The sequence below is a fragment of the Microbacterium sp. CFBP 13617 genome, assembly GCF_014839445.1.
In the GTDB taxonomy this organism is placed as follows: Bacteria; Actinomycetota; Actinomycetes; order Actinomycetales; family Microbacteriaceae; genus Microbacterium.
The window spans coordinates 283,015-340,685 of record NZ_JACYNW010000004.1; the positions used below are offsets into that span (position 1 = coordinate 283,015).

The window sequence follows — 57,671 nt, forward strand, 5'->3', positions numbered from 1 at the left end:
GCTCATCGCCGACAAGCGCGCCAAGGGTCCCGCGCCCAAGAAGGCGCCGGCGCGCAAGACGACGGCGACGAAGACGACCGCCGCCAAGACGACCGCCGCCAAGACGACCGCTGCCAAGACGACGGCGGCCAAGACGACGGCGGCCAAGACCACGGCAGCCAAGACCGCGGCGGCCAAGACGACCGCGGCCAAGACGGCGGCCAGCAAGACGACCGCCGCCAGATCGACCGCCAGCAAGACGACCGCCGCCAGGTCGACCGCCAGCAAGACGGCCGCGCCGAAGGCCACGACCACGCGCAAGGCGCCGGCGACGCAGTCGTGACCGTCGAGGACACCCGGCCGCTGCACGCCCCGCGCGCGGCGGCGGCCGGGGGCCCCGGCCTCTTCGTCACCTTCGAGGGCGGCGACGGGGCGGGCAAGACCACCCAGGCGTCGCTGCTCGAGCAGTGGGTGCGCTCCGACGGTCGCGACGTGGTGCGCACGCGCGAACCGGGCGGCACCGAGGTGGGCGTGAGGATCCGCGACATCGTGTTGCACCACCGGGGGCACATCAACGCCCGCGCAGAGGCTCTGCTGTACGCCGCCGACCGCGCGCACCACGTCGAGACGGTCGTGCAGCCCGCCATCGCGCGCGGCGACGTCGTCATCCAGGATCGGTACCTCGACTCTTCCGTCGCGTATCAGGGGGCGGGCCGCGTCCTCGACGCCGACGACGTGCGGGCGCTGTCCCTCTGGGCGACCGACGGGCTGCTGCCCGACCTCACGGTGCTGCTCGACCTCGACCCGACCGCCGCGCGAGCGCGCCTCGATGCCGACGACAAGCCCTTCGACCGCCTCGAAGCCGAGAAGAACGAGTTCCATGCCCGCGTGCGCGACGGCTTCCTGGCGCTCGCACGACGTGAGCCGGAGCGTTTCCTCGTGCTCGATGCGACCGAGGCGCCCGACGTTCTGGCCGCGCGCGTGCGCGACGCCGTGACGACGCGGCTGCGCTGACGCGTCCTCGACCGCGGTACCCCGGCGGTATCGACGTCCGGCGCCCTTGGGCGAGTGCGCCCTCTACCGCGCGGTGACGAGCCAGGGAAAGCTGTCGGAGCCCACGGTTAGGCTGGAGCCCATGTCCGTCGCCCTCGACCCGCCGTCCACGCCCGCCGCGGCGGCGCCGTTCCCGTGGGACGCCGTGTGGGGGCAAGACGACGCGGTCGACACCTTGCGCGCCGCGGCATCCGACCCCGCCGCCCTCGCCCACGCCTGGCTGATCACGGGTCCTCCCGGGTCGGGGCGCTCGACCCTCGCGTACGCGTTCGCGGCGGCGCTCATCGCCGAGCCGGGCGACGAGCGGGCGCAGCAGCAGGTGCTGGCCCGCACCCATCCCGACCTCACCGCGCTGCGCACCGAGCAGGTCGTCATCCGCATCGACGAGGCCCGACGTCTGGTGGAGCGGTCGTCGTTCGCGCCGTCGCTCGGGCGGCACCGGGTGATCGTCGTCGAAGACGCCGATCGCATGGCCGAACGCACGTCCAACGTGCTGCTGAAAGCCCTCGAGGAGCCCCCCGAGAAGACCGTGTGGGTGCTGTGCGCCCCGAGCGATGCCGACCTTCTGCCGACCATCCGCTCCCGCGTCCGACTCCTGCGCCTGCGAGAGCCCTCGGTCACCGACGTCGCCGCCCTCATCGTCGAACGCACGGGTGTCGCCCCAGACATCGCCGAGGAGTCCGCGCGCCACGCGCAGCGCCACATCGGCATGGCCCAGCGCCTCGCCACCGACGACGACGCCCGCGCCCGTCGTGCCGAGACCCTGGCTGCGGTCCTCGCGGTGCGCGGCATCGGCGACGCCGTCGAGGTGGCGGGACGCATCGTGCGCCTGGCCACCGACGACGCGAAGGCCCTCACCGCCACCCGCGACGAAGAAGAACGGCGTGCGCTGCTGCGCACCTTCGGTGTCGCCGAGGGGGCCGCGGTGCCGCCGTCGGTCCGCGGCCAGGTCAACGCCCTCGAAGACGACCAGAAGCGGCGCGCCACCCGCAGCCTGCGCGATGGCATCGACCGCGTGCTCACCGACCTGCAGTCCCTGTTCCGCGACGTCGTGATGATCCAGTACGGCCGCGAGGGCGACCTGGTCAACAGCGAGCGCCTCGACGACCTGCGTTCCCTCGCGGCCGAGTGGACGCCGACCCGTACCCTCGGCGTGCTCGACCGCATTTCCGACACCCGCTCGCACCTCGAGCAGAACGCGGCGCCCCTCTTGGCATTGGAGAGTCTCATGATCACCGTCGCGAATGGTTCCGCCCCGTGAGCGCGCGCCGTCGTCTGGCCGCCGTGATCGCCGGCGTGGCCGGGGTCGCCCTGGCCCTGTCCGGGTGCCTCTACGCCCAGATCCCGCCGATGGCGCCCGACGGGGGGCGCTCGCTCGCTCCGCAGACCGAGGGCGTCGACGCGGCACTCCTGCCGTACTACGGCCAGACGCTCGCGTGGGAAGCCTGCGGAAGCGCCGGGTTCGACTGCACGACCGTCACCGCCCCCCGCGACTACGCCGACCCCTCGGCCGGTGACCTGCAGCTGGCCGTCATCCGCCACCGGGCGACGTCGGGCGAGCCCCTCGGCTCCCTGTTGACCAACCCCGGTGGGCCGGGGGTCAGCGGCGTCGACACGGTGCGCGACTCGCTCTCGCTCGTCGCCGACGAGACGCTCACGAGCGCGTACGACGTCATCGGGTTCGACCCGCGCGGAGTGGGTCAGTCGTCGCCGGTGACGTGCTACGACGCCGCGGGCATGGACGCCTACCTGTACGACATCCCGCCCGGAGCGCGCGGCAGCGACGAGCGCAACGCCGCTCTCGAGCAGCGGCAGGTCGACTTCGCCCAGGCGTGCGAGACCAACAGTGCCGGCATCCTGCCCTACGTCTCGACCGAGAACGCCGCGCGCGACATGGATCTCCTGCGCAGCGTGCTCGGCGACGCGAAGCTGAACTACCTGGGATTCTCGTACGGCTCGCTGCTGGGCACGACGTACGCCGGCCTGTTCCCTGAACGCGTCGGCCGCATGGTGCTCGACGGGGGCATCGACCCGAGCCTCCCGGCCAGCGCGAGCGGGATCGCTCAGGCGGTGGGTTTCGAGAACGCGCTGCGGGCGTTCATGGCCGACTGCGTGACGAAGTCGGACTGCCCGTTCACGGGCTCGGTCGACGACGCGATGGCCGATCTGTCGTCGCTGCTCGAGCGGGTGGACGCGCGCCCGATCACGGCGGGTGACGGTCGTCAGCTCGGAGCGGATTCGCTCATGACCGCGATCATCGCCGCGCTCTACAGCGACCAGAACTGGTCCTATCTGCGTGCCGCTCTGAGCGGCGCGCAGAACGGCGACGCGTCGGTGGCGTTCCAGCTCGCCGACTTCTACAACGGTCGCACCGACGGCGGCTACACCGACAACACGATGCAGGCGCTGCGGGCGTACAACTGCGTCGACTACCCCGCCGAGAGCGAGGCCGACAGCGACGCGCTGCTGGCGGAGCTCGAGCAGAAGGCCCCGGTCGTGGCGCCGTACTGGGTGGGACCCGATCCCTGCGACGCGTGGACCGCCCCGCCGACAGGAACGCGTGCGGCCATCACCGCGCCCGGCTCACCGCCCATCGTGGTGCTCGGAACGACCGGTGATCCCGCGACCCCGTACGCCGAGGCGCAGAGCCTGGCCGACCAGCTCTCGCAGGGCGTGTTGGTGACCTACGTCGGCGAGGGACACCTCGCCTACAACAAGGGCAACGATTGCGTGAACGGCGCCGTCGACGACTACCTGGTCGACGGCACGGTGCCGGCCGAGGGCCTGCGCTGCGAATGACCCCCGAACCCACCGCCGGCGCCCGCGCCTAGGCTGGATCCGTCACACCCCGAGGAGACCCCCATGACCGCGCCCACCGCCGACCTGGCGTCGTACATCGACCACACCCTGCTCAAGCCCGAGGCCACGCGCGCCGACGTCGAGCGCATCATCGCCGAGGCCGCCGAGCTCGGCACCTACAGCGTCTGCCTGTCGCCGTCGTTCCTGCCCGTCGAGGTGCCCGCGGGACTCAAGGTCGCCGTCGTCTGCGGCTTCCCCAGCGGCAAGCACCACGCCGAGGTCAAGGCCGCCGAGGCCGCCCTGTCGGTGGCGCAGGGCGCCGACGAGATCGACATGGTCATCGACGTCGGTGCAGCGATCGAGGGGCGCTACGACGTCGTCGAGGCCGAGATCCGTGCGGTGCGACTGGCCGCTCCGGCCCCGACCGTGCTGAAGGTCATCATCGAGTCGGCCGCGCTGTCCGACGAGGCCATCGTCGCGGTGTGCGAGGTCGCCGTGGCCGCCGACGCCGACTTCGTGAAGACCTCCACCGGTTTCCACCCCGCCGGCGGGGCCAGCGTGCACGCCGTCGAGTTGATGAAACGCACCGTCGGCGATCGCGCCGAGGTCAAGGCATCCGGAGGCGTCCGCACCCGTGCGGCGGCCGAAGAGATGATCGCCGCGGGCGCGACCCGCCTGGGCCTGTCGTCGAGCCGCGACATCCTCGCCGACCGTTCGGCGACCGGAGACTACTGATCCCACCCCGGCGCGCGTACCTCAGACCCCGCCGGAGCATGTAGAATCGATGATCGTGCACGCGACAGCGCGCACATGCCGCCTTAGCTCAGACGGCAGAGCGATTCACTCGTAATGAATAGGTCAAGGGTTCGATTCCCTTAGGCGGCTCCACCAGACCCTCACCCGCATACCGGGTGGGGGTCTTTTGGTTCGTCGGCGAGACGAACCTCGGAGCGACCCGCGGTATACCCGTGCCCCTCGGGCTGACGCAAGTGTGGACGCGGCGCCTCGAGCGCGGAGCTGCGGGGGCGGGGGAGCCCGCCCGATAGGCTGGGATCCGTTTCGTCCCGTGCCGTGCGGCGGCGATCATCCGCCCGCTGACCGCAGGAGCCCCCGTGTCGAACGCGCTCGACGCCCTCATCGAGATCTTCACGTGGGTGGGGCTCGGTGGGGGCATTCTGCTCGCGTTCGTCGCGGTCGTCCTGGTACTCGCCGACGGCACCTGGGTGCCCACACGTGCCGTCGTCGAGCACACCGAGGGCGGACGAGTGGTGCGGTGGTTCGACGAGGGCGGCGGTGTCAACGAAGCCCCTCTGGCGCCGCACGACGACGCTCGCCTCGGCGACGCGGACATGGCCGACATCTTCTACCGGCGGGGCTCGGCGCACCGCATGCGGTTGACGCGGTCGTCGCCGTCGGTGCGATTCGTCTCGTTGCTCGCGGCCGGAGTGCTGGGGCTCGGAGCGGTGTCGTTCGTCGCCTCGATCGTGCTGCTCTTCGTGCAGGGATAGAACTTGACGCGAGGGACATATTGCTAGATAAGCTAGCGACATGTCCGGTTCTCCTGCGCCCACCCCGTCTCGACGCCGCGCCTCCGGCGACCCCGCCTCGTCGCGAGGCGACCGCCGACGCCGCTCCGCGCCCACGGTGTCGCCGTGGCTGCGCATCGGCATCCCGAGTCTGCTCGTGCTGCTCTGGGTGGTGGGCGGCTCGATCGGCGGACCCTTCTTCGGCAAGGTCGACCAGGTGGCCACGAACGACCAGTCGTCGTTCCTGCCGCAGTCGGCGGACGCGACCGAGGTCAGCGAGCGACTCACCGATTTCACCGGGGGCGACACGATCCCGGCGCTCGTGGTCGCGGCCACCGACGACGCCAGCGCGCTCACCGACGCGCAGCTGAGTGCACTGCAGACCCTCGCGACCGAGGTGGCCTCGATCGACGGTGTCACGGGCGAGGCGTCGGCGCCGCTCGTGTCCGACGACGCCACGGCCGCGCAGATCTTCGTGCCGATCGACAGCTCCGGTGAGGTGCGCGAGGTCGTCGAGCAGGTGCGGGAGCGCGTCTCGGCCGACGTCCCCGCCGGGGTCGAGGCGTGGGTGACGGGACCCGCGGGGTTCACCGCCGACCTGGTGAAGGGTTTCCTCGGCATCGACGGGCTGCTGCTGATCGTCGCGCTCGGCGCGGTGTTCGTCATCCTCGTGGTGGTCTACCGCTCGCCGCTGCTGCCGCTGCTCGTGCTGCTGACGTCGGTGTTCGCGCTGTGCGTGGCGCTGCTGACCGTGTGGTGGCTGGCGTTCGCGGGGATCGTGGTGCTGAACGGGCAGGTGCAGGGGATCCTCTTCATCCTCGTCATCGGCGCGGCCACCGACTACGCCCTGTTGTACGTCGCCCGATTCCGTGAGGCGATCGGTGAGGGCGAGAAGAGGTGGGATGCCACGATCCGGGCCTGGAAGGGAGCGGTCGAGCCGATCCTGGCCTCGGGCGGAACGGTCATCGCGGGCCTTCTGTGCCTGCTGCTCTCCGACCTCGCCACCAACCGAGCGCTCGGGCCCATCGCCTCGATCGGCATCGCGTTCGCCGTGCTGTCGGCTTTGACCTTCTTGCCGGCGCTGCTCGCCCTCTGCGGCCGCGCCGCCTTCTGGCCGTTCCTGCCGAAGCCGGGAGCTGCGGCCCTGCCCGCCGACCTCACCGCGCCCGCGAAGGGCGTGTGGCCGCGACAGGCGCGGTTCGTCGCGCGGCGCGCACGCCCCGTATGGATCGTGTGCACCCTGGTGCTCCTCGCCGCCTGCGTGGGGGTGACCCAGCTGCGCGCCGACGGCGTTCCCGCCAGCGACCTCGTGCTCGGAGCCTCCGAGGCGCGCGACGGACAGGCGGCCCTGGCCGAGCACTTCCCGGGCGGATCGGGTAGTCCCGCCTACGTGCTGGTGCCCGAGGACCGGGCGGCCGACGCCGTCACGGTGCTCGAACGCACCGCCGGCATCGACAGCGTGGGCGTCCTCGCCGCCGACGCCCCCGGCGGACAGGCACCCGTGTCGGTGAGCGACGGTGCCCTGCAGACCACCGCTTTCGGTGCACCGGGAACGCCCGCGCCCGCGCCGACCGTCTCGGACGGTGACGTGCTGCTGGCCGCGACGCTGTCCGATACCGCCGACTCCCCGGCCGCCGACGACACGGTGAGGTCATTGCGCGCCGACCTGACCACCGAGCTCGGCGAGGGGACGGCGCTGGTGGGCGGCGTGACGGCGACCGACATCGACTCGGTCGACACCTCGATCCGCGACCGCACCCTGATCATCCCCATCGTGCTCGTCGTCATCCTGCTCATCCTCATGGCGCTGCTGCGCTCGATCGTCGCGCCGCTCATCCTGATCGGGACCGTCATCGTGTCGTTCGGCGCGGCGCTGGGCGTGAGCGCCCTCGTCTTCGACGGCGTGTTCGGGTTCCCCGGTGCCGACCCGTCGGTTCCGCTGTACGGATTCGTGTTCCTTGTCGCCCTCGGCGTCGACTACAACATCTTCTTGATGTCGCGGGTGCGCGAGGAGTCCCTCGTGCACGGCACCCGACCCGGCATCCTGCGGGGGCTGGTCGCGACGGGCGGAGTGATCACCTCGGCCGGCCTGGTGCTGGCGGCGACCTTCGCCGCCCTGGGTGTCATCCCGATCCTGTTCCTCGCGCAGATCGCGTTCATCGTCGCGTTCGGTGTGCTGCTCGACACCTTCGTCGTGCGTTCCCTGCTCGTTCCCGCGCTGGCCTACGACCTGGGACGCCGCATCTGGTGGCCGTCGAAACTCGGCCGGGCCGATGTCGACGCGCGTAGGCTCGACGCATGACCCGGGCGCTGTTCATCGTCGATGTCCAGAACGACTTCACCGAGCGCGGAGCGCTGGGCGTCGAGGGCGGTGATGCGGTCGCGGAACGCATCTCGCGCCACCTCGAGGCCCACGCCGACGACTACGCGGTCGTCGTCGCCTCGCGCGACTGGCACCACGGCGACGACGACAACGGGGGCCACTTCTCGGCCACCCCCGATTTCGTCGACACCTGGCCGGTGCACTGCGTCGGCGGCACGTACGGGGCGGACTACGACGAGGTGTTCGACACCGCGCGGGTGACCCACCACCTCAAGAAGGGGCAGGGCAAGCCCGCCTACTCGCTCTTCGAGGGCGTGTCCGACGACGGTGAGACGGCCGCGGGCATCCTCGACGAGCATGGCATCCGCCACATCGATCTCGTCGGCATCGCGACGGACTACTGCGTGCGGGCGTCGGCTCTCGACGCGATCGCCGCGGGGCGTTCGGTGCGCGTGCTGACCGACTTGATCGCCGGCGTGCACCCGACCTCGAGCGCCGCGGCGCTGGCCGAGATCGAGGCGGCCGGCGCAGAGCTCACGCGCTCTCGGCGATGACGTCGTCGGCGCGGGGGATCGTGATGGTCACGCTCGTCCCCTCGCCCGGGTCGCTCGCGATGCGCAGCGTCCCACCGTGCGCCGACACGATCTGGCGGACGCTCGCGAGGCCGATGCCGCTTCCTCCGTCGCTCGCGTCGGCGTAGCGGCCGCGCTGGCCCTCGGTCGTGATCGTCGCCAGGTCGTCGGGGTGGATGCCCCGGCCGTGATCGCGCACGCGCACGGCGGCGCCCTCGTCGGTCTCGAACAGGTCGATCTCGATGACGTCGTCGGAGTACTTGGCGGCGTTCTCGAGCACGTTGGCGACGGCGCGACGGAGCCCCAGGACGTCTCCCAGCACCGGAACGGCGTCGACATGCCCGAACTGCACCCGGGTGGGCGCGTGTCCGGGAAGAACGAGAGCGACCGCACCGCGGGTGATGAGGTCGAGCGTCGCGCGGCGGCGACCGCGATCCGCCGTCGTGGTCGAGTCGACGAGCAGCGCCTGGGCCATGGCGATGAGGTGGTCGCTCGCCTCGCCGGCGAGACGCAGCAGTCGATGATCCGGCTCGAGCTCCTCGCCGATGAGATCGAGATAGCCGCGCAGAGCGGTCACGGGCGAGAGCAGGTCGTGCGCGAAAGTGCGCTGCAGGGCGTCGCGATGGTCGACCTCCTGCTTCTCGGTGGTGAGGTCGCGCACGATCTTCACGAAACCGAGCACCTGGCCCTGATCGTTGCGGATCGCCGAGATCGTCACGCGGGCCCAGAACTCACTGCCGTCCTGCCGCACGCGCCAGCCGGTGTCCTCGACGTGCCCGTCGCGCTGGGCGGCGGCGAGCAACTGGTCGGGGACGCCACGACGCCGGTCTTCTTCCCGGTAGAAGGTCGAGAAGTGCGACCCGACGATCTCGGCTTCGCTGTACCCCTTGATCAGTTCGGCGCCGAGGTTCCACCCCCGCACGAATCCGCCGCTGTCGAGCTTGACGATGGCGAAGAGGTCGACCTGACCGTCCCAGTCCGCCGGCATGGAGCGTCGGATGGGCAGAGGAGTCGGCTGCGCAGAAGAAGGAAGGTGGGCGTCTGTCATCGGAGGCTCGCTCTCTGCGGTGCTCATCGGCGCACGCAGAAGCGGCTCGGGATGCTTGCTGAAGGCATTCTCTGATCATCCCCGACGCGGCGACCCCGCGACAGAGATTGACAAGATCATTACGCCTCCGAAACCGTCACGACACGGTGACGAGGGTGCGCTGCCATCCGCTGGAGCCGTTCGGCGCGATGGGGGCCGCGTCCTCGATCTGCACGTTGCCCTGTTTGTCGGTCGCCCGCACGGCGATGTAGTGCGTGCCCTTCTCGGCGGTCCAGTCGTACTTCCACTGCACCCACGACTGGTCGTTGATGGGCGTCGACAGGGTGGTCGGCTGCCACTCGCCGTTGTCGATGCTCACCTCGACCGTGGCCACGCCGATCGGCTGCGCCCACGCCATGCCCGCCACGGTGATCGCACCGGCGGTGACGGGCGTACCGATCTTCGGGGTGTCCACGCGCGACGACATCTTGATGGGGGCTTCGGCCGAGTAACCGCGGGGGGTCCAGTAGGCCTCGACCTCGTCGAAACGGGTGACGGTGAGCTTGGTGACCCACTTCGTCGCCGACACGTAGCCGTAGAGACCCGGGACGACCATGCGCACGGGGAAGCCGTGTTCGAACGGCAGGGGTTCTCCGTTCATGGCGACGGCGAAGATGGCATCCAGGTTGTCGTCGGTCAGCGAGCCCAGGGGAGTGGATGCCGTGTACCCGTCGACGCTCTCGGAGAGCACCATGTCGGCCCCGGACTGCACCCCCGCCATCCGCAGGATGTCGCGGATCGGCACGCCGGTCCAGATGGCGTTGCCGACCAGACCTCCGCCGACCTCGTTCGACACGCAGGTCAGGGTCACGCCGTACTCGTCGAGACCCATGTTGACCAGGTCGTCGAAGCTGAGCTCGATCGGTGTGTCCACCATCCCCTCGATCGAGAGGCGCCAGGTGGTCGGATCGACGTTCGGAACGGTCAGGGCGGTGTCGACGCGGTAGAAGTCGGCGTTGGGCGTGATGATCGGGGTGAGGCCCGGGACCTCCCAGTTCGCGCCCTCGGGGACGGTGACGGTGGTGCGGGCCGTGGGCAGGCGCAGGGCGTCGCGCGCGGCGGCCACCGACGAGCTGGTCGCGTTGAGCACGCGGGCACCCACGCCGACGACGACCGCGCCCACGGCGGTGAGGCCGGTGAACAGCAGGAAGCCGCGTCGATCGGTGCCGCGCGTGTCGGCGTCGGCCGCGGCCGAGGTCATCCAGCGGCGCAGCTTGGTGGTCGAGAACATCAGCACGAAAACGCCGGCGGCGGTGCCGATCACGGGGGGCAGCCAGGCGAGGGCGCCGGCTCCCGTGCGGGTGAGGATGGCGACGGTGGCGAGGACGCCGCCGATGGCGAGCACCACCGCGCCGGCGGGGCGCAGGCGGTACTGCAGGATGCCGGCGATGGCCGCGGCGACGGCGGCACCGAGTCCGACGCCGGCGAGGAGCGCGATCTTGTCGGTCTCGCCGAACAGCGTGATCGCGAGCTCCTTCAGCGGCCGGGGCACGATGTCGACGATGACGGAACCGACCGCGAGGATCGGGCTCGCCGACCGCGCGAAGAGGGCGGCGAGCAGCTCGGCGACGGCCAGCAGGACCGCCGCCGACACGATGCCGGCGAAGGCGGCCCACGGCCACGCGTGCCGCTTCCGGGCTTTCGTCGGGGTGGAGTTCTTCACCGCGGTGTCGGTCGACATGGCATCCCTCGTTCCTGCTCCCCACGCACGCGCGGTTACGCCTCACCCTCTGTTCGGAGCGGCGGGCGAAACGGATGCCGCGTCGAGCGGCCGAGCGGCGCGTCGGGGCGCCAGGGTGAAGACGATGACTCCCGTGACGATCAGCGCGAGCGCCACGGCGAGGCCCGCCGTCAGCGGCTCGTGCAGCAGCGGGACCGCGACGAGGGCGGTGAGGACCGGGCTCAGGGCTCCGGCTGTCGCAGTGATGCTGCTGCCGAGGTTCTTCACCGCGACGACGTAGCATGCGGTCGAGAGCAGCCCGGTGCCGATGCCCTGCACGAGGGCGTAGGTGCCCAGGCTCGCGAGGTCGGCGGTGCCGGCCAGCAGGTGCGAGGGCATCACCCCCGTCACGATGAGCGCGACGGCGGCGAGCGTGGAGCTGAGCGAGACGATCACGATCACACCGAGCGGATCGAGCCGCGTCCGGGCGAGACCCAGCGTGTAGACGGCCCAGACGAAGCCCGCGCTCACGAGCACGGCGACGCCGCCGACGCTCGCGCTGTCGCCGGTGAGGGCTGCGGCGGCGGCGATGCCCGCGACGATCGCCCCGAGCGCGAGCAGGCGCCGGCGCGAGACGGCGGCGCGATGGCGGAGGAAGAGCAGGACGGCGACGAACAGGGGCACGGTACCGGGCACGAGCAGCCCGGTGAGCGCCGCCGAGGTGAGGTGCGCGCCCCACGCGAAGATCAGGAAGTGCGGAAGGCCGGCCAGCAGCACGAGCGCCACGACGGCGGGGCGTTCGGTGCGCAGGATGCGGAGGGTCCGCGGGATCCACGGGACGAGCAGCAGGCCGGGTACGGCGAAACGCACGACCGCGGCGTCGGCCACCGTCAGCCCCGCGCCGTCGAGGGCGCGCGTCGACAGGGCGAACGCCGACCACAGCGCCACGACGGCCGCGAGGGCGGCAGTGCCGACGGCGACGCGGGGCGACAGCAGAGAAGGGCGGGGGAGGGCGAACGTCGTCACCCCTCGACGGTAGGGAGCGCCGCGCCGCAGCCGATTGCGAATATTGCCGAACAGTGACGTGGATTGGCAGAATCTGCTGCATGCACTCGCTCGACCGCATCGATCGCCTCATTCTGCGCGAGCTCCAGCAGGACGCCCGTCTGACGAACCAGGAGCTCGCCGACCGTGTCGGGCTGTCGCCCTCGCCCTGCCTGCGGCGTGTGCGCCAGCTGGAGCAGGCGGGCATCATCGAGGGCTATCGCGCCGTCGTCTCGCCCCGCGCCGTCGACCTCCCCATCACCGCGTTCGTGCGCCTGCGACTCGCCTCGCACGAGGGAGCCACGGTCGACGCCGTCGAGGAGCGCCTGCGGGCCATTCCGCACATCGTCGAGGCGCACCTGCTCGCCGGCGACTGGGACTACCTCGTGCGCATCGTCACGTCGAGCTTCGATGCGTACGAGCGACTGCTGCGCGAACACCTCCGCGCGATCCCCTCGCTGGCCTCGATCGACACGACGTTCGCGTTCGGGGTCACCAAGCCCGTGTCGGCGTTGCCGCTCGACGCCCGGTGAGCGGAGCCCGTTCCGCCGGGCGCGGGGACCACGGCGTCTCGCCGCGCCCCATCGGCCGGCGGGCAGGGCGGTGCCGACGGATCGCGCGTCGATACGATGTGACGACCCGTGGTCACGGCATCCGGGATCTGTTCGTGCGAAAGGAACCCGCGACGTGGACGACCTCGCCCGCTGGGCCGCGGCTCTGACGACGATGGTCGGTCTGGGACTCACCCTCGGGCTCAACCCCGCTCTGTACGGGGCGACCGCCGACATGCTCGCCCAGAACACCCGCGTCCCGGTGCGGATGGGGTGGATGGTCGGGGGCCTGGCGACCGGGGCGACGATCCTGTACCTGCTGCTGCAGAGTTTCGACCCCACCGAGTTCGTCGCGGCGGCCGAGCGCAGCACGACCGAGGCGGTGCTCGACCGGCGGGTCGACCTGATCGCCGGCACGCTGTTCCTGCTCGGTGCGGTCGCGGTGGCGTGGTGGAAGCTCCGCGTTCCGGTGCGTTCCCCCGCGCGCAGACAGGTCCAGGCCCGCGCGCACTCGTGGAGCTACTACGTGCTCGGCGTCAGCTGCTCGGTCATCGGATTCACCACGCTGCCGATCATGTACATGACCGGGCGGATCGCCGACGGCGTCAGCGACCACCCTCTGCTGCGGTGGCTGGCCTACGCGGTGTTCCTCGTGGCGCTCGCCGCGCCGTTCGTGCTACTGGCCACGGCGTGGATCCACTTCCCCACCACCGCGGCACGGGTGAACCGCGTCTACTCGCACCTGATCGATATGGATCACCGGTGGGTTTACGCGACCGTGCTCGCGGTGGCGGGCGTGGCCTGCCTCGTGCTCGGAGTCCTTCCGGGGCGCTGAGCCCTCAGCGCGCGTTGCGCTGCTTGAGTAGCTTCGCCTGCACCTTGCGGCGGATCTTCTGCACCTTCGGGTCCTTCCAGACCCGGTAGGCGACGGTCCCCGCCGCAGCGGCACGACCGATCGCCGTCCGCGCGAGCACAGCGCCCGCGAGTCCCACCGCTCCGGTTCCGATCCAACGTCCGACACCCATGGTCACTCCTCGTTCTGCGTCGTGGGAGTCCCACTCAACGCGAACGGATGCCGGATACCGCGGCGGTTGCGCAACGCCCGCCGATGTGGGTGAGGGTCAGCGCAGCGATCCGCCCACCGCCGCGGCGAACGGCTCGAGGGCGGCGATGACGTCGTCGGTCAGCGTGACCTTGCTCGCGGCGACCGCGTCGTCGATCTGGCTCGTGCGCGAGGCGCCGATGATCGCCGTCGTGACCACCGGGTCGCGCAGCACCCACGCCACGGCGAGCTGGGGGATCGACAGGCCGGCCTCGCGCGCGACGCCGTCGATCCCGCGGATGCGGCCGAGGTAGTCGTCGGTCAGGGCGGACTCGTCGAGGAAGCGGCTGTCGGCGGCGCGCGAGTCGGCGGGCACCGTGCCGTCGAGGTACTTGGCCGTCAGCAGTCCCTGGGCGAGGGGCGAGAAGACGGCGCTGCCGACCGAGAGGTCGCGCAGGACCGGGAACAGCTCCGCCTCGGGCGTACGGTCGAACAACGAGTACCGCGGCTGGTGGATGAACAGGCGCACGCCCTCGGCGGCGAGCAGCTCGTGCGCGCGCCGCGTGAGGTCGGCGGGGTAGTTCGAGATGCCCGCGTACAGCGCCTTGCCGCTGCGGACGATGTCGGCGAGCGCTCCGACCGTCTCTTCGATCGGGGTCTCGGGGTCGACGCGGTGCGAGTAGAAGACGTCGACGTAGTCGGTACGCATGCGCGTGAGGCTCTGCTCGAGCGAGCGGATCAGGTACTTGCGCGAGCCGCCGTCGCCGTACGGGCCAGGCCACATGTCGTAGCCCGCCTTCGTCGAGACGAACAGCTCGTCGCGGTACCGGCGCAGGTCAGTGTCGAGCACCGTGCCGAAGGTTGTCTCGGCGGCGCCGTAGGGCGGGCCGTAGTTGTTGGCGAGGTCGATGTGCACGACGCCGCGGTCGACCGCGTGGCGCAGGATCTCGCGCTGCGTGTCGAGCGTGCGCCCGCTGCCGAAGTTCTGCCACAGACCGAGCGAGATGCGAGGAAGGGGGATGCCGCTGGCCCCGGCGCGGGCGAAGGGCACGTCGTCGTAGCGGGTGGGTGCCGCCTCGAACGGGGAGGACAGGCGGGAGTCATCGGCGGCGATGGGCATGGTTCTCCTCGGAACGAAAAGCGGTGTGATCCGACTCTGCCACGCCCACGCCGCCCGCGTGGCATCCGCCGTCCGGGACTCAGGCGGCGGTGCCGGACAGCTCGTCGCGCAGCAGTGCCGCTCCGGCCGACAGCGCGCTGAGCTTGTCGAAGGCGACACCGCGCGGTAGAGGCGCCATGCCGCAGTTGGAGCTCGGGATGAGCTTGTCGGCGTCGACGAACTCCAGCGCGCGCCGCAGGGTGTCGGCGACCTCTTCGGGGGTCTCGATCCGCTCGCTGGCGACATCGAGCGCTCCGAGCATGATCTTCTTGCCGCGGATCAACTCGATGAGATCGATCGGCACGTTCGAGCGGTGGCTCTCCAGCGACACGATGTCGATCGACGACTGCTGCAACAGGGGGAACGACTCCTCGTACTGCCGCCACTCCGATCCGAGGGTGGCCTTCCAGTCGGTGTTGGCTTTGATGCCGTAGCCGTAGCAGATGTGCACGGCCGTCTCGGCGCGCAGGCCTTCGGCTGCGCGTTCGAGCGCGGCGACGCCCCAGTCCTTCATCTCGTCGAAGAAGACGTTGAAGGCGGGCTCGTCGAACTGGATGATGTCGACCCCCGCCGCTTCGAGCTCGCGCGCCTCTTGGTTGAGGATGGTCGCGAACTCCCAGGCCAGCTTCTCGCGGCTGCCGTAGTAGCGGTCGGAGAGCGTGTCGATCATCGTCATGGGTCCCGGCAGTGCCCACTTGATCGGCTGATCGGTCTGCGTGCGCAGGAAAGCGGCGTCGTCGACGAACACGGGGCCCCGGCGGCTCACGGCGCCGACCACGGTCGGAACGCTCGCGTCGTACCGGTTGCGGATGCGGACCGTCTCGCGGTTCTCGAAGTCGACGCCGTTGAGGTTCTCGATGAACGTCGTGACGAAGTGCTGACGCGTCTGCTCACCGTCGCTGATGATGTCGATGCCGCGTCGCTCCTGCTCCTGCACCGCGGAGCGCAGGGCGTCGTGCTTGCCCTCGACGAGGATCTCGCCCTCGAGCTCCCACGGTGACCACAGCACCTCGGGCTTCGCGAGCCACGCGGGCTTGGGAAGGCTGCCGACGGTGGAGGTGGGAAGAAGGGTGGGCACGGGGGTGGATCCTTCGCGGGTCATCGGACGGGGGCGGCGTAGGCGGCGGCCCACTGGTCGAGAACGAGGCGGTGGGGCTTCACGAAGTGCTCCTCGGCGTAGCGCCCCTGCGTGACGGCCAGCTGGCTGCGCTCTTCGCGGTCGTAGTCGATGCCGGTGCGCACGAAGTCGGGCTGGTCGAGCGTCGGGCGGTAGACCGCGCCGGCGGGGGTGACGGCGTTGTAGACCTCGGGGCGGTAGATCTTCTGGAAGGTCTCCATCGTGCTGATGGTGCCGATCAGCTGCAGGTCGGTGTAGTCACCCAGCAGGTCGCCGCGGAAGTAGAACGCGAACGGCGCCACGCTGCCCCGCGGCATGAAGTAGCGCGCCTGCAGGCCCATCTTGGCGAAGTACTCGTCGGTCATCGAGAACGAGTCCTGCTCGTACTCGATGCCCAGCACGGGGTGCACCGTGCCCGTACGGCGGTAGGTGCGGCTCGTCGACACGCTGATGCAGATCACGGGCGACTGGGGGAAGCGCTCGCGGTAGGCGTCGGAGTCGAGGAAGTGCTGGAAGAGCTTTCCGTGCAGGATGCCGAAATCGTCGGGCACCGTGAACCCGGAGCCGCTCGCGTTGGCCGCGGGCAGGACGACGCTGAAGTCGTAGTCGCGCAGGTACGACGAGAAGTTGTTGCCGACGATCCCTCGATGGCGCTCGCCGGTGGCGGTGTCGACGACGTGCACGTCGAGCACCTCGATCACGGGGATGTGCTCGTCGTCGGCGCCGTCGGTGAACTGCAGCTGCACCGAGACGATGTCGAGCTCGACGCGGTACCGGTCGCCGGTGGGGTTGTCGTCGCTCGCGAGGTCGTTGAAGCGGCGGTCGATCATCGAGAGGGCGTTGCGCAGGTTCTGCTGCCGGTGCTCTCCCCGCGCGAGGTTGGCGAAGTTCGTCGTGACGCGCGAGGTGTCGGCCGGGGCGTAGTCCTCGTCGAAACGGGTGGTGCTGATGCTGAACGTGATGTCGTTCGCCATGAGAAGCCAATCGGGGCCGAGAGGCGCGGGCCTCGGGGAAGTCGGTGACTCCATCGTGCTCGGATGCCGCGGTCATCGGGTAATTCCGCTCAGCTATGCACGCCTATAGCCTGGGGCTATGGCCAAGCGCACGAGCGGCATCACCCTGCAACAGCTCCAGTACTTCATCGAGGTCGCCGCCGAGGGATCGATCACCGCCGCGGCCGACATCCTCTTCGTCGCTCAACCGACCATGTCGGCCGCGATGAAAGACCTCGAGCACCGGGTGGGACGCGATCTGCTCACGCGTTCCGCGCGCGGGGTCACCCTCACCGTCGACGGCGTGGAGTTCCTCGGCTACGCGCGTCAGGTCGTCGAACAGGCCGAGCTGCTCGAGCAGCGCTACCTCGGCCGGCCGCCCTCGCGGCGCCTGCTCGGGGTCTCGACCCAGCACTACTCGTTCGCCGTCGACGCGTTCGTGCGCATGGTGAAGGGCACGAACGCGGCGGAGTACGAGTTCTCGCTGCGCGAGACCCGCACCTTCGACATCATCGAAGACGTCCGCACGCTCCGCAGCGAGCTCGGCATCCTGTTCCGCAACGACTTCAACCGCAACGTCCTCGACAAGCTGCTGCGCGACTCGGGGCTGGCGTTTCATCCGCTGTTCGTCGCCGAGCCGCACATCTTCGTCTCGCGGCGCAACCCGCTCGCCCAGCGCACGCGCGCCACCCTCGACGACCTCGTCGCCCTGCCGCGCCTGACCTTCGACCAGGGGGCGAACAACTCCTTCTACTTCGCCGAAGAGATCCTCTCGACGCTGTCGAGCGCGCAAGAGATCCGCGTCTCGGACCGCGCGACGATCTTCAACCTCATGATCGGTCTCGACGGCTACACGATCTCGACCGGCATCATCAGCGACGACCTCGACCCCGAGATCGTCGCCGTGCCCCTCGACGTCGACGAGCACATCGAGATCGGCTGGATCGGCCGCACCGCGATCCCCCTCACCGAGCAGGCGCAGCGGTACCTCGCCGAGGTGCGCGACGTGGTGGCGGGGTTCGGCGTGGAGGTGCTCGGGTAGGGGGAGCGGATGCCATGTCTCCCGCCCGCTGTCGGGTGCGGCGCTGACCGTCAGAGTCCGAGGCGACCCAGTCGCTCCTCGACGCGAATCTGCACGTCTTCCGGCTCGTCGTCCGTGGACTCGGTCCACATCGCGGCGAGCTCTTTCTGGACGGACTCGGGGAGTGCGGCGAACTTCTCGTCCCACGCGGCGACCGGCGTCCAGTATCCGACGACCTTGAACCTGGTCGCGGGCAGGCCGAGCTCCTTGCGCAGGTATTTGCGGACGTCTCGCAGCGCGACGGTCTCGCCGGCGACCCAGACGTAGCCCTCGTCGAGTGGGAGACGCGCGTCTACGACGCCGCGCACCAGGTGACCCAGAGCGCTCGGGCTGTGGCCGTTGCCGCCGATCACCCAGGTGACCTCGACATCGGGGCCCGCGTCGAAGGGCAGCCGGTCGTCTTCGTGGGGGACCTCGAGCACGACGCGGGTGCGCACGCCCTCCGGCGCGTTCGCGGCGATGCGTGCCGCAGCGGGCAGGCCGGTGAGATCGGCCACCAGAACCTGCCAGGTGATGCCGGCCGGGGGAGCGTACAGACCGGTCGGCGCGTTCAGGCCGAGCACGTGGCCGGGCTCTGCGCGGAGCGCCCACGGCCCCGCGACACCGGATTCGTGGGTCACGAAGTCGATGTCGAGTTCGCCGGCATCCTGGCGCACGGCACTGATCGTGTACGTGCGCATCGGAGCCTCCGGCGCCCCCGCCGGGGTCTCCCACCAGTCCCCGGCGGGAATGGGCAGTGAGACGTCGGTGGGGTCCTCGCCGTGCGGGAAGAACACGCGCACGTATTCGTCGCCGATCCCCGTGCTCACGAAGTCAGCGACGCCGTCGCCGCCGAGGGTGATGCGGACCAGGTTCGGGGTGAGGGTGGTGGTGCTGCTGACGATGCCGCGGTGGATGATCACGGAGTCTCCGTCTCTGGGCTCGGGGAGGGCTGGCGGGGGTAACGGGTGGTCGTGTTCTGCGCCGAGGGGGTCTGGGCGGTCCAGGCGTCGCGGTAGAGCCCGTCGACGGCGAGGAGCGTCTCGTGCGTGCCGCGCTGCGTCGGACGCCCGTCGGCGAAGACGACGATCTGCTCGGCCGTGGCGGCCTGCTGCAGCCGGTGCGCGATGAGCAACGCCGTGCGGCCGTGGCGCAGGGCGGTGATCGCCTTCTCCACCGCGTCGCGGTGGTGCAGCCCGACGTCGGCGGTCGCCTCGTCGAGGATCACGACCGCGGGATCGGCCAGGAACGCCCGCGCGATGGCGAGCTGCTGAATGCGGCCCTCGTCCAGGGGCACGGCGGGCTCCTGCGACGAGTCGGAGCCGCCGGATTGCGCGGTGAGCGCGTCGACCGCCCAGTCCGCCCCGACCGCCCTCACCGCGGCGACCATCTGGTCGAGGCTGGCGTCGGGTTCCACCAGGCGCAGGTTGTCGGCGATCGTGCCCCGGAAGTGGTGCAGCTCCTGCGAGAGGTAGTAGGGCGCATTCGCGGTGGAGGCCAGGTGCACGCTGCCCGACGTCGGCGGGTGGTGTCCGGCGATCACCCGGGCGAGGGTGCTCTTGCCCGACCCCGAGGCGCCGACCAGCGCGGCGGTCGTGCCCGCAGGCACGTGCAGGTTCACGTCGCTGATACCGCGGCCGGTGGTCGGGTAGTGGAACGTCACCTGCCGCACCTCGAGCCCTCCGGATGCCGTCGAAGCGGCATCCGATTCCCCCTCCCGTGCGCTCGAGGGCGCCGGAGCGAGGTCGATGACGCCCACGAGGCGCGCGAGTCCGATCGCCGCGCGCTGGATGTCGTTGAGTCCGAAGATCAACTGACCGACCGGCCCGAACAGCCGATGGAAGAGCAGTGCCGCCGTCGTCACCATGCCCACCGTGATCGCCCCGGCGGACTGCAGCAGAAAACCCGTACCGAGGATCGCGGCCAGGCCGACCAGCTCTCCGGCGTTGATCCACCGGAACAGCCGGTTCGTCACCCGGACGCCCTCGATCTGCATCCGGATCGAGGCTTCGGCGCGCTCGGACACGCGAGCGAGCGCGTGATCCTGCTCGTTGAACGCGGTGAGCGTGTCGATGCCCTCGACCGCCTCGAGCACGGCCTGACTGCGCGCGGCCTCACGTATGCGCACCTCGCGGAAAACGACGCGCGACCGACGCAGGAACGCCCGGGTGCCGAGCACGTAGAACGGCGCCGAGGCGATACCGGCGAGCGCGAGCCAGGGGTCGAGCGCGGTCAGTGCGACCACCGAGACGGCGATGGCGAAGGCGGCGGACAACAGGGTGGGCGCGACGTTGCCCCCGGCTTCCGCGACGGCGTCGACGTCACCGGTGAGGCGGGAGAGCAGGTCGGCGCTCTCGCCGTCGTCGACGGTGCTCACCGGCAGGCGCATGGCCGAGGTGAACACGTCTTCGCGCAGGCGGGCGAGCATGTCCTGCACCAGTGCGGTGAGCACACGCACCGCCCAGAGCATCACGACCGCAGATCCGATCGCCCCGGCACCGGCGCCGATGACCCAGCCCGCGATCGTGAGGGATCCCGCGTCGGACGAGACGGCGTCGACGATGCGCCCCAGACACGCGGGCATCACGATGCCCAGAGCGGATGCCGCGAGGAACAGCACGGCGACGCCGGCCACTCTGCCCGGATGCTGTCGCAGCAATGCCCCGATCGCCGTGCGCACGCGCGCGCTCGAGGCGATCGGCAAGAGGGGCGGGGTGGTGTCGAGGGCGTCGCTCATGCCGACTCCGATCCGTGGGAGGAGAGGTCGATGACCCGGTCGCAGGCTCCCAGCAGCACGGGAGAGGTGGTGATCACGATGACGGTGTCGCCGTGCCGGGCGAGCGAGCGGGCGATGTGCGCCTCGGTGACGGCATCGACGGCTGAGGTCGGCTCGTCGAGCACGAGCACGTCGGCCTCCGCGTGCAGGGCGCGGGCGATCCCGATGCGCTGCCGTTGCCCTCCGGAGAGTCGTCGGCCGGCCTCGCCGACCTGCGAGTCCCAGCCCCCGACCTGCACGACGGTGTCCTGCAGCGCCGCCATGTCGACGAGCGAGGGATGCGGGGATCCGTCGGTGCCGTGTCCGCGCACGGCCTCCCGCAGGGTGCCGTTCACGATCGTCTGGCCGTGCGGCGGGGCGACGACGCGGCGGCGGTATTCGACCGGATCCCACTCGGACAGGTCCCGCCGTTCACCGTCGACGGCGAGTTGCACGTGACCCGGCACGGGCGGCGTGCGCAGGCCGAGGCGTCGAGAGAGCGCTCGGGCCGTGTCGCTGTCGGGAGGAAGGATGCCGAGCAGCTCGCCCTTCCTCACCTCGACGAGCGACTCGGGCGCGGCGCCGGCCCGGAAGGCCAGCACGACGTCGTCCGCCGGATCCCCACGGCGCTCGTGCGTCACGGGTGGGGCGAGCAGGTCTTCGGCGTCGATGACCTCGGCGAGCCGCTTGGCCGAGGCGAGCTTGTGGATCCAGTTCGAGGGGAACGAGCCCGCGTAGGCGAGGTAGCCGCTGATGAACTGGGCGAGGCCGAGCACGGCGACCAGCTCGCCGATGCTGATGCGACCCTCGGATGCGAACCACGCCGACATCCCCGCCAGCGCGGTCGTCGCGACCGCGGCCAGCGTGCCGCTGATCGCCTCGTACGACGCGAGGGATCGACCGGCGGCCGTCGCGGCTCGCCGGGCGGTGTCGCTCGCGGTGACGTAGCGTCGCACGGCCTCTTCGCGGGCGCCGATGCCCACCAGCACACGGAATCCGCTCATGAAGTCGGCGGCGACGGCCCCCGCCTCGGTGGCGGCGTGTTGTTCGACGAACCCTCGGCGCTCGAGCGGACGCGAGACGACCTGCATCACGAACATCATCGCGATCGTCGAACCGAACACGACGAGAGTCGCGACCGGCGAGATCACCAGGATCGCCAGCCCGGCGCCGATGATCGCGGCGATCGTGGAGCACTGCTGCGCCACCGACCAGGCGACACCGGCCACGCGATAGGTGTCGGAGGTCACGAAGGTCAGCGCTTCACCCGGCGTCACCGTGCGGCGGGACAGTCGGGGGCGCAGCATTCGTGACAGGGCGAGGTGGCGCAGCGCCTGCTCGCCGTAGCCGTAGATCGAGACCATCAGACGGGATGCCGACTGGTAGCTCACGGTGAGCACCAGAAACGTCGCGACCAGCACACTGATCCAGACGGCGAGCGCGACCGGGGCGGCGGGGAGCACGGCACGGTCGATCGTCGCGCCGATGAGAACGGGGATCGTGGCCTCGGCCAGCGCGTGCACGATGAGCAATGCGGTTGCCGCGGCGAGGGCCGCACCGCGTCCCTCGGCCTTCAGCGCGATCCCGAAGAGCCGCCGCGGAGTCTTCGTCACTGTTGTCGTCACTGCATCCGCCGACCGAGCGGCAGCACCAGCGGTGTGCCCGAGACGGGGTCGGTGATCACCGTGCAGGGCAGGTCGTACACGGCCTCCACGAGATCGGCGGTGATGATCTCGCGGGGGTCGCCCTGCGCCACGATGGCCCCGTCGCGCATCGCCACGAGGTGGGTCGCGTAGCGCGCGGCGTGATTGAGGTCGTGCAGCACGGCCACGAGGGTGGTGCCGCTGCGGTGCAGATCGGCGAACAGTTCCATCAGGTCGATCTGGTGCGCGATGTCGAGGAAGGTCGTCGGCTCGTCGAGCAGCAGGTGCGGCGTCTGCTGGGCGAGGGCCATCGCCACCCATACGCGCTGCCGCTGGCCGCCCGAGAGTTCGTCGACCGGGCGGCGGGACAGATCGGTGACCCCGGTCGCCGCCATCGCCTCGGACACCGCGCGCTCATCGGCGGTGCTCCAGGTGCGCATCGCACTCTGGTGGGGGAATCGGCCCCGTCCGACCAGGTCGGCGACGGTGATCCCGTCGGGGGCGAGGGACGACTGGGGGAGGAGCCCCAGTTTGCGAGCGGCATCCTTCGGCTTGAGGGAGCGCAGCTCGGCGCCATCGAGCAGCACGGCACCGGTTCGGGGACGGAGCAGTCGGGCGAACCCGCGCAGCAGGGTCGACTTGCCGCACGCGTTCGGCCCGATGATGATCGTGAACGAGTTGTCCGGTACCTCTAGCGACAGCTCGGAGATGACGGGGGTCTCCCCGTAGCCCAGCGTGATGTCGCGGGCTCGCAGCGAAGCGATCATGCGTGTTCCTTTCAGGTGCGGCGCGCGTACTGCGCGGCCAGCAGCCAAGCGAGATAGATGCCGCCGATCGAGACCGTCACGACCCCGACGGGGACCGCGACGAGCTGGGCGACCGCGTCGGAGACCACGACGAGGGCGGCGCCGGTCAGCATCACCGGGACGGGGTCCATCGGGGTGTTCGAGCGTGTGAGGCGCTGCGAGATCTGCGGAGCCGCCAACGCGATGAAAGAGAGCGGACCGGCGGCCGCGGTGACCAGCGCCACCAAGGCGACGCCGAACACCATCGCGGCGAGCCGTGTGCGGCCGGGAGCGATGCCCAGCGCGGTCGCCGCGTCGTCTCCCATCTCGAGAACCGGCAGTGTGCGGTTCAGCGGAAGCGACAGCACGGTGACGATGGCGAACACGATCGCGGCGGGGATCAACTGATCGAAGCCGAGCGAGGCGAGCGAACCCGCCCCCCAGGTCGCGGCCATCATGGCCTTCTCGACGCTGACCGAGATCAGGATCCAGGAGGTGAGCGACCCGAGCCCGGCCGAGACGCCGATACCGACGATGATCAGGCGAAACGACGACAGGGTCTTCTTGTTCGCCAGCACGTACACGAGCAGTGCGGTGAGCAGACCGCCGACGAGTGCCCCGGCGGCCTTGAGCATGTAGGTGTTCAGCTCCAGCACCACCATCGTGAGGGTCACGCCGAACTGGGCGCCGATGCCGAAGCCGATGATGTCGGGCGAGCCGAGCGGATTGCGGGTGAGTGACTGGAAGATGCCGCCGGCGAGGGCGAGAGCGGCGCCGCAGAGCACCGCGAACAGGACGCGCGGCAGTCGCCACTCGAGGACTACCTGGCGGACGTCGGAGTCGGAGGACGGGTCGACGACGGCGCGGATGACCGCCGCGAGGTCCACCTCGTAGGCGCCGATCGTCATCGATCCGAGACCCGCGGCGACGATCACGACGGCGAGCAGCACGCAGACCACGATCGAGCGGACCGGGATGAGTGTCGCGATGCGCGCGGTGTCGATCCGGATGTGCCGACGTCCGTGGTCGACGGGCGCGAAGGCTGCGTCGTCGTGTGCGGTGGGGGCGGGGCGCCGATCGATGCTCACAGTCCGCTCACCCGCTCGCGGCGCACGAGCGCGATCAGGAGTGGGGAGCCCAGCAGAGCGGTGACGATCCCGACGCGCAGCTCGCCGCTGGGCAGCACGATGCGGCCCACGACGTCGGCGAACAGCAGGAAGGTCGGGCCGATGATCATCGAGTACGTCAGCACCCAGCGCTGATCGGGGCCCGTGAACCACCGCACGATGTGGGGGATCATCAGACCCACGAAGGCGATGGGACCGGCGGCGGCGACGCTCGTGCCCGCCAGCAGGGTGACCGCGACGATCACGAGCACGCGGGTGACACGCACCCGGGCGCCGAGCGCCTGGGCCAGGTCGTCGCCGAGGGCCAGCGCATTCAGGGAACGAGCGCAGAACAGCCCGATCAGCAGACCGCCGACGATCAGCGGGGTGGCCCAGGCGAGCTGGTCGAGGGTGCGTCCGCCGATCGAGCCGACGCCCCAGAAGCGCATGACCTGGAGTGTGCCCAGATCGCGCAGCACGATCGCGGTCGTGAGGCCGGTGAGCGCCGCGCCGAGGGCGACCCCGGCGAGCGTCAGCTTCATGGGCGTCGCCCCGGAGGCCCCGAACGAGCCGAGCGCGTACACGAGGATGGTCAGCACGAAGGCACCGGCCAGCGCGAAGGGCACGTACGCGCCGGGGGTGGTCAGCCCCAGCACCCCGACCGCGAACGTGACCGCGAAGGATGCCCCCGCGTTCACACCCAGGATGCCGGGGTCGGCCAGGGGGTTGCGGGTGAAGGCCTGGATGAGTCCGCCGCACACGGCCAAGGCGGCGCCCACGACGATGCCCAGCACCGTTCGGGGCACCCGCAGCTCCACCACCATGAGGTGCAGTGGGTTGGCATCGTCGTAGGCGAACAGGGAATGCAGCACGGTGAGGGGATCGATTGCCCGGTTGCCGACGGCCAGCGAGGCGAGGGTGGCGAGCACCAGCACCACCGCCGAGACGATGAGTCCCAGCACGAGGGTCGCGTTGCAGTGCGGAGAGCCGGCTGCCCGACCCTCCGCACCCGTGTTCGAGACGTCCGTGCCGTCTGTCGTCGTCAGGGACATCTCGCGGGTCACTCTCCTGCGATGGTCGGCGTGCCCTGCAGCGCGGCCGCGAGGTCGTCGACGTACGTCGGGAGGATGTACTTCAGCGACAGCACGGTCGGAGCGCTGATCGCGGAGGCCTTCACGGCATCCGCGTAGATCACGTAGGAACCGTTCGCGATCGGGTTCCAGCGCGAGACGACCTTGTTCTCGACCGTGTACGTGCCCTCCGCAGCGCTCCCGCCCCAGGCGGCGAACAGGTCGGCCTGCACGTCGTAGAGCTTCTCCAGGCTGACGCCCGTGTACCAGTTGTCGCCCTCGGCGCTCGCGAGGAAGCTGTCCATGGCCGAGGTGGAGGTGAATCCGAGCGCCTCCGTGATGCGCACGCGGGGGTCGTAGTTCAGGTAGACGCCCAGGTCGGTGCCGCCCTCGTTCAGGGTCAGACCCCAGACGAAGGTCTTGTCCTCGAACTCGGGGTGCTCTCCGGCGAGGGTCGTGATCTGCTCCTCGGTCTCGGCGATCAGCTCCTCGGCCTTGGCATCCTCCGACAGCGCCTTGCCGACGGTGCGTGTCATGCCCTCCCAGGTGCCCGGATTCCACGGTCCGTCGATGTACGGCACGGTCGGCGCGATCTCACTGAGGCGCTCGTATTCGATGTCGCTCACGCCCGAGTACAGGCTGAGGATCAGGTCGGGCTTGAGGGCCTTGATCGCCTCGTAGTTGGGTCCGTCTTCGGTGAACGGGATGATCTCGGGGGTCTCGCCGTACTTCTCGGTCACGAACTCCTCGAACCACGGCTGGTAGCCGCTCTCGCCGGCGCCCCAGACCTCTTCGATGCCGACCGGGTTCGTGCCGAGGGCGGCGACGACGTCGGGCGTCATCCAGCCGAGGGCGACGACGCGCTGAGGCTTCTCGGGAATGACGGTCTCGCCGTGGCCGTGCTCGATGACCACGCCACCGGCGGAGGTCGAAGGAGTGGTGGATCCGGCGGTCTCACCGGCGGTCGAGCACCCGGTCAGGATGAGGGCAGCGGTGATGGCTGCGGCGACGAGCGCGGAGGCGCGCCGGATTTTCGGGCGCGCGAAAGCGTGCGACATGGTTCTCCTTGAGAGATGGGAGGGGAGTGCCGCGGCAACGCGGCGAGAAGTTAGGTAAGCATGGCCTAACAAACCGATGCTAGATCGCGGATGCGGCGGCGAGTGTCGATCGACGGACGACTTGTGTCGTCAAACAGACGCGGCGGGTCAAGTGGGCGCGAGAGTCAGCGCCAGTAGAGGTGGTGTGCGGAGTCCGCCTGCACGCGTGCGACATGCTGACGAGGGGTGAGTCCGAACCGCTCCTTGAAGCTCGCGGAAAAGGCGCTGGTCGTCGCGTAGCCGCATCGGTGAGCCGCCGCACCGATGGGGGTGCCATCGATGATCAGGCGGGCGCCGAGGGTCAGTCGAACGCCGGTGCGCCACCGCCCGAACGTCATGCCGACGTCGTTCTGAAAGATGCGCAGCACGGTGCGTTCATGCAGGCCGTGGGCGAGGAACAGCTCGCCGGCGCTGCGCGGATCGCCCGGGTCGTCCAGCACCGCCTGCGCCAGCGCGCGCACGCGCTCGTCTGTGGGGAGCGGGACCTCGCCCCAGCCATTGAGCGCATCGGGGGTCGGCTGCTGCAGCATCTCGATCAGGGTGGACTGGATGCGCACGCGCAGGTCGGTGGGCATGTCGTTGATGCCGAGGTGCAGCAGCATCTCCTGCACGGCGCGCGGCACGAGGACCCGGGTGATGTCGTCGATCGGTGTGATGGCGGACGTTGCCGGCAGATAGGTGTAGCAACCGACGGAGTCCCGCTCGTGGTGCGCCGTGTGCGGCGTACGCGCGGGGATCCAGACCCCCTGGCCCGGCGCGAGCCGCCACATCGCGTCCTGCAGGTGGATCCACACGGTGCCGCGGTAGCACCACGCGAGCATCGCGTCGGCGTGCGAGTGCGGAGGCGAGAGTGGGCGGGTACCGGTGTCTTCCCCGGTCACCACCCCTGTCCCCATCAGGTACGGCTTCACCACGGTCGATGGATGCTCGGGGCTCGCGTCCCAGTCGGCCTGCCGGTATGAGTTCATCCTGTGCTCCGGTGGGGTGGTCGCCTACTCCGCGGTCGATCGACATGCAGCACCTCGATCTTCGTGACACCTTCTCCGCCGCGGCGCGCAGAGTCGGCTCTCTGGGGACGCTGCGGGTATGAGGGCGTACCCGACGGTTACTGCTGCGCCCTGGGTCGGAGAGACCCGCGCATGTCGATTCTCACCGGTCGATCGGCGCTGGTGTGGTCAGCATAGAACGTCGGCTCGAACTGCGGGGGCTTACGCCTTGGCCCGCCCTCGGGGGCCGCCAGTCAAGAACGGTCAAGCGCCAGCGCGTCGCGTGATCCCCGGTGCCTTCAGCTCGAGAACGCGTCCCAAGCGACGCATATCGGCGATGGTGAATCCGAAGGCGCCGCGAAAGCCGGCGAATGTGAGGGCAGAGACGAACTCACGACCACCCGAGAGCGTCATCCGCATTTGAGGCGACCAGATCCAGGCGCTCCACACGCGAACGTCCTGAACTGCGACGATCTCATCGAAGGAGAAAGCGGCCTTCGGAGCGTCGCCGTCCGTCCAAACCTCAACCCCGTCGTCGGTGATGAGGATGAACCCTTTACCGATGAGGTTCGAATGACGCCGATTCCGCCAGTCTTCGACCCGTGGACCGATCGCGGAGTCGGAACAGAGATAGAACCGCGTCTCAGGGCGCTCCGCGCTCACTCGCTCGGCATGGTCCCCGAGCGCACGATTCCCGCGCCGCAGGATCACCCACGCTCCGATCAGCACGACGAGGCCAAGGGCTGTCCAGAAGAAAACCTCACCCCAGCCGCGCTCCAGAAACAGGGCCAAGAAGACGCCTCCGGCGCAGATGATCTCGAGTATCACCACGGGGAGAACCGAGAGGATGCCTACCCAAGGGCTGAGGGGGCTCACCGGCGTTCCCCACTCGCGGACGACTTCCATTTCGACGACTCCCTAGGTCGGTCAATATCAGGTCCACGAACAGTGCACGCGAGTAAAAAAGGACTGCCCATCCGCGTGCCGAGCGAGGGGCGAGGAAATCATAGGCCGCCCGCTCCGCCGTCACGGGTGACGGCTCGCACGCACGGCTGTGGCGGGGTTCGGCTGGACGCACGGCGCCGCCGAGGCCGCTGGAGCACTCCGCTCACGCCGATGTCGAGCGCCGCCATTCTTCGGCGGCCGAAGTAATCCGCGCGGCACGGTGTCCCTGGACCCCTCCCCGGCTCGCGAGAGAGATCAGGGCGGCGCGCAGGTCCTGGTTCCAGATCGCGCCGCCGAGGGCTCCGATGTCCCGCCAGCCTCGGGATTGGCGCTGCACGGTCTCCGCAAGAACGACCGATGTCAGCCGAGAGCGTTGGTCATCGGTGAGGGCTTGTCGAGAGAGCCGCCGCATGATTCGCTCGGCGACATAGCCCGAGCGGAAGCATCGAGGTGCGGTTTCGAGATAGGTGATGGCAGCCTCGACCCCACCGGCATTCCTCTCCCGGACGAGGTCCGGCAGTTCCCAGACGGCCTCGAGGAATCCGCCGCTCGCCGTCAGGTACCACTCGCGGGTGATGTCGTGTTCGTGTGTCCGAAGAGAGTGATCCGCCCAGCCCTGTTGCGACAAGCAGCGCACCCGCTCTCTGGACGCGGCGACCGCGTCCGCCCGAGCGCGTAATTCTGGATCTATCCCCACCCGTCCAAGGTACCGATCCTGAGTTCACGCGCCGGCGACGATATCTGGTCTCAAGTGGGGGAGTGGGACCCTTCGATGCGTACGGTCGATCGAAGAAGAATCTTGTCGTCAGCGATCCACACAGAACCGTCGTGCCACGCGCTCGACGTAGCGCATCCGGGCTCGACGACCGAATACCAAAGCGTCCAAGCCGCGTGGCTCCACCTGGCTAGCCGCGCTTGCCGAGCCTCCGCCCCACACGCCCACGAGTTCCTGCAACTCGAGGCGGGGATCAACCGTCGCCCGTCTCAATGACGCGACGAGCAGGCAGACGACGACGGCGAACCACCTATCGGCAGCAGCTCTGAAACTCTCGACCGGTCGTGCGCGGAGTAGTCCGATCAGTATCGCGCTAACGTGGCCGGGGGTCAGCTCGCCGAGGTCCGACGCACAGTGATCGCCCCAGTCTCTTGCGCGCGCTGCGAAGGCCACCAAGTCATCCCGAGCGACGAGCCCGACGGCGTAGCCAATCGCGAGCTCGTCGACCGAGGTGATTCGAGAGGTGGGCACCGAGACGCGTCTCCCCTGCAGCGAGCCGAGAGCGGAGCGTACTTCAGCACTCCACTCCCCGGCGCTCTCAGACATACACGTCCCTCACTCGACTCCACGCGTGAGATGCGAGTGTACGAGATGTCCTCGACCCGCGATCCAGGTCTAATTTCCACGTTGCCCATTCAGCGCGAGCGTCGCCCACATGACCGTTTCGGGGTGGTCGTCGCGGTCGGTCGGCTCTTCCTGCCGTCTGCGCCCGCCGCAGTCTCGGTTGCCGACTCGGTAGACGTCAGGCTCGAGCAGCGGCTGGCGAAGTTCGGTCGGCGGGTGGGTGTCCCAGCATTTCCTGCCTGTCAACCCAACGCGCGCGACGTCGCCGACTAAGGGCGTCGACGCGCCGCTCGTAAGTTGACGAGGTACACGACGTACATGATTAGTACGACGAGGGCCGTGACGAACGCGGCGATCAGGGCCCATCCACCTGAGTTGAGGTTCGTCCCGATGAAGCTGGCGAGACTCAGGATCCACGGCGTCGGGCGGCGATCCCTGTTCGTGCGGTCGCGTCTGTCACGACGCCGCTCCTTGTCGCCACTCATAGGTACTACACCCTCACGTGCCCTGCCCCGGAGCCCCAGTGCTCGTCGGTACACGACGACCCTGCTTGAGCCGGTGGCACCCGACGCGGCCGCGAATATCATCGCGCATGTGCGAGCCGTTCGAAGTGATGATGGCGGCGGGGAAGTTGTACGAGAACCCAACAAAAACCGCCCCTGGGGACAGGGGCGGGGATACAACAGCGGCCGAGGCAGCGAGTTTCGTAAACATCGCTGTGGGCGATTTTCGAGTAACAACGACGTGGTGGGGCTTGTCGAGGCGTACTCGAATAAATCAGCAGGGGCCGCCCACCTCCGTAAATTGGCCGCTATGAGCCCAGGTCGCGTTGCTCGAACGGGGCCTTCTGTCATTCCGAAGAAGGCTCGGCAGCTGACAGCTTTGGAACAGGCGGCGTTCACCGAGGAGTATCGTCAGGGTGCCAACGCCAGGGCGCTGGCTCGGGACCTTGGCGTCCATCGTTCAACACTGCACGAACTCGTGCGTCGGCAAGGACTTGAGCGGTTGCCTGTCCGGGTCACGTCCGAGCAGCGTGTGCTTGTGGCTGCTTACGAATCAGGCGCGACGTTAGCTGAGCTGGCCACAGTGCACGATATGGGTCCGAACCGTGTTGCGCGAATGCTCCGTGCGGCGGGTGTTCAGCTCCGGTCTCGTGGGCGTAGGCGGGCCTAGATCGAGCCGGTCCAACTCATGTGCTCTTGTCGGGCCCACTCGCATCTGAGGCAGCACTCTCATGCCCGCAGTCGGGCCAATCACCAGCGGGGCAGAAGGGTGAGATGCTCGGTGTGTCCTCGCACATCCTCGCACAGGCGTAGGAGATCGAGCCATAAGGTGTGAGCAAGGGGGACCAACGGGACGACTGGGGGACGGTTGTGGAGGAAGTTGACGCAAAGGCGCTCTTGGCGAAGCACGCCGATCCGAGTTGGCGTCGTCGGTTTTGCGACGTCGTGGACCTGACCGACTTGCTCAGCGACTGCATCATCCCAGATTCATACTCCGCCCCTGAGAGCTTCGTGTCCGCTATCGTGCTCTCCGACGCGGGTCGCGAGCTGAAGAGCAAGCTCATCCGTCAAGAGGAAGTGCCCGCGAGAGAGGCGCACTTGATGTGTGCGCTCACGCTGGGGCATGACCGTTTATTCGTCGATATCGGCAAGACCGATCCCGAGGAGGTCGCCGCTGCGATATCCGATCAGATCACCGACGGCAAGATCCGGTTTCCGTTTCTGTTCGCCAATCATCTCTACGATTTCTTCGCAGACCGATACGAGGATGAAAAGGATCGGCTCACCAACGAGGAGACCATCGAACTCCTTGACGCAATCCCTCGTGGTGTCTTCCAGTACGGGCGGTTCGTTGTTGGTCCGAGCGGGGTGAGGGTGGGTAACCATCGCCGCACCCTCCGTTCTATGAGCCGTGTTCCGGCCTTTCACTGCGATGATCCCGTATGCCGCGAGCTTCACTCGGTCGTCTTGAGCACGGGGCACAGCGCTTCGATCAACTCGGAGCGAGGAAAACTTGAGCGGATTCTCCGCGCAGTCAAGTCGAAGCCAGCGGACTGGTCTGGACTCGCGAGTGAGATCGATAAGACGGCGGAGAGTTACTTCGGCAACAGTTGGACCGCCCCGATGGTGACGCTCATAGGGGATTGTCTCGGCGATCAGGAACTTGCTGTTCTCCGCGACCACCTCGACAAGGAGGTTCCGCTGCCGCAGCTCACGTCGCGTGAGGCGTTCCTCGAGGACCTCCTCGTCCATTTCAACGACGTCTCACTCAGCAGAGCCATCGACTTTCTGGTGCGAAGGGAGAAGCTCACTGTTCCATCGGGCGAAGTCCGCCGCCCAGTCTCAACCGCCCACCTCCGATCCGGTGCATTCAAGCTGCAACCTCAGCTCGGGGTGAACGGCGTCCGGTTCGTATCCGGAGATCCCGGGCTTCCGATTCTGCGCGAGCGAGATCTATTCCGTCGTATCTACCTCGCGGCGGGGGAATCGGAGAGGCTGGAACTTGACTGGCAGCTAAGGGAGATTGACGGCGTCTCGTTGGAGGTGCGGCTTGACGAGTACCTTCGTACTAAACCCCCGACGGAGGCGCTGACGCGGCTTGTGCTGTCCGGACGTGCGAGTGCGATCGCCGCATCCGAACTCGTCGGCGCGGGCGAGTTCGACGATGACTCAGACCAGCAGATCATCTCGCGACTGCTCTGGAAGCTCGGGTTCGATGATCGCGACCCTGAAGACTTGCACGCAGCTTACTGGCGACAGCACGAGAGGGTTGCGGCTGCTGTCCAGAGTTGGCTTGGGACAGGAGCTGATGACGCGGCCGACTTCAAGGGCAAGGCAGCGGAGTATTTTTCCGCGCTGGAGGGCGTCCTCGAAGACTCCCTAGCCTTCGCCTCGTGGGTCTTTCTCTCAGACCACGTGACCTCGTCCCGCCCTTTCACATACACGCCCGATCTCGATCGTCCTATCGGTCTCGAGCTACTCGACCGGTACACGAGGAGCGAAGGAGCACTCGACCCCGGTGAGAGAATTCGCTTCAACGGCAAGCTGACCATGCACCCCCTTATTCGCGGATTCGCGGTGCTTGGAAAGGTCTTGGCTCTTTTGCGGGATCGGCGCGAGGATTTTGCTCGGCCTGATTCCGAGATTCCCGAGTATGCCCGTGTCACCGCTCTACAGCGCTTCCCGTTCAAATCAACGCTCCCGTATCTCGACATATCCGAGCACAGTCAACAACGGGTCATGGCGGCGCTTGAACACGTCACCGCGACCCTGCAGGACCACGAGGTGGGGCGAATCCGGAACGACCACGTACACTTCCGCCGCACTTCACCGGAGATAGCAGAGATGGCCGAGACGCTTGAAGCAGTCGCACAAGCCGTCCGGTCGATCGAAAACCTTGGCTTGGGGTTGAACGTGTTCGCGCCAGCCGAGCAGGTGACTGATCGATGGGGACGCCGGACGGTTCGTTTCATCGGGCCGCGTAGTCTTGAGCACGCCATCAATCGTCCCTCAAGCCTTCAATGGGCCGGGCTACCGAGCCTCCGTCGAAATCAGTTTCTGGTCCGCGTTGCTGCCTTTGACGACGCGAACGAAGTGCTCCGCTTTGAGCACGGCCACGTGAGCGACTTCTCCGCCATGTGGACCGATTACCCGAAACCGCGCCGATCGGTCAGTCGGCTCGCCGAGCCGTCATCGTCGAGCGCACAAGCCACATAAGCCGTCTGACGGTCTGGTCGTATACGTCCCCCAGGTTGTCCCGTCTATGCGCAGACGATAACACTTCGACTAGCCGCCACAACTGTGGGGCTCGTTCAGTGGTACTCGAATAAATCGGGAGAGGCGTCCCACCTCCGTAGATTGGCAGCAGCGCGGCCGAGCCGACGCCCGGATGGGCAACGAAGTCTGCCTCGGAAGGCTCGGCAGCTAACCGACGACGAGAAGATGGCGTTCGTTGAGGGCTACCAGCAGGGCGAGCAGATCGCTGATTTGGCAACGCGACTGGGCGTGCACCGGACAACGCTCGACAACCTGATCAAGCGTCTCGGGCTCATTCGCGAGGATCCGGACGCTGTCCCTTCGGCGGTCAGAGATGCGATCGTTGCGTCATATCGAGCAGGGGAGACGCTTGCGACCATTGCTAGCCGGCATGAATTCAGCCCGAACAAGGTGCAGCGATTGCTGGTCACGGCGGGGGAGTCGATCAGATCTCGTGGCCCGCGAGGATCACAGCTGACGAGCGAGCAGGTGCGGGACCTCGTAGGTCGGTACGAGCGCGGGGTGGCGATGGGAATCGTCGCGGAAGAACTTGGAGTGAGCTACGCCTGTGTGCGCAAGCAGCTCATGACTGCTGGTATGCAGCTGCGTGCCCGGGGCGGTTCTCGTTAAGCTACGAGGCGCTGCGGTCTGCGCTCCCATGACCGCTAGTTCGGCCTGCGTCGTGCCATCGGCCTCGAGGGTCGACCCCGCCGCGAATTACTTGCAATGTGAGCGGGACCCCGAACGTCTGGTTGCCGGGCGACCCAAGCTCATTAGGTTATGCGCCACACCGCCGCGGACCATGCTCGCAGCCCTACCGTTGCCTGCCCCAAGAACTGCGCATGCACAGTCGTAGGAATACGCGGCTTGCCATTGCTCTGAATCGGAAGTTTGCTGCGGACCTTCGTTCCGCCAAGAAAGCGCCCGTTCTCATCGATGGGGGCGAACTGGCTGTTGCCAGACTTCGACATCTCGCCGATCGTTACGAGTGGGGGTCCGTAAGTCCTCCCGATCGCGCGCTTCTGCGACTCTGCGCGAAGTTTCGTCAAGAGGTTCGAGATGTCATCTCGCAATCCGCACAGGACGAACATGCCGTCGGTCGTATGATTTGCCATTCTAACGATCTTTAAGCGATACAGGTCCGTAATAATCGTTCGCAACTTGCAGTGGGGTGACAATGTCCACTTGACCTCGATGGCCAATGACCGTCCGACGCGCCCAGCGGTAGGAGTAATGAAAAAGTCTAATGCGCGCGGTGCGCCCGCCTTCCGCAGGGAACGATCGTCCTGCAAAGTCGGGTGCGCGAAGTTTTGTCGTATCCAATGGTCAGCAACGTTGAGGTTTGTGGTCGCGACTTCGTGGATGACGTTCTGGATGTACGTCTCGCCGAACTGGCCTTGTCGCATGCAAGCCTGATCGAAAGTGAGCTTCGCCGGGAGGGCGTGGGCTATCAGTCTCCCAAGGTCGCTCTTGATCGATACGGTGTGCGGCAACGACATTGTCCGAACCTAGCAGTCACTGACTTCCCCACCACGGGCCTGCGATGGTCGCCGCAGCAATCGGAACTGATCGGCGCGGAGCACGGTCGACCAAAGGGCGAGGGACGGGTCTGTCTTACCGGCCAGGGCGGCGCCCACAGCGCCAAGGTATGCCAAGGCGAGCTAATCCTTCGCATGTGACGCTAGGGATGACCGGCGCTCGGCGAGCCGATCTAGCCCAAGCCGTTCGCGCACGACGTTTCGGAACTGTGGCGCGAGCGTGTAAATCTCATCAGCGTGACCGTACTTCAGACGCTCGGTCATAGGAACTCCTTGAGCTGCCAAGTTGAATCGGTGCATTGGTTCGTGAACCCGGTTCGCGACCGCCAGTACCTCGCCTGATGCCGCTAGGCCGAGCTGGGCGAGGGCGTCGTCGATCGCGTGAGAGTGCCTGCTCCAGCGCATGAACTCATCTTCGACGCCAACGACGCTCGGCTGTCCAGTGATGAGTACCTCGCCGACCGTAAGAGACGTGACGAATGTCGCATACTTCTGCAAAGCATCCAGATATGCCAGAGCGGCAGGGCGTAGAGCTGAATCGAGCCGTCGCTCGTCCTCCCGTCGGTGGCGTCTACGCTCAAGTTGGAGCGCGACCAACTGCGCGATCACGATGCCAATTAGCGCAAAGGTTCCGGCGACGAGTGGGGCAGCCCACCAGGGAGTTGCCGTCACGTCGCGGTACCGGCTTCTCGCGGGAACGGGATGCGGTCCATGTCGACTCACGTTAGTGGCTGATCGACCTGGAACCGCCCAGTGATGGTCTTCGACACCTTCTGCCCTGCGACCGTGAGCAGTCCTCCGGCAGCCAGCGGGCTGCCTATCATGACGGTGCCAGCCTTTGCAGGGCCGCCCAGCATCTTGATTAGCTTTATGATGTCCTGGTACAACCCGAGATTCCCCAGGTGAAGCCCTTCACCGTTACGAGGCCGTGTGAGTGGACACGAGTCCGGGCCTGGGCCGTGCCTCTTATCGGTGCGTGGACTAACTCCCTTGTCGCGAGGGTGAGAAGATCAGCTCGTTCAGCTCGGACTTGAGCGCCGGGAAGTCCCCGATATCCTCCATTGGGTTGACTGTCAATTTGAAGTCGTCGCGGATTTTTCGAGCAGCGGACCGCACGGCCTCCTCTTCGACGGACGAGGAGACCAGGTGCCGTTCCACCTCGCGGAGGAATCTGTCGACGATTGCCTTCGAGGCACGTGTCCGGTGATCGCGACGGAACCGCTCAACGAGGCGCCGGGTCAACTGACGCAGGTGTTCCTCGTTCTGGTCCCTTAGCGCCAGCGCCTGCCGGTCCACGATCACTTCGAAGAGGGCAGAGAAGTTTGCGAAGAGTTCGCCGAGATTCGTGTTCGACTTGCTCGCCGCGATGGCTCCGACCGCCTTCGCGAACTCGATCTTGCCGAAGCTTAAGGACCGGTCAAGACCAGCGCTGGCTTCGAGCGCGGCGTCCCGGATCTGGTCGTAAACTCTCTCGCTCTTCTTTCGGACGGGCGAAGCGGGCAGCGCTTGAGTGAAAGTATCGAAGGCGGCCTCGGACAGGACTTCCCGTGCGAACCACACGAGCGCTTCCCGCGCGACTGCGGGCGGCACGAGATCCTCTGGCTCCTCGAGCTTGCTGACGCCGACCGTCAGGCGATCATTCGGAAGCGACCCAATTTCGATGATGAGCTGGGAATCAATGATCGGCTTATCGGCGAAACCCTTTTCCAGCCCGTCGCGCGCCCGAACCCCTTCAGAGTCAGAATCGAGCAGCACTACTACCGCGGGGCGGTCGACGTCGCGCCCCAGCGTGAGGTGGAGCATGTAGCGGTACTGTGTTCCGCCGTGCACCGGCACCATCGTGATGCTGTTCAGATCCAGGTTCGCGCCAAGGTGCCCGTGCACTCGCATAGCGGCGCTGACGCCGGAGAAGAGGACTAGGTCTGCCGGGCCCTCGACGAGCAGGTTGCACGAGCCGATGAACGCTGTATCCGCATGGAAGGAGCCGAACGCCGATCGCAGCGGCTCGTACTTGTCGACCGCGACCTTCTCGACGACTCGCGTACCTTCTTCGCCGTACCCTTTCTCTAGCACGCGGATGCGTTCGGGATAGTTGCGGTCGATCAGGAACGGGCTGTGCGTGACGTACAGGACCTGAGCCGGTTGACCGCCGTCTGGCTCAGCGTAGGCCTTGAGTACGCGAAGCAGGTCTTGCTGACCTTCTGTCGACAGGAACGCATCGGGTTCGTCCATAAGGACGATCTCGTCCCGTCCCGCGACCTGCGGACCGTACGCACGGTGCTGAATGAAGTAGCTCAGAAAATATTTCATTCCTCCGCTGCGCTCGTCGAACGTGTAGCGCTGGCCAGTGCGGTCACGCATCGTCAACACCAGGAAGAAGCCGTCTTTATGGACCTCGAGGGCGAAATCCTGATCCTGTGACCACCAGTGGGGGAAGTTCAAAGAGTCAGCGATTGCCTGGCTCATGCTCTCCGTGATCGCGGCGCTGTAGCCGTCGTCGGTATCGGACGCTTCGAGGAGCTGCTGAAAGGCCTGGGGGTCGACATCGGCGACGTTCACTAACAGGTCGCGGACGAGGCTGAGGGACTCCGACGCTGCTTCCTCGTCGCGGCTTTCGCGGATGTGGGCCGGCGGGAAGTAGATCGACGGGGAAGTCCCGGCTTCCAATAGCGTCTCGTTGAGCTTGAGATCCTTCTGAAGCTTGGTCCATGCTGCTCGGTCGCGCGGGTGCGGGCTGGAGCGCTCCTGGACGAGATCGAACAGGCTCACGCTGGACGGCAGCGCGACGCGCGACCGTATCAGCCGCGCGGTCGGAAGCCCCAGATCGTCGACCTGTTCGGGCTCGAGGTCGTGTGACATCAAACCGGTCGATCGACGGACCCAGAGCCTGTTCACATGCCCGAGCCGGAAGAACCAGAACTCGTTCACCGGCTCGCCGCCCGCGATCCCGCCGACGGCGGCCGACTCGGCGTCGGACAGCGAGGCGAACTTACCGCCGAACTGAGGCAGCGGCATCGTGCCCCGGACGCCGAAGAACGGCGAGTAGCGGCAGAAGTCCTTGGGCGAAATAGCTTCGTCGCCTAGGAGGCAACGTATTGCCGTGATGAGCTGGCTCTTTCCGGACTCGTTCGCGCCGACGATGGTCGTCACCTTGGCATCCAGTTCGACCGCGACGAACGGGTAGAAGGCATCTGGATCGTCAGGAACCGAATCCCAAGGATTGGGCTCGACCCTCTCCCGTTCCTGGCGCAAGTAGTCGAAGTTGAACGAACGGAAATGCCGTACGTAGATCGTCTCGAGCTTCATGGTCCCCCCCCCAGATCAGGACTCGAACATAGCGGTCCTCGGCGACATCAGTGGGCACCTATGTCTTCGCGACGCCAATGACGATAGAGCGCGATGCTAGCCCGTCGTTACTTCAGTGATCTGGTGCAGCAGCCGACCTCGAACTTGAACGCCTCGCTGCCAGACATGCTCGTTCGCTAACTGGCTCCTCGAGTAGCCGCCACAACTGTGGGCCCCGTGGGGCTCGAACCCACGACCCGCGGATTAAAAGTCCGATGCTCTACCGACTGAGCTAGAGGCCCTCGTCGTCCAGCTTACCGGGCGCGATGACGAGCTCGTGCTCACCGACGCGTTCGCGCCACGATCCAGAACAGGTAGGCGCCTCCGACGACGGCCGTCAGCAATCCGACGGGGATCTGCAGCGGTGCCAGCGCTCGCTGGGCGATGACGTCGGCGACGAGCAGCACGGTGGCGCCCGTGACCGCCGATCCCCACAGGGGGATCCCGCTCGTGCCCATCGTGCGGCGCGCGAGCTGCGGGGCGGCGAGGGCGATGAACCCGATGGGACCGGCGACGGCGGTGGCGGTTCCGGTCAGAAGAGCCGCGACCACGACGAGCAGCAGCCGCAGGCGCCCGATGCGAACGCCCAACGAGCGGGCGGTGTCGTCGCCGAGCTCCAGGGTACGGAAGTCGCGGTGCACCAGGACGAGGACGAAGCCCAAGACCCCGAGGGCCCCGACGAGCAGGGCCACGTCGGTGAGCGTGGTCGCGACGAGGCTGCCGTGCAGCCACTGGTCGGCGTTGCGGGCGATCTCGATCGGTGCGCGGGTGAGCAGGTAGTCGTTCACGGCCGCCAGCAGGGTGCTCAGCGCGATGCCGGCGAGGATGGTCCGCTCGCGCGAGACGCCGACGCTGCGCGCGATCGCCATGACGACGACGACCGTCAGGATGCCACCGATCCACGCGCCCGCCGCGGGCGATGCGGTGGGCGCAATGAGTGTGAGCCCGACGAGGGCGCCGGTGGCCGAGCCCGCGCTGAACCCGATGATGTCGGGGCTCGCGAGCGGGTTGCGTGCCAGGGTCTGGAAGACCGCGCCGGCCAGGCCCAGCGCCGCGCCGATCGCGAGGGCGGCGAGCATGCGCGGCACGCGCATCCCCATGACGACGACGGTGGTGCGCCCGTCGGCCGTCCCCATCAGGGCGGATGCCACGTCGCTCAACGAGGTGTGGAAGGAACCCGTCGTCAGGCCGGCGATCGCCGCGAGGACGGCGATTGCGATCGTCACGCCGACCACGAGCGTCGCGCGGCGGCGCCGTCGGGGGAGCGTGCGGCTCGGCGGGTGGGATGCGGCGATCACGACGCCCTCCGAACGACGAGCCAGAGCAGCAGCGGCGCCCCGACGAACGCCGCGACGATCCCGGCTTCGACCTCGCCCGGTATCGCGATGACGCGTCCGATCACATCGCTCGCGAGGGTGAGCGCCGCACCCGACAGGGCGGCGAGGACGATCGTCGAGCGCACGTCGCCGCCGACGGTGCGGCGCACGATGTGGGCGACGATCAGGCCGATGAAGGCCAGCGGCCCCGCGGCCGAGGTCGCGGCGGCACAGAGCAGGGTGATGGCCGCGCCCGCGCCGACGATCGTCAGGGCGGGCGAGGTTCCGAGCGAGCGGGCCAGGTCGGTGCCCAGGCGCAGCTGGTCGAGTCCCCGCGCGATCACGAGGGTCAGGATCAGGCCCGCGATCGCGAACGGGAGCACCTGCGCCGCCACGTCCGCGTCGCGCCGCTCGAACGAGCCGACGGCCCAGAACCGGAACGACTCGAACGTGTCGTCGTCGGCGAGCGTGATGATGCGCACGACCGCGCCGAGACACGCACTCAGCGCGACTCCGGCCAGGATCAGTCCGACGGTGTCGCCGCGGCGACCGGGACGGGCGGCGGCGTTCACCAGCAGGGCCGCCGACGCGGCTCCCGCGAAGGCAAACCAGACGTATCCGCTCGCCGTCCCCACGCCGAAGAAGGCGATCGCCACGACCACCCCGACGGCCGCTCCCGCGTTGACGCCCAACAAGCCCGGATCGGCGAGGGGATTGCGGGTGACGGCCTGCATGAGCACACCTGCCACCCCGAGGCATGCGCCGGCCAGCAGGGCGGTGAGCGTGCGCGGAACACGGAGCTCGTGCACGATCACGCCCGCGGCATCTCGCCGGTCCGAGAACAGGGCGGCGATGACGTCGGCGGGGGCGAGGGCGCGCGACCCGACGGCGAGGCTGGCGACGGTGAGCACGATGACTGCCACCACCATCGCGACGGTCAGAGCCACCAGACGCATTCGCGCGGCCCTGTGACGGGTGACGAGTCTCGTGACCGCCGTCGGGGGAGTGACGGTGGCGAGGTCAGGCACGAAGGTAAGGATAACCTCACTTGGTGACTGTTTTTCGTTCTCCGTCCTTCCGCACCCGTTTTCGTCCTCGTAGCCTCGGCGCTGTCATCGGCGTGACGGCCGTGCTCGCCCTCGCCGGCTGCGCGGGCTCGCCCGCCCCCGCGTCGACCGTCGACGCCGAAGCCGGTGCCACCGGCGAATGGGTCGTGGCGCGCGACCTCGAACCCGGTATGGGCTCGACCGAGCCAGACGGCGTCTTCCCGCGCACGGTGACGCACTTCGAGGGGGCGACCGAGATCCCCGCCGCGCCGACGCGCATCGCCGTCGTGTCGACCGGTCAGCTCGACGCACTCCTCGCCCTCGGCGAGGTCCCCACCGCCGCGACGCGCGCCGAGAACAGCGGGCTCGTGCCGCAGTACCTCGTCGACGCCTTCACTCAGGATGCCGCGGCCCTCAGCGCCATGACTGACATCGGCCAGCGCACCGAGCCCGACCTCGAGGCCATCGCGCAGGCGGCCCCCGATCTCATCCTCATCAACTCCACGCGCGGCTCAGAGCTGTACGACGCGCTCTCGGCCATCGCTCCGACCGTCGTCACCAAGGGCAACGGCGTCAACTGGAAGAGCGACTTCCTGCTCATCGCCGACGCCCTCGGCGACGAGGGCGCGGCGCGCGGCATCCTCGACGCTCTGCACGCCGACAGCGCGGCGTTCGCGCAGACGCACCCGGACGGGGAGCCGACCGTGTCGTTCCTGCAGTCGACGGGCGACCGCACCCGCATCATGGGGGTGCCGTCGTTCGCGGGCGGCATCGCCGAGGATCTGGGGCTGGGGCGGCCCGCGTCGCAGCAGTTCGACGAGACGTCGCAAGAGATCAGCGCCGAACAGATCGACCTCGCCGACGCCGATCGCCTGTTCTACGCGGGAACGGGTCAGGGCCTGGCGTTCATCGAGGACGCGCCGCTGTGGCCGACCCTGAACGCGGTCGCCGACGGGCATTCCGTGGCCGTCGATTTCGACCCCTGGTTCATGAACGCGGGTCCGGTCGCGGCGCGTCTGGTGCAGGACGAGATCGTCCGCGCGATCGACGACTGACCCACGAACGAAAGCGAGCGCCGGACCCCCTCGCCTGGGGTCCGGCGCTCGCCGTCTAATCCGGTCGGTGATCGACCGATCGAGTGCGGGGAGACCGCGCAATCGAGAATTACATCGGGGGCATCAGCACCGAGTCGATGAGGTACACCGTGGCGTTGGCGGTCTGGACGCCACCGCAGATGACGTTGGCCGAGCCGTTGACCGTGATCGCGTCGCCCGAACCGGCGACCGTGACATCCTGGCCCTCGACCGTGGTGTGGGTGCCGTCGATCTCGTCGGGGGTGATCTGGCCGGGGACCACGTGGTACGTGAGGATCTTGGTCAGCGTGGCCGAGTCGGTCTTCAGGCCCTCGATGGTGGCGGCGTCGATCTTGGCGAACGCGTCGTCGACCGGAGCGAAGACGGTGAACTCGCTGCCGTTGAGCGTGTCGACCAGGTTCACGTCGGGGTTCAGCTGGCCGCTGACCGCCGCGGTGAGCGTGGTGAGCAGCGGGTTGTTCGAGGCGGCGACCGCGACCGGGTCAGCAGCCATGCCGGCGACCGAGCCGGAGCCCGAGGGAACGGCGGCGGCGTAGTCGGCACAGCCGGCACCGACGAGGTTGGCGGCCGGGTCCATCATCGACGACGATGCCGAAGCGGAGGGCGAGGCGGCCATCGAGGGAGCCATGCTCTCCTCGGTGGTACCGCCCGAGGTGGTGGCGCCGCCGGAGCAGGCGGTGAGTGCGAAGGCCGAGCCCAGAACGAGGGCGAGACCAGCAACGACGGGCTTCTTGTTGATGAGCATGACATTCCTCCGAGAATCATTCGGATCGCGTCTGCGACCCGTCAGGGACACCCCGGTGCGAGGGGCGGTTCACCGTGGAGCGGCTTACACAGGGTCTTCGGGACCCCCGGGGGATCGGATTGCGGATTGTTGCGATCTAGGTCGGATTTCGGCATCCGGTGGGAGGAAAAGCCCAGGTCAGAGGCTCGTAAATATTCTTCAGAATCTTTTTGATCCGAGTTCGATCGGCCCGAGGATGGCGGGCCGGCCCCGCCGAGCTGCGCGGCTCGCGCGCGCGCGTACCGGGGTCTCTGTATGCGTAAGGAATGATGGAGGCCATGGTGATCGACGGTTTCGACCTTCCCGACGACGGGACGGAGCCTGTCGATCAGGTCGGGGCGCTGCTGCAGCGCGTCGCTACGGGAGACCGCCTCGCCTTCACTGAGCTGTACGACGTCCTGTCGGCTCGTGCCTTCGGCCTCATCCTGCGCGTGCTCGTCGACCGCTCGCAGAGCGAAGAGGTGCTGCAGGAAGTGTTCCTCGAGATCTGGCAATCCGCCGCGCGGTTCACTCCGAATAGAGGCCAAGGAAGGTCGTGGGTTCTCACGATCGCCCACCGGAGAGCGGTGGACCGCGTGCGGTCGTCGCAATCCAGTGCCGATCGTGACGTACGCGCGGGGTTCCGCGATATGGACGTTGCCTACGACAACGTCTCTGAAAAAGTCGAGATGAAGATCGAGGGGCGACGCGTCGTCGATGCATTGGCGGCGCTTCCCGAAGCGCAGAAAGAAGCCCTCACCCTGGCCTACTTCGGTGGATACAGCCAGAGTGAGATCGCTACTCTCGTCGGGGCGCCGCTCGGAACGATCAAGACGAGGATGCGCGACGGATTGTCACGCTTGAGGATGGAAATGGGGGTGGACAAGTGAACGAGAGGGACTTCGCCGACCTCGCTGCCGGGCACGCGCTGAACGCGCTATCGGCAGCTGATGAGCGCGCGTACCAGGAGGCTCTGGCGGGTAATCCGCACTGGGACTCCCACGTTCGATCGGCCGCCGACGCCGTGGCCGCAATCAGCGACACCATCGAGCCCGTCGAGCCGCCCGCTTCGGTACGCGCCTCGCTGTTCGCTCGCATCTCCGAGCTTCCCCAAGACGATTCCCCGGCGGCGGCGACCCCTGCCCCGCTCGACGACGAGGACTTCGCCGCAGCGGGCCTCACCCCGGTCACCGCGGAGCGTGAGCCCGTATCGGGTGGTTCCGCCTCGGCATCCGGGTGGGGCCGACGCCGGTGGTTCACCCTGGCCGCGTCGTTCGCCGCCGTGCTCGCGCTCGGTTTCGGCGCCGTGACCGTGGGGCAGCTGATGGCACCCCCGGCAGCCGTCGTCGCCCTGGAGCAGATCGAGGGATCGCCCGACGCCCGCTCGGCCACGGCCACCATGCCCGACGGCACCGTCGCGACCGCCCATTGGTCGGCGTCGACCGGACGCAGCGTGCTGGTCTCCGACGGCATGCCCGCGCTTCCGTCCGACAAGACGTACGAGCTGTGGTTCGTGCGCGAGGGCACCCCGATCGCCGCCGGCACCTTCGAGCCGGATGCCGATGGCTCGGCGACCGCCGTCCTCGAGGGTCAGATGCACGAGGGCGACGTTATCGCCGTCACCGTCGAGCCGGCGGGCGGTTCGCCCGACGGAACGCCCAGCACCGACGCCGTCGTCGCCGTCGCGACAGCCTGAGCCCCGGTCTCGCTCTCGGCCCACGGTGAGGGTCGACGCCCTAGCCTGGAACGATGAGCGATTCCTCACGCGAGTTCCACAAGCCCGTGCGACGGCCCGCTGAGCTGTTCGACCGCCTGTTCGCGGCGGAGGACCCCGCCGAGGTGTCGCGCGTCGCGCACAGCACCGCGCAGGCCCTGCTGTCGAGGGTGCGGGCAGACCCCACCGTCGACGTCGTCGAGCGACTGGTCGCCTTCACCGACGACAACGGGATCGACGACATCGCGGAGCTGTGGTCGCGTTCCCCGGCGAAGTCGCTGCCCGGTGCGCTCTGGCGCCTGTACCTGTTGCAGTTGATGATCCACGATGACGCCGCGACGGCGGCCCTGCTCTACGAGCGCGGACGCACCGAGATCGCCACGGTCGACCCCGTCGTGGCGGGTGCGCCGGCCCCCGCCGGACCGGAAGAACTCGTGCAGCTGATCGACACGATCCTGCGAGGCCTCTTCGAGGGGGACTTCGCCGTAGCGCTGGATCGCGCGGCGGCCTTCTGCCGTGTGCAGGCGTCGGGGTCGAGTCACCTGGCCGACGACTACGAGAACACCGAGTCGGAGCGCGCGACGGCGCTCACCACCCGCGCGTTGCGCCTGGCGACGTACGCCGACGATCTGTCGGCCTCCGCCGCGCTCTGGCGCCGCGACGCGCTCGCCTGAGTCGGAGCGGATGACGCGACCCGTCGGGCCTGCGGCGGTGGATCGTGGTGCCGCCCGCGTTCCGCCGGCGCCGGACGACGAGAAGAGTGCCGCGCAGACGAGGGCAATGCCTCTCGAGCCTGCGACGCGACGTCTGCCGCAGAAAAGATAAGTGCCGGACCGCAGAACGCCTCTCGGCGCATGGCCGCTCAGAGCGGCAAAAGATGGAGCCCGGGGTTACTGCGGCCCGGCTAGAAGAGTGTAACAAGGGTCGGCCGAAGACATTCCCTCCGCGCGACCCGTTGACAAGCCCCGGGCGTGTCGCTTCGGCGGCCCTAGGCTCGCTGCATGGCTTGGCGTTTCGCTCTCGTGATCGACCCCGTGGCATCCGACGATCAGCGGGAGGATTTCTCCGACACGCTGCACACGGTGGATCCGAACGCTCCCGTGCTGCCGCTCGGTGAGCTCAGTGCGCAGCGGGGCGACGGGGTCTTCGAATCGCTCGGCGTCGTCGACGGCCACCCGCAAGAGGTGGGGCCCCACCTCGAACGTCTGGCCCGGTCCGCGGGGCTGTGCGACCTTCCCACGCCGAATCCGGCGCAGTGGCGGGCCGCGATCGAGCGCGTCGCCGCCGAGGCCGGCGCCGGCGAGAGCGTCATCAAACTCATCCTCAGCCGCGGTGTCGAATCCGGGGCGTCGCCGACCGCGTGGATCACCCTCGCCACGGCCCCCGACAACGTCCGCGCCCGACGCGACGGCGTACGCATCGCCACCCTCGACCGGGGCTACCCGGCCGACGTCCCCGCCCGTGCCCCGTGGTTGCTGCTGGGGGCCAAGACCCTGTCGTACGCGGTGAACATGGCCGCGATCCGCGAGGCCCAGCGCCGCGGCGCCGACGACGCCGTCTTCGTCACGAACGACGGGGTCGTTCTCGAGGCGCCCACGGCATCCGTCCTGCTGCGCGTGGGCGACCGGTTCGTCACCCCCGAGCCGCAGGCCGGCATCCTGCACGGGACGACGCAGCTGAGCCTGTTCTCGCACCTGGAGTCGCGGGGGTTCTCGACCTCGTACGAGACCGTCCTGCTCGACGACCTCGAAGATGCGGATGCCGCGTGGCTGCTGTCGAGCGTGCGTCTCGCCGCGCCCGTGTCGGCCGTCGACGGTCGTCCGAAGACGGTGGACCGGGAGCTCACCGCCGACCTCAACGCGTACCTGCTGAGCCCGCGCGACTGAGCTCACGCGCCCAGCCCGCGCGACCGGCCCGCCCCGGCGCGGAAACGACGAAGGCCCCGCTGAAGCGGGGCCTTCGTCGTTCTGGCGCTTACCCGAAGCGGCCGGAGACGTAGTCCTCGGTGGCCTGCACGGTGGGCGCGGTGAAGATCGCCGACGTGTCGTTGTACTCGATGAGCTTGCCGGGCTTGCCGGTTCCGGCGATGTTGAAGAACGCCGTCTTGTCGCTCACGCGCGACGCCTGCTGCATGTTGTGCGTGACGATGACGATCGTGTACTCGTTCTTGAGCTCCGAGATGAGCTCCTCGATCGCGAAGGTCGAGATGGGGTCGAGCGCCGAGCAGGGCTCGTCCATCAGCAGCACGTCGGGCGAGACCGCGATCGCGCGGGCGATGCACAGACGCTGCTGCTGACCACCCGAGAGTCCGCCGCCGGGCTTCTCGAGGCGGTCCTTGACCTCGTTCCACAGGTTGGCGCCCTGCAGGGACTTCTCGACGAGGGCGTCGGCGTCGCTCTTCGACATGCGCTTGTCGTTGAGCTTGGCGCCGGCCAGGACGTTCTCACGGATCGACATCGTCGGGAACGGGTTGGGGCGCTGGAACACCATGCCGACGTGACGACGCACGAGCACGGGATCGACACCGGGACCGTAGAGGTCGTCGCCGTCGATGAGCACGCGGCCCTTGACGTGGCCGCCGGGGATCACCTCGTGCATGCGGTTCAGGGTGCGCAGGAATGTGGACTTGCCGCAGCCCGAGGGGCCGATGAAGGCGGTGACCGAACGCGGCTCGATGTCGATCGAGACGCCCTCGACCGCGAGGAAGTCGCTGTAGTAGACGTTGAGGTCCTGGACCTCGATGCTCTTGGACACGGGAGTGCCTTTCCTAGCTCAGCGCGCCTTCGGCGCGAACACGGCCGCGACGATCCGGGCGATCAGGTTGAAGATGACGACGAGGACGACCAGCAGGAACGCCGCGCCCCAGGCCTGGGCCTGAGAGGCGTCGATGTCTTGGCCGGGGAAGCTGTAGGCGGTGTAGGCCATGACGGGGAGGGTCTGCATGGGACCGTCGAACGGGTTGGCGTTGAAGTTGTCGGTGAAGCTCGCCGCGATGAAGATCGGCGCCGTCTCACCCACCACGCGGGCCACGGCCAGCACGACACCGGTGATGATGCCGCTGGCGGCGGTGCGCAGCACGACCTTGATGATCGTGGCCGAGCGCGGCACGCCCAGGGCGAGCGACGCCTCGCGCAGATCGGCCGGCACCAGACGCAGCATCTCCTCGGTGGAGCGGATGACGATGGGGATCATCAGCACGCAGAGGGCGATGGATGCCGAGAACCCGCTGAAGGCCTTCGGACCGACGACGAGGCTGAACAGCGAGAACGCGAACAGACCGGCGACGATCGAGGGGATACCCGTCATGACGTCGACGAGGAACGTGATCGCGCGGCGGAGCGGGTTGTTCGGCTGTGCGTACTCGACGAGGTAGACGGCGGCCAGGATGCCGATGGGCACCGAGATGAGGGCCGCGATCCCCGTGATGATCAGCGTTCCGGTGACGGCCTGCCAGGCGCCGGGGGTCGCGACGACCTCGAGGGTGTTCGGGTCGAAGGCGGTGCCTCCCACCTGCGTGATGAACTGCAGGTTGACCACCGCGAGGCCCTTCGACACCACGGTGTAGAGGGTCGAGATGAGCGGCGCCACGGCGAGCAGGAAGGCCACGGTGACGAGGCCGCGCACGACCCGGTCGACCGCTTTGCGGCGGTTCTCGACGATGCTGGAGCCGACGCCGATGGCGATCAGGTACAGCACGGCGGTCAGGATCAGCCAGGTCGCGATGTTGAAGCCGCCCATGAGCAGCTGCATCGCGGCGACGACGACGGCGACACCGGCGAGCAGCGCGGGCTCGATGTAACGCGGGAGCCGGCCGCTGGTCAGCGCCAGGGGGGTCGAGGCCGCGGGGGTGACGGAGGCGGTCACGAGCGCTTTCCCTTCTTGCGACCCTTGGCCCCCGGGCCCGTCGCGGCGACGATGTAGCGCGCGAACATGTTGACCGCGAGCGAGACGACGAACAGCATCAGGCCCGTGCCGATCAGCGCGGAGCGCTGCAGGTCGGTCGCGATGGGGAAGTTCAGGGCGATGTTGGCGGCGATGGTCTGCGAGTTGTAGCCGTCGGTCAGCAGCAGCACCGAGTAGATGAGGCTCGGCGAGATGATGAGCGCGATGGCCATGGTCTCACCCAGCGCGCGCCCGAGGCCGAGCAGGGTGGCCGAGACCATGCCGCTGCGGGCGTAGGGGAACACCGCGAGGCGGATCATCTCCCAGCGCGTCGCGCCGAGGGCGAGGGCGGCCTCTTCGTGCAGGCGCGGGGTCTGCAGGAAGATCTCACGGGTGATCGAGGTGACGATCGGGAGGATCATGACCGCGAGCACCACTCCACCGGTGAACATCGTCGAGCCGGTGCTCGACACGGGGCCCTGGAACAACGGGATCCAGCCGAGGTACTCGTTGAGGAACTGGCTCACCGGCAGCAGCAGCGGGCGCATCACGATGATGCCCCACAGTCCGAAGACGATCGAGGGCACCGCGGCGAGCAGGTCGACGACGTAGCCCAGGGCTCCGGCGATCTTGCGGGGCGCGTAGTGCGAGATGAACAGCGCGATGCCGATGGCGACCGGGGTGCCGATCACCATGGCGATGAGCGCCGCCCAGATGCTGCCGAACAGCAGCGGGCCGACGTACTCCCAGAAGTTGGTCCACGTGCCGTTCTGGTACCCGGCGAGGTCGCCCTCGGTCCAGTTGGCGGTGATGGCCGGAAGCCCACGCAGGATCAGGAAGATCGCGACGCCCGCGAGGATGATCATGATCGACACGGCAGCCGTGGTCGACAGACCGAGGAAGACCGTGTCGCCGACGCGACGCTTCCCGACGATGCTCGCTCGAGGCGGCGGAGGGGACGACGGGGCGGTCTCGGTGTCAGCGACGGTGTCAGTCACGCGGGACCTCACGCTCGGCACGGGTCATGGGGTGCTCCTCGGTCGGGTGTTCTGTGAGGATTCGGCTCAGCGAAACGCTCGATGATGATCGATCGCTTCGATCAGCCCGGCCCGACCCGCACGAGAGGTGCGAGCCGGGCCGAGTCCGACAGATGTTTACTTGATGGCCGAGAGGGTCTCGGCGGCAGCCTCGAGGACCGAGTCCGGCAGCGGTGCGGAGCCGGCGTTCTTGGCCGCGACCTGCTGGCCGAGCGAGCTCGTGACGAAGCCGAGGTACGACTTGACCAGCTCGGACTGCTTGGCGTCCTTGAACGTGCTGCAGGTGATCGCGTACGACACCAGCGGGATGGGGTACGTCTCGGCCGTGAGCTTCGAGTAGTCGAACTTCTTCGACAGGTCACCCGCGATGCCGTTGCTGGCGTCGACGGCCGCAGCCTCGAACGTCGCGGTGACGGCCTCGGGGCTGTAGGCGACGGCGGTGCCGTCCTGGATGACGGCAGCCGAGTTGAGGTCGCCGACGGCCGAGTGGTCGGCGTAGCCGATGGTGCCCGAGCCCGCCTTGACGGCCTCGACGACGCCGGAGCCGCCCTTCTGCTTCGACACGTTGCCCTCGACCGGCCAGTCCTTGCCCGCGGGGTAGGTCCACACCGACGACTGGGTCGCGGCGAGGTAGTTGGTGAAGTTCTGCGTGGTGCCCGAGCCGTCCGAACGCGCGACGGTCGTGATGGCGCCGGCGGGGAGCTCGGTGCCGTTGTCGGCGGTGATGGCCGGGTCGGACCAGTCGGTGATCTGCAGCGCGAAGATCTTGGCGATCGTCTCGCCCGAGAGCTTCAGCTCGGTGACACCGGGGATGTTGAAGATCATCGCGACGCCGTCGAGGTAGACGGGGATGTTCACGCCGCCCTCGGTGCACAGCGCCACCGACTGCGAGGTCTGGTCGGCGTTCAGCGGCGAGTCGGAGCCGGCGAAGTCGTACGCGCCGCTCAGGAAGTTGGTGACGCCACCGCCGGAGCCCTGCGACTTGTCGTAGTTGATCGTGACGCCCTTGGCCTGGGCGTTGTAGGCGCTGGTCCACGCGGCCTGCGCGTTGGACTGGGCGCTCGAGCCACCGGCGGTGATGGTGCCCGAGAGCGAGGAGTCGATCGTGAACGCCACGTCGGAGGAGGAGGGGGATTCCGAGGAGCCCGCGGCGCCGCCGGAGCTCGAGGGGCCGGCGCAGCCGGCGAGGGTCAGAGAGGCCACGGCGGCCACGGTGCCCAGCTGGGCGATTCGGGAGAGCTTCACTGTGTGAATCCTTCGCATGTCGGGAACAGGAACCCGGTGCAGGGTTCGTCGTGAACGGTAAACAGCGACTCTTACGAGACTGCGCCCCTCGGGTGAACGGGAGGTGAACCGGTGTGGCCCGTCCGGGGTGTTTTCCTGGGGGTTGTACTGTTCACCCCCGTGACGAACTCTGCCTCCGCCGCACAGGCTCCGCTGGACCGACGGGATGCCGCGGCTCCTGCGCGCACCCTCATCGATCTGCTCTCGGACGTCGCCGCACGGCATCCGGAGGCCTCGGCGATCGACGACGGCTCGGGCGCCCTGAGCTACCGGGAGCTGCTCGCGCGCGTCTGGCGCACGGCCGGCGCCCTGCACGCGGCGGGTGTGCGCCGCGGCGACCGCGTGGGGGTGCGGATGCCGTCGGGCTCGAAGGAGCTGTACGTCTCGATCCTCGCGGTCATGGCCGCCGGCGCCGCCTACGTGCCCGTGGATGCCGATGATCCCGACGAGCGCGCCCGCCTGGTGTTCGGCGAAGCCGGGGTCCGCGGCATCGTCGTGGGCGCCGGGGAGTTCGTCTCCCACGACGCGGATGCCGACCTCGTGCGCCTGTACGACGGCGACGCGCCGCATCCCAGCACGAACGCCGTGCCGGTGGTGGCCCCGCCCGGAGTAGACGACGACGCGTGGATCATCTTCACCTCGGGTTCGACGGGCGTTCCCAAGGGCGTCGCCGTGTCGCACCGTTCGGCGGCGGCATTCGTCGAAGCCGAGGCGCGCCTGTTCCTCCAGCAGGAGCCGCTGGGACCGGGCGACCGGGTGCTGGCCGGTCTGTCGGTCGCCTTCGACGCCTCGTGCGAGGAGATGTGGCTCGCCTGGGGACACGGCGCGTGCCTGGTGCCGGCCCCGCGCTCGCTCGTGCGCTCCGGCGAAGACCTCGCGCCGTGGCTGCTGCGCCAGGGCATCACCGTGGTGTCGACCGTGCCGACGCTGGCGGCGATGTGGCCCGCCGACTCGATCGAGAACGTGCGCCTGCTGATCTTCGGCGGCGAGGCCTGCCCGCCCGAGCTCGCCGCCCGCCTGGTCGCCGACGGTCGCGAGGTGTGGAACACCTACGGGCCGACCGAGGCCACCGTGGTCGCGTGCGCGGCCGCGCTCGACGGCTCGCTGCCGGTGCGCATCGGTCTGCCGCTCGACGGATGGGCGTTGGCCGTCGTCGACGCCGAAGGACTCCCCGTTCCCGAGGGGGGCACCGGAGAGCTCATCATCGGCGGGGTCGGTCTCGCCCGCTACCTCGACCCCGCGAAGGACGCCGAGAAGTACGCGCCCATGCCGACGCTCGGGTGGGATCGTGCCTACCGCTCGGGCGACCTGGTGCGGTTCGAGTCGGAAGGCCTGGTCTTCCAGGGCCGCGCCGACGACCAGGTCAAGGTCGGCGGACGACGCATCGAGCTGGGGGAGGTCGAGTCGGCGCTGCAGGATCTGGCGGGCGTGAGCGCCGCCACGGTCGCCGTGCGCACGACCGAGGCCGGCGTGCCTGTGCTCGTCGGCTACCTGGTCATGGACGAAGGCGTCGACCTCGACCGGGGCGCCGCGCGCGCCGCGCTCGCCGAGCGGCTGCCGGCGGCGACCATCCCGCTGCTCGGCGTCGTCGACGCGCTGCCGGTGCGCACCTCGGGCAAGGTCGACCGCGCGGCACTGCCCTGGCCGCTCCCGGGCGTCGACGCCCCCGCGCCCACCGACTTCTCGGCCGACGAGGTCTGGCTCGCCGAGCAGTGGCAGGCGGTGCTCGGCGTCGCCGTCACCGAGCGCAAGACCGACTTCTTCGACCTCGGCGGCGGTTCGCTCGCGGCCGCGCAGCTGGTCTCGCGCATCCGTACGCGGGTGCCGGAGTTCTCGGTCGCCGACATCTACGACGTTCCCCGTCTGGGCGCGATGGCGAAGGCTCTCGGTCCGCAGCTGGTCGACGAGGGCGCGGCGGAGTTCCACCGCGCCGAGCCCACCCCGCGGACGACCCAGTGGGCCCAGACGCTGCTGGGCGCGCCGCTGTTCGTGCTTTCCGGCGTGCGGTGGCTGCTGTACCTGCTCACCGCGTCGGCCGTGCTGCGGCTCCTCCCCGGCTTCGACGTGCTGCCATCGGTGCCCTGGCCCCTGCTCGTGGTCGGTCTGCTGATCTTCGCGACGCCGTTCGGACGCATGGCGATCGCCGTGGCATCCGCTCGTCTGCTGCTGGCGGGCGTACGCCCCGGGGATCACCCGCGGGGCGGCTGGGTGCACATCCGCCTGTGGCTCGCCGAGCAGATCGCCGACCAAGTGGATGCCGTGGGTCTGGCCGGCGCCCCCTGGGTGTCGTACTACGCCCGCGCTCTGGGCGCGCGGATCGGCCGGAACGTCGACATGCACGCGCTGCCGCCGGTCACGGGCATGCTCGTCGTCGGCGACGGCGCATCGATCGAGCCCGAGGTCGACCTCACCGGGTACTGGATCGACGGCGACCTCGTGCGCATCGGCGAGGTGCGCATCGGTGCCGAGGCGACGGTGGGCGCGCGCTCCACGCTCGCGCCGGGCACCCGCATCGGCCGGCGAGCCGAGATCGCCCCCGGATCCGCGGTGTTCGGCCGCGTCAAGGCCGACCAGTCGTGGGCGGGTTCGCCTGCCGTGCGCGTCGGCGGGACGGCGAAGGGATGGCCGACCGAGCGCCCGCCCGCGCCCACCCGCTGGCTGTGGGCGTACGCGGCGTCGGCGCTCGTGCTCGCGCTCCTGCCGCTCGCGGCCTTCACCGTGGGCGCGCTCGTGGTCGCCCAGGGCATGCGCGGCGCGGATTCGCTCGCCGGGGCCGCAGGCGGCGCCTTCGTCTGGCTCGTGCCGGCCGTCGCCGTCACGGGCCTCGTGTTCGCGGCATCCGTCGTCCTGCTCGTGCGGCTGCTCTCGATCGGGCTGACCGAGGGGACCCACCCCGTGCGCAGCCGCGTCGCGTGGCAGGCGTGGACCATCGAACGACTTCTGGATGCCGCCCGCACCATCCTCTTCCCGCTGTACTCGTCGTTGTTCACCCCCGTGTGGCTGCGCCTGCTCGGCGCCGAGGTGGGCCGCGACGTCGAGGCGTCGACCGTTCTGCTGATCCCGTCGATGACCCGCATCGAAGACGGTGCGTTCCTGGCCGACGACACGATGGTGGCGTCCTACGAGCTGCGCGCCGGATGGCTGCGGATCGGCCCGGTGCGCATCGGCAAACGCGCGTTCCTCGGCAACTCCGGCATGGCTGCGCCGGGGCACCGCGTGCCGCGCGACGGATTGGTCGCGGTGCTGTCGGCGGCGCCGATGAAGGCCAAGGCGGGTTCGTCGTGGCTCGGCTCGCCCGCGGTGCGTCTGCGCCGCCTGTCGGCCGCGGGCGACGAGTCGCGCACCTACCGCCCCACGTCGGGTCTGCGCCTGGCGCGGACGCTGTGGGAACTGGGGCGCTTCGTCCCCGTCGTCGTCACCTGCGCCATCGGGCTCGGGGTGATCTTCGCCCTCGCCGGGCTGTGGCAGAGCGTCGGGCCGGTGTGGACGCTGCTGCTGTCGGGCCTGGTGATGCTGGCCGCGGGGGCGGTCGCCGCCGGGGTCTCGACCGCGGCCAAGTGGGCCATCGTCGGCGTCATCCGCGCGGGGGAACAGCCCCTCTGGTCGAGCTTCGTGTGGCGTACCGAGGTCTCGGACACCTTCACCGAGATGGTCGCCGCCCCGTGGTTCGCGCGCGCGGCGATGGGAACCCCCGCGCTCGCCGTGTGGCTGCGGAGCCTCGGCGCCACGATCGGTGCCGGCGTCTGGTGCGAGAGCTACTGGCTGCCCGAACCCGACCTGGTCACTTTGGGCGCCGCGTCAACCGTCAACCGCGGATGCGTGGTGCAGACGCATCTGTTCCATGATCGAATCATGAGTATGGATACCGTCGAGCTGGAAGCGGGGGCGACCCTCGGTCCGCACAGCGTGGTCCTTCCCGCCTCCACCCTTGGTGCGCACGCGACCGTGGGGCCGGCTTCGCTGGTCATGCGCGGTGAGACCGTTCCGGTCGGCTCGCGCTGGAGCGGCAACCCCATCGGTCCGTGGCGTGCCGTGAAGGTCCGCGCCTACCAGTCGACCACGTGAGCGCCACCGACTCCTACGCCCCGCAGAGCGGTGACGCCTCGTACGACGTGCAGTCGTACGACCTCGTCCTCGGCTATCGCGTACGCACCAATCGGCTCGAGGGAACCGCGACCATCGTCGCCGTCGCCCGCACTGCGGTGACCTCATTCGCCCTCGACCTCGTCGGGCTCCGCACGTCGCGCGTGCGCGTCGACGGGGCCGCCGCCCGAGTGACGGCCGGGCCGCACGCGATCCGCGTGACGCCCGCGCGCGCTCTCGCCCCGGGGGATCGGTTCGAGGTCGAGGTCGCGTACGCCGGCACGCCGGCGCCCCGTCGCTCGCGCTGGGGGACCGTCGGGTGGGAAGAACTGACCGACGGCGCTCTGGTCGCCGGCCAGCCCACGGGGGCTCCGACGTGGTTCCCGTGCAACGACCGGCCCGACAACCGCGCCTCGATGCGCATGCAGATCACGGTCGACGACGGCTACGAGGTCGCCGCGACCGGCGTCGCGGGAGCGAGCATGCGCCGGGGCGGTCGCACCACCCGCGTGTTCACCTCCGACGTGCCCACCGCCACCTACCTGGCGGCGGTGCACGTGGGCCGGTATCGCACGCGTCCCCTGGCGGGCAGTGGCGCCGATGTCGTGCCGCCGGTGACCGTCAGCGCTCCGCCGGCGCTGACGGCCGCGGTCGGCCGCGCCTTCGCCCCCGTGCCCGAGATGCTGCGGCTCTTCGACCGCCTGTTCGGGCCGTACCCGCAGCAGGCGTGCACGCTCGTCGTCACCGCCGACGAGCTCGAGATCCCGCTCGAGGCGCAGGGGCTCGCTGTCTTCGGCATGAACCACCTCGTCCCCGCGGCACAGCGCCTGATCGCGCACGAACTGGCCCACCAGTGGTTCGGCAACAGCGTCGGTCTCGCGCGGTGGAGCGACATCTGGCTGAACGAGGGCTTCGCCTGCTACGCCGAGTGGCTGTGGTCCGAGGCCTCGGGCGGTCCTTCGGTGCAGACCTGCGTCGACGACCACTACGCCCGACTCGCCGCCAAGCCGCGCGATCTGCTGCTGATCGACCCCGGACCCGACGACATGTTCGACGACCGCGTGTACAAACGCGGTGCGCTGACGCTGCACGCGCTGCGGCGGACCCTGGGCGATGTCGCCTTCTTCGATCTGCTGCGCGCCTGGACCGCCGACCACCGCCACGCACTCGTCACGACCGACGACTTCCGCGCCGCGGTGGCTCGGGCCGGGGGAGCGGATGCCGCGGCGGTGCTGTCGGCGTGGGTCGACCGCACCGCTCTGCCGTCGCGGGTGTGAGGTTCCGGCCCCGGTCGCCGGGGCGAGCGGAGGGCGAGGGGCGGAGGGAGGGGGCCTGAGCGCTCCGCGTCCTCCGCTCGTCCCTGGCCCTCCGCTCGTCACGCGTCGCGCGCTCGCGCCGCCGCGCCCGCACCCGCCGCTCATCACGCGTCGCGCCCGCCTCGCCCCCGGCCACCGCTATCGAGCGGCACACGCCACGAGTGACACCGCGACGGCGACCACGACGCCCGGCGGGCCGGCCACGTCGTACCCGTCGTACGGAGCGCCGTCGTCGACTCGACCGACCCAGGTGTCATCCGCCCGGGGCTCGATCCGCACGCGCGTCGGGTCGACGCTGAGCCCGCGACCGTCGGCCTTCAGCACCGCCTCCACCCGCGCCCAGGTGCGAGCATCCGCTCCTGGCAGGACGTTGTCGAGGCCGGTCGCTTCGGCGGGCACCGCGTCGACACCGACCGACCCCGCTGAGCATGAGGTCGCCACCACCGCCCACCCCTCCACGTACGAGACGGATGCCGTGGCCTCGACCCCCGTGACCCGCACGCGCCCGTGTTCACCGCCGCACGCAGAGCACCGTGACACGACGTCTGCCCCCGGGAGCAGCTCGGCGAGCAACGACCGCGACACCTCGCGGCGCGCAGCGCCCGGCGGGACCTCGCGCCACGCGACGTGGACGTCGGGGGGCAGGGTCACACCGGCGGCTCGTGCGTCTCGATGGCGACGATGCCCGCACCGGGGTGCGCCACCGGAATGTGCACGACCGAGAACCCGCCGGGTTCGAGCGCCGAGGAACTGCCCAGGTACGACCCACGCATGGTGCCGGTGGCCAGTGCCATCTCGTTCAGGATGTCGGGCAGCACGGGACCGTGGCTGGCGAGGACGACGGGCTTGCGCGCCCGCACGCGCTCGCCGATGACGGTCCGCGCGTCGGAACGGCCCTCTTCCCAGGCGTCCTGGCTGATCTCGCCGCTGACCTGGATGCGTTGTCCAAGCGCGTGCGACAGGGGAGTGACCGTGCGGACGCAGCGCTCGGCGGGGCTCGAGACGATCCGGCGCACGCCGAAGGCGAGCAGCGGCCCGACGATGGCCTCGGCCTGTCGGCGTCCCCGCGTGGTGAGGGGGCGATCGCTGTCTTCGCCCTCCCATTCCTCGCGCGAGCGGGCCTTGGCATGGCGCAGGGCGATCACGGGGAACGTGGGCAGCGCCTGCTCGTCGACCAACCGCGTGAACTCGTCGAGGATCTCGATGTCGACGGGGTAGCTGAGGTTCTTCCGCGCCTTCTTCAGGCTCACCCACTCGACGGCCGCCACCTCTTTGTTCGGCACGAACGTCGAGGTGCGGACGGCGGCATCGGTGGCCTCGGCGGCCCAGTAGTGCACGATCTTGGTGCGCGAGCTCGGCATCCGGTACCGCGACACTCCGACCGGCACGCCGAGCGCCACGCGGATGCCCGTCTCTTCGCGGATCTCGCGCACGGCCGTCTCGGCGAGGGTCTCGCCGGGATCGACCTTGCCCTTGGGTAGCGTCAGGTCGCGGTACTTGGTGCGGTGGATGAGCAGGACGCGCAGCTTTCCGTCGACGACGCGCCACACCACGCCGCCGGCCGCATAGATCGCGGTCTCGGTCACCGCGCCGACCGTGCGCGGCGCTTGCGCTGGACGAGCGCCATCGTGTGCTCCTGCAGGTCGACCAGCGGCGCGCCGTCGGCGTCGACGCTGTGACGCACCCACTCGCCCTCGGCGCCGAGGTGCCACGAGCTCGTACCGTCGTCCATCGCGAGGCTGAACAGCGTCATCAATTCCTGAACCTGCGCGGGGTCGACCACGCGCACCAGGGCCTCGACGCGG

General features: G+C 69.0%; 51 protein-coding genes and 2 tRNA genes (2 of these 53 only partly in view). 21 read left to right on the forward strand and 32 right to left on the reverse strand.

The genetic code is table 11. From position 1 onward, the window contains the following. From topA to IFU40_RS13245, 9 genes are all read left to right on the forward strand, one after another. A protein-coding gene (topA, locus tag IFU40_RS13205; RefSeq protein WP_191926617.1) for a type I DNA topoisomerase crosses the window boundary here: on the forward strand, positions 1-322 show its end. The gene continues 2,618 nt to the left of window position 1, outside the view; only the last 322 of its 2,940 coding nucleotides appear in the window; its start codon lies beyond the left edge, outside the window; it ends in the stop codon at positions 320-322. Continuing rightward, positions 319-993 (forward strand): dTMP kinase, encoded by a 675-nt coding sequence (tmk, locus tag IFU40_RS13210; RefSeq protein WP_191926618.1) that lies wholly within the window; start codon positions 319-321, stop codon positions 991-993. The genes topA and tmk overlap by 4 nt, the downstream gene beginning before the upstream one ends. Positions 994-1,114: 121 nt before the next feature. Then, positions 1,115-2,293 carry a DNA polymerase III subunit delta' gene (locus tag IFU40_RS13215; protein WP_070409503.1) on the forward strand — a complete coding sequence of 393 codons (1,179 nt, stop codon included), beginning with the start codon at positions 1,115-1,117 and terminating at the stop codon, positions 2,291-2,293. After that, positions 2,290-3,831, forward strand: coding sequence for an alpha/beta hydrolase (locus IFU40_RS13220; RefSeq protein ID WP_342343529.1), 1,542 nt, complete (start codon positions 2,290-2,292; stop codon positions 3,829-3,831). The genes IFU40_RS13215 and IFU40_RS13220 overlap by 4 nt, the downstream gene beginning before the upstream one ends. Before the next feature lie 63 nt (positions 3,832-3,894). Beyond that, positions 3,895-4,566 carry a deoxyribose-phosphate aldolase gene (gene deoC / locus IFU40_RS13225; protein WP_055838391.1) on the forward strand — a complete coding sequence of 224 codons (672 nt, stop codon included), beginning with the start codon at positions 3,895-3,897 and terminating at the stop codon, positions 4,564-4,566. Between the two features lie 77 nt (positions 4,567-4,643). Next, positions 4,644-4,719, forward strand: a tRNA-Thr gene (locus IFU40_RS13230). 224 nt (positions 4,720-4,943) lie between these two features. After that, entirely contained in the window at positions 4,944-5,339 is a 396-nt protein-coding gene (locus tag IFU40_RS13235) for a hypothetical protein (RefSeq protein WP_191926619.1), read from the forward strand. 40 nt (positions 5,340-5,379) lie between these two features. Continuing rightward, a complete protein-coding gene (locus IFU40_RS13240) occupies positions 5,380-7,659 on the forward strand; it encodes an MMPL family transporter (protein ID WP_191926620.1) in 2,280 nt (759 codons plus the stop codon). Continuing rightward, a complete protein-coding gene (locus tag IFU40_RS13245) occupies positions 7,656-8,234 on the forward strand; it encodes an isochorismatase family protein (RefSeq protein ID WP_191926621.1) in 579 nt (192 codons plus the stop codon). Before IFU40_RS13240 ends, IFU40_RS13245 begins: the two co-directional genes overlap by 4 nt. Here IFU40_RS13245 and IFU40_RS13250 read toward each other — a convergent pair. From IFU40_RS13250 to IFU40_RS13260, 3 genes are all read right to left on the reverse strand, one after another. Beyond that, complete coding sequence (locus IFU40_RS13250) at positions 8,215-9,300, reverse strand: PAS domain-containing sensor histidine kinase (RefSeq protein ID WP_191926622.1); 1,086 nt, start codon at positions 9,298-9,300, stop codon at positions 8,215-8,217. The genes IFU40_RS13245 and IFU40_RS13250 overlap by 20 nt on opposite strands. A gap of 136 nt (positions 9,301-9,436) precedes the next feature. Beyond that, entirely contained in the window at positions 9,437-11,020 is a 1,584-nt protein-coding gene (locus IFU40_RS13255) for a molybdopterin-dependent oxidoreductase (RefSeq protein ID WP_191926623.1), read from the reverse strand. Positions 11,021-11,062: 42 nt separating this feature from the next. Further along, on the reverse strand, positions 11,063-12,025 hold the full coding sequence (locus IFU40_RS13260; RefSeq protein ID WP_191926624.1) for an EamA family transporter: 963 nt from the start codon (positions 12,023-12,025) through the stop codon (positions 11,063-11,065). 80 nt (positions 12,026-12,105) lie between these two features. On the opposite strand from IFU40_RS13260, the gene IFU40_RS13265 reads away from it, so the two are divergent. Both IFU40_RS13265 and IFU40_RS13270 read left to right on the forward strand, forming a co-directional pair. Continuing rightward, positions 12,106-12,576 carry an Lrp/AsnC family transcriptional regulator gene (locus IFU40_RS13265; protein WP_070409511.1) on the forward strand — a complete coding sequence of 157 codons (471 nt, stop codon included), beginning with the start codon at positions 12,106-12,108 and terminating at the stop codon, positions 12,574-12,576. Positions 12,577-12,730: 154 nt separating this feature from the next. Next, positions 12,731-13,429 (forward strand): hypothetical protein, encoded by a 699-nt coding sequence (locus IFU40_RS13270; protein WP_191926625.1) that lies wholly within the window; start codon positions 12,731-12,733, stop codon positions 13,427-13,429. 4 nt (positions 13,430-13,433) lie between these two features. Here IFU40_RS13270 and IFU40_RS13275 read toward each other — a convergent pair whose 3' ends face one another. The 4 genes from IFU40_RS13275 to IFU40_RS13290 form a co-directional block, all read right to left on the reverse strand. After that, complete coding sequence (locus tag IFU40_RS13275; protein ID WP_070409513.1) at positions 13,434-13,619, reverse strand: hypothetical protein; 186 nt, start codon at positions 13,617-13,619, stop codon at positions 13,434-13,436. A 96-nt stretch (positions 13,620-13,715) separates the two neighbouring features. Continuing rightward, positions 13,716-14,756 (reverse strand): aldo/keto reductase, encoded by a 1,041-nt coding sequence (locus IFU40_RS13280; protein ID WP_191926626.1) that lies wholly within the window; start codon positions 14,754-14,756, stop codon positions 13,716-13,718. A 79-nt stretch (positions 14,757-14,835) separates the two neighbouring features. Then, a complete protein-coding gene (locus IFU40_RS13285) occupies positions 14,836-15,873 on the reverse strand; it encodes a methionine synthase (protein WP_342343530.1) in 1,038 nt (345 codons plus the stop codon). Positions 15,874-15,893: 20 nt separating this feature from the next. Continuing rightward, a complete protein-coding gene (locus tag IFU40_RS13290) occupies positions 15,894-16,886 on the reverse strand; it encodes a putative oxygenase MesX (RefSeq protein ID WP_191926628.1) in 993 nt (330 codons plus the stop codon). 118 nt (positions 16,887-17,004) lie between these two features. Between IFU40_RS13290 and IFU40_RS13295 the strand changes: the two genes are divergently transcribed. Then, positions 17,005-17,946, forward strand: coding sequence for a LysR family transcriptional regulator (locus IFU40_RS13295; RefSeq protein WP_070409517.1), 942 nt, complete (start codon positions 17,005-17,007; stop codon positions 17,944-17,946). A 50-nt stretch (positions 17,947-17,996) separates the two neighbouring features. Here IFU40_RS13295 and IFU40_RS13300 read toward each other — a convergent pair whose 3' ends face one another. From IFU40_RS13300 to IFU40_RS13355, 12 genes are all read right to left on the reverse strand, one after another. After that, on the reverse strand, positions 17,997-18,887 hold the full coding sequence (locus IFU40_RS13300) for a siderophore-interacting protein (protein ID WP_191926629.1): 891 nt from the start codon (positions 18,885-18,887) through the stop codon (positions 17,997-17,999). Next, positions 18,884-20,701, reverse strand: a complete 1,818-nt coding sequence (locus IFU40_RS13305; protein ID WP_191926630.1) for an ABC transporter ATP-binding protein — start codon at positions 20,699-20,701, stop codon at positions 18,884-18,886. Before IFU40_RS13305 ends, IFU40_RS13300 begins: the two co-directional genes overlap by 4 nt. Beyond that, complete coding sequence (locus IFU40_RS13310) at positions 20,698-22,332, reverse strand: ABC transporter transmembrane domain-containing protein (protein WP_191926631.1); 1,635 nt, start codon at positions 22,330-22,332, stop codon at positions 20,698-20,700. The genes IFU40_RS13305 and IFU40_RS13310 overlap by 4 nt, the downstream gene beginning before the upstream one ends. Before the next feature lie 8 nt (positions 22,333-22,340). After that, complete coding sequence (locus tag IFU40_RS13315) at positions 22,341-23,129, reverse strand: ABC transporter ATP-binding protein (RefSeq protein WP_191926632.1); 789 nt, start codon at positions 23,127-23,129, stop codon at positions 22,341-22,343. Between the two features lie 11 nt (positions 23,130-23,140). Further along, positions 23,141-24,235, reverse strand: coding sequence for an iron chelate uptake ABC transporter family permease subunit (locus IFU40_RS13320; protein ID WP_191926633.1), 1,095 nt, complete (start codon positions 24,233-24,235; stop codon positions 23,141-23,143). Continuing rightward, complete coding sequence (locus IFU40_RS13325) at positions 24,232-25,305, reverse strand: FecCD family ABC transporter permease (protein WP_191926634.1); 1,074 nt, start codon at positions 25,303-25,305, stop codon at positions 24,232-24,234. Before IFU40_RS13325 ends, IFU40_RS13320 begins: the two co-directional genes overlap by 4 nt. 8 nt (positions 25,306-25,313) lie before the next feature. After that, positions 25,314-26,381 carry an ABC transporter substrate-binding protein gene (locus IFU40_RS13330; protein WP_191926635.1) on the reverse strand — a complete coding sequence of 356 codons (1,068 nt, stop codon included), beginning with the start codon at positions 26,379-26,381 and terminating at the stop codon, positions 25,314-25,316. Between the two features lie 164 nt (positions 26,382-26,545). Further along, entirely contained in the window at positions 26,546-27,388 is an 843-nt protein-coding gene (locus IFU40_RS13335) for a helix-turn-helix transcriptional regulator (RefSeq protein ID WP_191926636.1), read from the reverse strand. A 282-nt stretch (positions 27,389-27,670) separates the two neighbouring features. Continuing rightward, entirely contained in the window at positions 27,671-28,237 is a 567-nt protein-coding gene (locus tag IFU40_RS13340) for a hypothetical protein (protein WP_206754876.1), read from the reverse strand. Positions 28,238-28,514: 277 nt separating this feature from the next. Then, positions 28,515-28,979, reverse strand: a complete 465-nt coding sequence (locus IFU40_RS13345; protein ID WP_191926638.1) for a hypothetical protein — start codon at positions 28,977-28,979, stop codon at positions 28,515-28,517. Between the two features lie 177 nt (positions 28,980-29,156). Next, on the reverse strand, positions 29,157-29,672 hold the full coding sequence (locus tag IFU40_RS13350; RefSeq protein WP_191926639.1) for a hypothetical protein: 516 nt from the start codon (positions 29,670-29,672) through the stop codon (positions 29,157-29,159). 287 nt (positions 29,673-29,959) lie between these two features. Further along, the gene (locus IFU40_RS13355; protein WP_191926640.1) at positions 29,960-30,175 is read right to left on the reverse strand and encodes a hypothetical protein; all 216 of its coding nucleotides are present in this window, start codon (positions 30,173-30,175) and stop codon (positions 29,960-29,962) included. An 849-nt stretch (positions 30,176-31,024) separates the two neighbouring features. On the opposite strand from IFU40_RS13355, the gene IFU40_RS13360 reads away from it, so the two are divergent. Together IFU40_RS13360 and IFU40_RS13365 are read left to right on the forward strand one after the other, a co-directional pair. After that, complete coding sequence (locus IFU40_RS13360; protein ID WP_191926641.1) at positions 31,025-33,409, forward strand: hypothetical protein; 2,385 nt, start codon at positions 31,025-31,027, stop codon at positions 33,407-33,409. A gap of 225 nt (positions 33,410-33,634) precedes the next feature. Next, the gene (locus IFU40_RS13365) at positions 33,635-34,078 is read left to right on the forward strand and encodes a helix-turn-helix domain-containing protein (RefSeq protein WP_191926642.1); all 444 of its coding nucleotides are present in this window, start codon (positions 33,635-33,637) and stop codon (positions 34,076-34,078) included. A 143-nt stretch (positions 34,079-34,221) separates the two neighbouring features. Here the strand turns inward: IFU40_RS13365 and IFU40_RS13370 are convergent, their stop codons facing one another. The 5 genes from IFU40_RS13370 to IFU40_RS13390 form a co-directional block, all read right to left on the reverse strand. Continuing rightward, a complete protein-coding gene (locus tag IFU40_RS13370; protein WP_191926643.1) occupies positions 34,222-34,947 on the reverse strand; it encodes a hypothetical protein in 726 nt (241 codons plus the stop codon). 1,020 nt (positions 34,948-35,967) lie between these two features. Continuing rightward, on the reverse strand, positions 35,968-38,292 hold the full coding sequence (locus IFU40_RS13375; RefSeq protein WP_191926644.1) for an AAA family ATPase: 2,325 nt from the start codon (positions 38,290-38,292) through the stop codon (positions 35,968-35,970). A gap of 208 nt (positions 38,293-38,500) precedes the next feature. Then, positions 38,501-38,573 (reverse strand) — tRNA-Lys (locus tag IFU40_RS13380). Positions 38,574-38,612: 39 nt separating this feature from the next. Next, positions 38,613-39,629: an iron chelate uptake ABC transporter family permease subunit gene (locus tag IFU40_RS13385; protein WP_191926645.1), complete on the reverse strand. Its 1,017-nt coding sequence runs from the start codon at positions 39,627-39,629 to the stop codon at positions 38,613-38,615. Next, positions 39,626-40,675, reverse strand: coding sequence for an iron chelate uptake ABC transporter family permease subunit (locus tag IFU40_RS13390; protein WP_198424686.1), 1,050 nt, complete (start codon positions 40,673-40,675; stop codon positions 39,626-39,628). Before IFU40_RS13390 ends, IFU40_RS13385 begins: the two co-directional genes overlap by 4 nt. Before the next feature lie 23 nt (positions 40,676-40,698). Here IFU40_RS13390 and IFU40_RS13395 point away from each other — a divergent pair, with 23 nt between their 5' ends. Next, on the forward strand, positions 40,699-41,748 hold the full coding sequence (locus tag IFU40_RS13395) for an iron-siderophore ABC transporter substrate-binding protein (protein WP_342343531.1): 1,050 nt from the start codon (positions 40,699-40,701) through the stop codon (positions 41,746-41,748). 109 nt (positions 41,749-41,857) lie between these two features. Here the strand turns inward: IFU40_RS13395 and IFU40_RS13400 are convergent, their stop codons facing one another. Further along, complete coding sequence (locus IFU40_RS13400) at positions 41,858-42,532, reverse strand: fasciclin domain-containing protein (RefSeq protein ID WP_191926646.1); 675 nt, start codon at positions 42,530-42,532, stop codon at positions 41,858-41,860. Between the two features lie 317 nt (positions 42,533-42,849). Here IFU40_RS13400 and sigK point away from each other — a divergent pair, with 317 nt between their 5' ends. The 4 genes from sigK (at position 42,850) to IFU40_RS13420 (ending at position 46,150) form a co-directional block, all read left to right on the forward strand. Next, positions 42,850-43,440, forward strand: a complete 591-nt coding sequence (gene sigK, locus IFU40_RS13405) for an ECF RNA polymerase sigma factor SigK (protein ID WP_249404226.1) — start codon at positions 42,850-42,852, stop codon at positions 43,438-43,440. Next, positions 43,437-44,246, forward strand: coding sequence for an anti-sigma factor (locus IFU40_RS13410; RefSeq protein ID WP_191926648.1), 810 nt, complete (start codon positions 43,437-43,439; stop codon positions 44,244-44,246). Before sigK ends, IFU40_RS13410 begins: the two co-directional genes overlap by 4 nt. 53 nt (positions 44,247-44,299) lie before the next feature. After that, positions 44,300-44,938, forward strand: a complete 639-nt coding sequence (locus IFU40_RS13415; RefSeq protein ID WP_055838342.1) for a hypothetical protein — start codon at positions 44,300-44,302, stop codon at positions 44,936-44,938. 327 nt (positions 44,939-45,265) lie between these two features. Next, a complete protein-coding gene (locus IFU40_RS13420; RefSeq protein ID WP_055838340.1) occupies positions 45,266-46,150 on the forward strand; it encodes an aminodeoxychorismate lyase in 885 nt (294 codons plus the stop codon). An 88-nt stretch (positions 46,151-46,238) separates the two neighbouring features. Here the strand turns inward: IFU40_RS13420 and pstB are convergent, their stop codons facing one another. From pstB to IFU40_RS13440, 4 genes are all read right to left on the reverse strand, one after another. Then, the gene (pstB, locus tag IFU40_RS13425; protein WP_055838337.1) at positions 46,239-47,018 is read right to left on the reverse strand and encodes a phosphate ABC transporter ATP-binding protein PstB; all 780 of its coding nucleotides are present in this window, start codon (positions 47,016-47,018) and stop codon (positions 46,239-46,241) included. 18 nt (positions 47,019-47,036) lie between these two features. After that, on the reverse strand, positions 47,037-48,128 hold the full coding sequence (gene pstA / locus IFU40_RS13430; RefSeq protein WP_055838335.1) for a phosphate ABC transporter permease PstA: 1,092 nt from the start codon (positions 48,126-48,128) through the stop codon (positions 47,037-47,039). Then, a complete protein-coding gene (gene pstC, locus IFU40_RS13435) occupies positions 48,125-49,144 on the reverse strand; it encodes a phosphate ABC transporter permease subunit PstC (protein ID WP_055938237.1) in 1,020 nt (339 codons plus the stop codon). Before pstC ends, pstA begins: the two co-directional genes overlap by 4 nt. Before the next feature lie 156 nt (positions 49,145-49,300). Next, complete coding sequence (locus IFU40_RS13440; protein WP_055838330.1) at positions 49,301-50,428, reverse strand: phosphate ABC transporter substrate-binding protein PstS; 1,128 nt, start codon at positions 50,426-50,428, stop codon at positions 49,301-49,303. 159 nt (positions 50,429-50,587) lie between these two features. On the opposite strand from IFU40_RS13440, the gene IFU40_RS13445 reads away from it, so the two are divergent. Both IFU40_RS13445 and IFU40_RS13450 read left to right on the forward strand, forming a co-directional pair. After that, on the forward strand, positions 50,588-54,532 hold the full coding sequence (locus tag IFU40_RS13445) for a Pls/PosA family non-ribosomal peptide synthetase (protein WP_342343532.1): 3,945 nt from the start codon (positions 50,588-50,590) through the stop codon (positions 54,530-54,532). Continuing rightward, positions 54,529-55,827 carry a M1 family metallopeptidase gene (locus IFU40_RS13450; RefSeq protein ID WP_191926649.1) on the forward strand — a complete coding sequence of 433 codons (1,299 nt, stop codon included), beginning with the start codon at positions 54,529-54,531 and terminating at the stop codon, positions 55,825-55,827. The genes IFU40_RS13445 and IFU40_RS13450 overlap by 4 nt, the downstream gene beginning before the upstream one ends. 177 nt (positions 55,828-56,004) lie before the next feature. Here IFU40_RS13450 and IFU40_RS13455 read toward each other — a convergent pair whose 3' ends face one another. The 3 genes in view from IFU40_RS13455 to IFU40_RS13465 are tightly spaced (each overlapping or abutting the next) and all read right to left on the reverse strand, a layout consistent with a single transcriptional unit that may run on beyond the window. Next, a complete protein-coding gene (locus IFU40_RS13455; RefSeq protein ID WP_191926650.1) occupies positions 56,005-56,517 on the reverse strand; it encodes a 4-phosphopantetheinyl transferase in 513 nt (170 codons plus the stop codon). After that, positions 56,514-57,452, reverse strand: a complete 939-nt coding sequence (locus tag IFU40_RS13460) for an NUDIX hydrolase (RefSeq protein WP_055838315.1) — start codon at positions 57,450-57,452, stop codon at positions 56,514-56,516. The genes IFU40_RS13455 and IFU40_RS13460 overlap by 4 nt, the downstream gene beginning before the upstream one ends. Further along, a protein-coding gene (locus IFU40_RS13465; protein WP_055838313.1) for an RNA degradosome polyphosphate kinase crosses the window boundary here: on the reverse strand, positions 57,449-57,671 show its final stretch. It continues 1,943 nt past the right edge of the window; 223 of the gene's 2,166 nt are visible here — the last part of the coding sequence; its start codon lies beyond the right edge, outside the window; the stop codon is at positions 57,449-57,451. Before IFU40_RS13465 ends, IFU40_RS13460 begins: the two co-directional genes overlap by 4 nt.

What these genes read in the sequence shown, in the direction of transcription:
- sigK (WP_249404226.1), top strand. Translation starts at nt 42,850, where the DNA reads ATGGTGATCGACGGTTTCGACCTTCCCGACGACGGGACGGAGCCTGTC.
- IFU40_RS13325 (WP_191926634.1), bottom strand. Translation starts at nt 25,305, where the DNA reads ATGTCCCTGACGACGACAGACGGCACGGACGTCTCGAACACGGGTGCG.
- IFU40_RS13350 (WP_191926639.1), bottom strand. Translation starts at nt 29,672, where the DNA reads ATGTCTGAGAGCGCCGGGGAGTGGAGTGCTGAAGTACGCTCCGCTCTC.
- deoC (WP_055838391.1), top strand. Translation starts at nt 3,895, where the DNA reads ATGACCGCGCCCACCGCCGACCTGGCGTCGTACATCGACCACACCCTG.
- IFU40_RS13240 (WP_191926620.1), top strand. Translation starts at nt 5,380, where the DNA reads ATGTCCGGTTCTCCTGCGCCCACCCCGTCTCGACGCCGCGCCTCCGGC.
- IFU40_RS13290 (WP_191926628.1), bottom strand. Translation starts at nt 16,886, where the DNA reads ATGGCGAACGACATCACGTTCAGCATCAGCACCACCCGTTTCGACGAG.
- IFU40_RS13415 (WP_055838342.1), top strand. Translation starts at nt 44,300, where the DNA reads ATGAGCGATTCCTCACGCGAGTTCCACAAGCCCGTGCGACGGCCCGCT.
- IFU40_RS13275 (WP_070409513.1), bottom strand. Translation starts at nt 13,619, where the DNA reads ATGGGTGTCGGACGTTGGATCGGAACCGGAGCGGTGGGACTCGCGGGC.
- IFU40_RS13365 (WP_191926642.1), top strand. Translation starts at nt 33,635, where the DNA reads ATGGCGTTCGTTGAGGGCTACCAGCAGGGCGAGCAGATCGCTGATTTG.
- IFU40_RS13375 (WP_191926644.1), bottom strand. Translation starts at nt 38,292, where the DNA reads ATGAAGCTCGAGACGATCTACGTACGGCATTTCCGTTCGTTCAACTTC.
- IFU40_RS13305 (WP_191926630.1), bottom strand. Translation starts at nt 20,701, where the DNA reads ATGAGCGACGCCCTCGACACCACCCCGCCCCTCTTGCCGATCGCCTCG.
- IFU40_RS13250 (WP_191926622.1), bottom strand. Translation starts at nt 9,300, where the DNA reads ATGACAGACGCCCACCTTCCTTCTTCTGCGCAGCCGACTCCTCTGCCC.
- IFU40_RS13215 (WP_070409503.1), top strand. Translation starts at nt 1,115, where the DNA reads ATGTCCGTCGCCCTCGACCCGCCGTCCACGCCCGCCGCGGCGGCGCCG.
- IFU40_RS13245 (WP_191926621.1), top strand. Translation starts at nt 7,656, where the DNA reads ATGACCCGGGCGCTGTTCATCGTCGATGTCCAGAACGACTTCACCGAG.
- IFU40_RS13295 (WP_070409517.1), top strand. Translation starts at nt 17,005, where the DNA reads ATGGCCAAGCGCACGAGCGGCATCACCCTGCAACAGCTCCAGTACTTC.
- IFU40_RS13355 (WP_191926640.1), bottom strand. Translation starts at nt 30,175, where the DNA reads ATGAGTGGCGACAAGGAGCGGCGTCGTGACAGACGCGACCGCACGAAC.
- IFU40_RS13335 (WP_191926636.1), bottom strand. Translation starts at nt 27,388, where the DNA reads ATGAACTCATACCGGCAGGCCGACTGGGACGCGAGCCCCGAGCATCCA.
- IFU40_RS13280 (WP_191926626.1), bottom strand. Translation starts at nt 14,756, where the DNA reads ATGCCCATCGCCGCCGATGACTCCCGCCTGTCCTCCCCGTTCGAGGCG.
- IFU40_RS13315 (WP_191926632.1), bottom strand. Translation starts at nt 23,129, where the DNA reads ATGATCGCTTCGCTGCGAGCCCGCGACATCACGCTGGGCTACGGGGAG.
- IFU40_RS13255 (WP_191926623.1), bottom strand. Translation starts at nt 11,020, where the DNA reads ATGTCGACCGACACCGCGGTGAAGAACTCCACCCCGACGAAAGCCCGG.
- IFU40_RS13400 (WP_191926646.1), bottom strand. Translation starts at nt 42,532, where the DNA reads ATGCTCATCAACAAGAAGCCCGTCGTTGCTGGTCTCGCCCTCGTTCTG.
- IFU40_RS13370 (WP_191926643.1), bottom strand. Translation starts at nt 34,947, where the DNA reads ATGTCGTTGCCGCACACCGTATCGATCAAGAGCGACCTTGGGAGACTG.
- IFU40_RS13420 (WP_055838340.1), top strand. Translation starts at nt 45,266, where the DNA reads ATGGCTTGGCGTTTCGCTCTCGTGATCGACCCCGTGGCATCCGACGAT.
- IFU40_RS13265 (WP_070409511.1), top strand. Translation starts at nt 12,106, where the DNA reads ATGCACTCGCTCGACCGCATCGATCGCCTCATTCTGCGCGAGCTCCAG.
- IFU40_RS13330 (WP_191926635.1), bottom strand. Translation starts at nt 26,381, where the DNA reads ATGTCGCACGCTTTCGCGCGCCCGAAAATCCGGCGCGCCTCCGCGCTC.